General features: G+C 46.2%; 56 protein-coding genes and 2 pseudogenes. 24 read left to right on the forward strand and 34 right to left on the reverse strand.

Going from position 1 to position 57,671, the window contains the following annotated elements; genetic code table 11:
• Positions 1 to 187 precede the first annotated feature (187 nt).
• Entirely contained in the window at positions 188 to 736 is a 549-nt protein-coding gene (locus ACWYVB_RS18055; protein ID WP_012841274.1) for a gamma carbonic anhydrase family protein, read from the forward strand.
• A gap of 7 nt (positions 737 to 743) precedes the next feature.
• Here ACWYVB_RS18055 and ACWYVB_RS18060 read toward each other — a convergent pair whose 3' ends face one another.
• The 4 genes from ACWYVB_RS18060 to ACWYVB_RS18075 form a co-directional block, all read right to left on the reverse strand.
• Positions 744 to 1,007, reverse strand: a complete 264-nt coding sequence (locus tag ACWYVB_RS18060) for a DUF1488 family protein (protein WP_005461429.1) — start codon at positions 1,005 to 1,007, stop codon at positions 744 to 746.
• 3 nt (positions 1,008 to 1,010) lie between these two features.
• Complete coding sequence (gene aroE, locus ACWYVB_RS18065) at positions 1,011 to 1,844, reverse strand: shikimate dehydrogenase (protein ID WP_104970007.1); 834 nt, start codon at positions 1,842 to 1,844, stop codon at positions 1,011 to 1,013.
• A 101-nt stretch (positions 1,845 to 1,945) separates the two neighbouring features.
• Entirely contained in the window at positions 1,946 to 2,863 is a 918-nt protein-coding gene (hemF, locus tag ACWYVB_RS18070; protein WP_457529624.1) for an oxygen-dependent coproporphyrinogen oxidase, read from the reverse strand.
• Positions 2,864 to 2,910: 47 nt separating this feature from the next.
• Positions 2,911 to 3,468: an L-threonylcarbamoyladenylate synthase gene (locus ACWYVB_RS18075; protein ID WP_268979927.1), complete on the reverse strand. Its 558-nt coding sequence runs from the start codon at positions 3,466 to 3,468 to the stop codon at positions 2,911 to 2,913.
• A gap of 199 nt (positions 3,469 to 3,667) precedes the next feature.
• Between ACWYVB_RS18075 and purE the strand changes: the two genes are divergently transcribed.
• Positions 3,668 to 4,153: a 5-(carboxyamino)imidazole ribonucleotide mutase gene (gene purE / locus ACWYVB_RS18080; protein WP_048625611.1), complete on the forward strand. Its 486-nt coding sequence runs from the start codon at positions 3,668 to 3,670 to the stop codon at positions 4,151 to 4,153.
• A 4-nt stretch (positions 4,154 to 4,157) separates the two neighbouring features.
• The gene (locus ACWYVB_RS18085; RefSeq protein ID WP_301568342.1) at positions 4,158 to 5,285 is read left to right on the forward strand and encodes a 5-(carboxyamino)imidazole ribonucleotide synthase; all 1,128 of its coding nucleotides are present in this window, start codon (positions 4,158 to 4,160) and stop codon (positions 5,283 to 5,285) included.
• A 69-nt stretch (positions 5,286 to 5,354) separates the two neighbouring features.
• On the opposite strand, the gene ACWYVB_RS18090 is transcribed toward ACWYVB_RS18085, so the two are convergent.
• From ACWYVB_RS18090 to ACWYVB_RS18105, 4 genes are all read right to left on the reverse strand, one after another.
• Complete coding sequence (locus ACWYVB_RS18090) at positions 5,355 to 5,924, reverse strand: DNA topoisomerase family protein (protein WP_258685910.1); 570 nt, start codon at positions 5,922 to 5,924, stop codon at positions 5,355 to 5,357.
• Between the two features lie 78 nt (positions 5,925 to 6,002).
• Positions 6,003 to 6,482, reverse strand: coding sequence for a DUF494 family protein (locus ACWYVB_RS18095; protein ID WP_005379074.1), 480 nt, complete (start codon positions 6,480 to 6,482; stop codon positions 6,003 to 6,005).
• 2 nt (positions 6,483 to 6,484) lie between these two features.
• Positions 6,485 to 7,597, reverse strand: coding sequence for a DNA-processing protein DprA (dprA, locus tag ACWYVB_RS18100; RefSeq protein ID WP_457529627.1), 1,113 nt, complete (start codon positions 7,595 to 7,597; stop codon positions 6,485 to 6,487).
• Positions 7,581 to 8,675 (reverse strand): LysM peptidoglycan-binding domain-containing protein, encoded by a 1,095-nt coding sequence (locus ACWYVB_RS18105; RefSeq protein WP_457529629.1) that lies wholly within the window; start codon positions 8,673 to 8,675, stop codon positions 7,581 to 7,583. The genes dprA and ACWYVB_RS18105 overlap by 17 nt, the downstream gene beginning before the upstream one ends.
• Before the next feature lie 138 nt (positions 8,676 to 8,813).
• On the opposite strand from ACWYVB_RS18105, the gene def reads away from it, so the two are divergent.
• The 6 genes from def to ACWYVB_RS18135 all read left to right on the forward strand — a co-directional run bounded on the left by def (position 8,814) and on the right by ACWYVB_RS18135 (position 15,183).
• Entirely contained in the window at positions 8,814 to 9,332 is a 519-nt protein-coding gene (gene def, locus ACWYVB_RS18110) for a peptide deformylase (protein WP_005379068.1), read from the forward strand.
• 33 nt (positions 9,333 to 9,365) lie between these two features.
• The gene (gene fmt, locus ACWYVB_RS18115) at positions 9,366 to 10,313 is read left to right on the forward strand and encodes a methionyl-tRNA formyltransferase (RefSeq protein WP_005461453.1); all 948 of its coding nucleotides are present in this window, start codon (positions 9,366 to 9,368) and stop codon (positions 10,311 to 10,313) included.
• 80 nt (positions 10,314 to 10,393) lie between these two features.
• Positions 10,394 to 11,677, forward strand: a complete 1,284-nt coding sequence (rsmB, locus tag ACWYVB_RS18120) for a 16S rRNA (cytosine(967)-C(5))-methyltransferase RsmB (protein ID WP_005394040.1) — start codon at positions 10,394 to 10,396, stop codon at positions 11,675 to 11,677.
• A gap of 64 nt (positions 11,678 to 11,741) precedes the next feature.
• Complete coding sequence (gene trkA / locus ACWYVB_RS18125) at positions 11,742 to 13,118, forward strand: Trk system potassium transporter TrkA (RefSeq protein ID WP_005394041.1); 1,377 nt, start codon at positions 11,742 to 11,744, stop codon at positions 13,116 to 13,118.
• A gap of 9 nt (positions 13,119 to 13,127) precedes the next feature.
• Positions 13,128 to 14,573 carry a TrkH family potassium uptake protein gene (locus tag ACWYVB_RS18130; protein WP_006742925.1) on the forward strand — a complete coding sequence of 482 codons (1,446 nt, stop codon included), beginning with the start codon at positions 13,128 to 13,130 and terminating at the stop codon, positions 14,571 to 14,573.
• A 25-nt stretch (positions 14,574 to 14,598) separates the two neighbouring features.
• Positions 14,599 to 15,183 carry a DUF3157 family protein gene (locus tag ACWYVB_RS18135; RefSeq protein ID WP_006742924.1) on the forward strand — a complete coding sequence of 195 codons (585 nt, stop codon included), beginning with the start codon at positions 14,599 to 14,601 and terminating at the stop codon, positions 15,181 to 15,183.
• Between the two features lie 38 nt (positions 15,184 to 15,221).
• On the opposite strand, the gene trhA is transcribed toward ACWYVB_RS18135, so the two are convergent.
• Complete coding sequence (trhA, locus tag ACWYVB_RS18140) at positions 15,222 to 15,875, reverse strand: PAQR family membrane homeostasis protein TrhA (RefSeq protein WP_005394044.1); 654 nt, start codon at positions 15,873 to 15,875, stop codon at positions 15,222 to 15,224.
• 70 nt (positions 15,876 to 15,945) lie between these two features.
• Positions 15,946 to 16,752: a sporulation protein gene (locus ACWYVB_RS18145; RefSeq protein WP_005394045.1), complete on the reverse strand. Its 807-nt coding sequence runs from the start codon at positions 16,750 to 16,752 to the stop codon at positions 15,946 to 15,948.
• Positions 16,753 to 17,048: 296 nt separating this feature from the next.
• Between ACWYVB_RS18145 and ACWYVB_RS18150 the strand changes: the two genes are divergently transcribed.
• The 5 genes from ACWYVB_RS18150 (at position 17,049) to ACWYVB_RS18170 (ending at position 21,061) form a co-directional block, all read left to right on the forward strand.
• Positions 17,049 to 17,216 (forward strand): hypothetical protein, encoded by a 168-nt coding sequence (locus ACWYVB_RS18150; protein WP_005379043.1) that lies wholly within the window; start codon positions 17,049 to 17,051, stop codon positions 17,214 to 17,216.
• 166 nt (positions 17,217 to 17,382) lie between these two features.
• Positions 17,383 to 17,649, forward strand: a complete 267-nt coding sequence (locus ACWYVB_RS18155; protein WP_005394048.1) for a YihD family protein — start codon at positions 17,383 to 17,385, stop codon at positions 17,647 to 17,649.
• Between the two features lie 313 nt (positions 17,650 to 17,962).
• Complete coding sequence (ccoG, locus tag ACWYVB_RS18160; protein ID WP_457529634.1) at positions 17,963 to 19,384, forward strand: cytochrome c oxidase accessory protein CcoG; 1,422 nt, start codon at positions 17,963 to 17,965, stop codon at positions 19,382 to 19,384.
• Between the two features lie 53 nt (positions 19,385 to 19,437).
• Positions 19,438 to 20,424 carry a serine/threonine protein kinase gene (locus ACWYVB_RS18165; protein WP_074190074.1) on the forward strand — a complete coding sequence of 329 codons (987 nt, stop codon included), beginning with the start codon at positions 19,438 to 19,440 and terminating at the stop codon, positions 20,422 to 20,424.
• 34 nt (positions 20,425 to 20,458) lie between these two features.
• Entirely contained in the window at positions 20,459 to 21,061 is a 603-nt protein-coding gene (locus ACWYVB_RS18170; protein ID WP_005379036.1) for a thiol:disulfide interchange protein DsbA/DsbL, read from the forward strand.
• A 46-nt stretch (positions 21,062 to 21,107) separates the two neighbouring features.
• Here ACWYVB_RS18170 and ACWYVB_RS18175 read toward each other — a convergent pair whose 3' ends face one another.
• Positions 21,108 to 21,986, reverse strand: a complete 879-nt coding sequence (locus ACWYVB_RS18175; RefSeq protein ID WP_048625603.1) for an acyltransferase — start codon at positions 21,984 to 21,986, stop codon at positions 21,108 to 21,110.
• A gap of 149 nt (positions 21,987 to 22,135) precedes the next feature.
• Here ACWYVB_RS18175 and ACWYVB_RS18180 point away from each other — a divergent pair, with 149 nt between their 5' ends.
• A complete protein-coding gene (locus ACWYVB_RS18180) occupies positions 22,136 to 23,092 on the forward strand; it encodes a DUF2860 domain-containing protein (protein WP_457529637.1) in 957 nt (318 codons plus the stop codon).
• A gap of 57 nt (positions 23,093 to 23,149) precedes the next feature.
• Here ACWYVB_RS18180 and ACWYVB_RS18185 read toward each other — a convergent pair.
• Positions 23,150 to 23,767: pseudogene (locus ACWYVB_RS18185) on the reverse strand (magnesium chelatase subunit ChlI family protein); the annotation flags it as partial.
• Positions 23,768 to 24,018: 251 nt separating this feature from the next.
• Between ACWYVB_RS18185 and ACWYVB_RS18190 the strand changes: the two are divergent.
• Together ACWYVB_RS18190 and ACWYVB_RS18195 are read left to right on the forward strand one after the other, a co-directional pair.
• Positions 24,019 to 24,144: a hypothetical protein gene (locus tag ACWYVB_RS18190; RefSeq protein ID WP_457529639.1), complete on the forward strand. Its 126-nt coding sequence runs from the start codon at positions 24,019 to 24,021 to the stop codon at positions 24,142 to 24,144.
• Between the two features lie 300 nt (positions 24,145 to 24,444).
• Positions 24,445 to 25,143, forward strand: coding sequence for a hypothetical protein (locus ACWYVB_RS18195; protein ID WP_102591090.1), 699 nt, complete (start codon positions 24,445 to 24,447; stop codon positions 25,141 to 25,143).
• Positions 25,144 to 25,314: 171 nt separating this feature from the next.
• Here the strand turns inward: ACWYVB_RS18195 and ACWYVB_RS18200 are convergent, their stop codons facing one another.
• From ACWYVB_RS18200 to ACWYVB_RS18220, 5 genes and pseudogenes are all read right to left on the reverse strand, one after another.
• Positions 25,315 to 26,679, reverse strand: coding sequence for a tyrosine-type recombinase/integrase (locus ACWYVB_RS18200; protein ID WP_457529677.1), 1,365 nt, complete (start codon positions 26,677 to 26,679; stop codon positions 25,315 to 25,317).
• Positions 26,679 to 27,209: a hypothetical protein gene (locus tag ACWYVB_RS18205; RefSeq protein ID WP_457529642.1), complete on the reverse strand. Its 531-nt coding sequence runs from the start codon at positions 27,207 to 27,209 to the stop codon at positions 26,679 to 26,681. Before ACWYVB_RS18205 ends, ACWYVB_RS18200 begins: the two co-directional genes overlap by 1 nt.
• A gap of 11 nt (positions 27,210 to 27,220) precedes the next feature.
• Positions 27,221 to 29,632, reverse strand: coding sequence for an integrase (locus ACWYVB_RS18210; RefSeq protein ID WP_457529643.1), 2,412 nt, complete (start codon positions 29,630 to 29,632; stop codon positions 27,221 to 27,223).
• The gene (locus ACWYVB_RS18215; RefSeq protein ID WP_457529645.1) at positions 29,626 to 31,968 is read right to left on the reverse strand and encodes a hypothetical protein; all 2,343 of its coding nucleotides are present in this window, start codon (positions 31,966 to 31,968) and stop codon (positions 29,626 to 29,628) included. The genes ACWYVB_RS18210 and ACWYVB_RS18215 overlap by 7 nt, the downstream gene beginning before the upstream one ends.
• Before the next feature lie 150 nt (positions 31,969 to 32,118).
• A pseudogene (locus tag ACWYVB_RS18220) lies at positions 32,119 to 33,030 on the reverse strand (YifB family Mg chelatase-like AAA ATPase); the annotation flags it as partial.
• Positions 33,031 to 33,494: 464 nt separating this feature from the next.
• Between ACWYVB_RS18220 and ilvG the strand changes: the two are divergent.
• The 5 genes from ilvG to ilvA are packed head-to-tail and all read left to right on the forward strand — an operon-like array spanning position 33,495 to position 39,794.
• Positions 33,495 to 35,141: an acetolactate synthase 2 catalytic subunit gene (gene ilvG, locus ACWYVB_RS18225; protein ID WP_457529647.1), complete on the forward strand. Its 1,647-nt coding sequence runs from the start codon at positions 33,495 to 33,497 to the stop codon at positions 35,139 to 35,141.
• A gap of 11 nt (positions 35,142 to 35,152) precedes the next feature.
• On the forward strand, positions 35,153 to 35,437 hold the full coding sequence (gene ilvM, locus ACWYVB_RS18230) for an acetolactate synthase 2 small subunit (RefSeq protein ID WP_457529649.1): 285 nt from the start codon (positions 35,153 to 35,155) through the stop codon (positions 35,435 to 35,437).
• A gap of 12 nt (positions 35,438 to 35,449) precedes the next feature.
• Positions 35,450 to 36,388 carry a branched-chain-amino-acid transaminase gene (gene ilvE, locus ACWYVB_RS18235; protein WP_005378953.1) on the forward strand — a complete coding sequence of 313 codons (939 nt, stop codon included), beginning with the start codon at positions 35,450 to 35,452 and terminating at the stop codon, positions 36,386 to 36,388.
• 14 nt (positions 36,389 to 36,402) lie between these two features.
• On the forward strand, positions 36,403 to 38,244 hold the full coding sequence (gene ilvD / locus ACWYVB_RS18240) for a dihydroxy-acid dehydratase (RefSeq protein WP_074190055.1): 1,842 nt from the start codon (positions 36,403 to 36,405) through the stop codon (positions 38,242 to 38,244).
• 2 nt (positions 38,245 to 38,246) lie between these two features.
• Positions 38,247 to 39,794, forward strand: a complete 1,548-nt coding sequence (gene ilvA / locus ACWYVB_RS18245; RefSeq protein WP_134648225.1) for a threonine ammonia-lyase, biosynthetic — start codon at positions 38,247 to 38,249, stop codon at positions 39,792 to 39,794.
• 55 nt (positions 39,795 to 39,849) lie between these two features.
• Here ilvA and punR read toward each other — a convergent pair whose 3' ends face one another.
• The gene (gene punR / locus ACWYVB_RS18250) at positions 39,850 to 40,752 is read right to left on the reverse strand and encodes a DNA-binding transcriptional activator PunR (RefSeq protein WP_005394068.1); all 903 of its coding nucleotides are present in this window, start codon (positions 40,750 to 40,752) and stop codon (positions 39,850 to 39,852) included.
• A gap of 152 nt (positions 40,753 to 40,904) precedes the next feature.
• Between punR and punC the strand changes: the two genes are divergently transcribed.
• Complete coding sequence (gene punC, locus ACWYVB_RS18255) at positions 40,905 to 42,110, forward strand: purine nucleoside transporter PunC (RefSeq protein ID WP_031780373.1); 1,206 nt, start codon at positions 40,905 to 40,907, stop codon at positions 42,108 to 42,110.
• Positions 42,111 to 42,155: 45 nt separating this feature from the next.
• Here the strand turns inward: punC and ACWYVB_RS18260 are convergent, their stop codons facing one another.
• Positions 42,156 to 42,932 (reverse strand): transporter substrate-binding domain-containing protein, encoded by a 777-nt coding sequence (locus ACWYVB_RS18260; protein WP_005394073.1) that lies wholly within the window; start codon positions 42,930 to 42,932, stop codon positions 42,156 to 42,158.
• 115 nt (positions 42,933 to 43,047) lie between these two features.
• Between ACWYVB_RS18260 and ACWYVB_RS18265 the strand changes: the two genes are divergently transcribed.
• Positions 43,048 to 43,788, forward strand: coding sequence for an amino acid ABC transporter permease (locus ACWYVB_RS18265; protein ID WP_006742913.1), 741 nt, complete (start codon positions 43,048 to 43,050; stop codon positions 43,786 to 43,788).
• A gap of 81 nt (positions 43,789 to 43,869) precedes the next feature.
• On the opposite strand, the gene glmU is transcribed toward ACWYVB_RS18265, so the two are convergent.
• The 15 genes from glmU to mioC all read right to left on the reverse strand — a co-directional run bounded on the left by glmU (position 43,870) and on the right by mioC (position 57,665).
• Positions 43,870 to 45,231, reverse strand: coding sequence for a bifunctional UDP-N-acetylglucosamine diphosphorylase/glucosamine-1-phosphate N-acetyltransferase GlmU (gene glmU / locus ACWYVB_RS18270; protein ID WP_262652277.1), 1,362 nt, complete (start codon positions 45,229 to 45,231; stop codon positions 43,870 to 43,872).
• Between the two features lie 149 nt (positions 45,232 to 45,380).
• Entirely contained in the window at positions 45,381 to 45,803 is a 423-nt protein-coding gene (locus tag ACWYVB_RS18275) for a F0F1 ATP synthase subunit epsilon (RefSeq protein ID WP_005378937.1), read from the reverse strand.
• An 18-nt stretch (positions 45,804 to 45,821) separates the two neighbouring features.
• Positions 45,822 to 47,225 (reverse strand): F0F1 ATP synthase subunit beta, encoded by a 1,404-nt coding sequence (gene atpD, locus ACWYVB_RS18280; RefSeq protein ID WP_005383849.1) that lies wholly within the window; start codon positions 47,223 to 47,225, stop codon positions 45,822 to 45,824.
• Between the two features lie 35 nt (positions 47,226 to 47,260).
• Positions 47,261 to 48,127 carry a F0F1 ATP synthase subunit gamma gene (atpG, locus tag ACWYVB_RS18285; RefSeq protein WP_005394082.1) on the reverse strand — a complete coding sequence of 289 codons (867 nt, stop codon included), beginning with the start codon at positions 48,125 to 48,127 and terminating at the stop codon, positions 47,261 to 47,263.
• A 44-nt stretch (positions 48,128 to 48,171) separates the two neighbouring features.
• A complete protein-coding gene (gene atpA, locus ACWYVB_RS18290) occupies positions 48,172 to 49,713 on the reverse strand; it encodes a F0F1 ATP synthase subunit alpha (protein ID WP_005394084.1) in 1,542 nt (513 codons plus the stop codon).
• A gap of 13 nt (positions 49,714 to 49,726) precedes the next feature.
• Entirely contained in the window at positions 49,727 to 50,260 is a 534-nt protein-coding gene (gene atpH / locus ACWYVB_RS18295) for a F0F1 ATP synthase subunit delta (protein WP_457529655.1), read from the reverse strand.
• 14 nt (positions 50,261 to 50,274) lie between these two features.
• The gene (atpF, locus tag ACWYVB_RS18300; RefSeq protein WP_031780375.1) at positions 50,275 to 50,745 is read right to left on the reverse strand and encodes a F0F1 ATP synthase subunit B; all 471 of its coding nucleotides are present in this window, start codon (positions 50,743 to 50,745) and stop codon (positions 50,275 to 50,277) included.
• A 74-nt stretch (positions 50,746 to 50,819) separates the two neighbouring features.
• The gene (atpE, locus tag ACWYVB_RS18305) at positions 50,820 to 51,074 is read right to left on the reverse strand and encodes a F0F1 ATP synthase subunit C (protein WP_002540812.1); all 255 of its coding nucleotides are present in this window, start codon (positions 51,072 to 51,074) and stop codon (positions 50,820 to 50,822) included.
• A gap of 58 nt (positions 51,075 to 51,132) precedes the next feature.
• Positions 51,133 to 51,945, reverse strand: coding sequence for a F0F1 ATP synthase subunit A (atpB, locus tag ACWYVB_RS18310; RefSeq protein WP_005378922.1), 813 nt, complete (start codon positions 51,943 to 51,945; stop codon positions 51,133 to 51,135).
• Positions 51,946 to 51,953: 8 nt separating this feature from the next.
• Positions 51,954 to 52,343, reverse strand: a complete 390-nt coding sequence (locus tag ACWYVB_RS18315) for a F0F1 ATP synthase subunit I (RefSeq protein WP_005378921.1) — start codon at positions 52,341 to 52,343, stop codon at positions 51,954 to 51,956.
• A 189-nt stretch (positions 52,344 to 52,532) separates the two neighbouring features.
• Positions 52,533 to 53,414: a ParB/RepB/Spo0J family partition protein gene (locus ACWYVB_RS18320; RefSeq protein ID WP_164667034.1), complete on the reverse strand. Its 882-nt coding sequence runs from the start codon at positions 53,412 to 53,414 to the stop codon at positions 52,533 to 52,535.
• Positions 53,415 to 53,438: 24 nt separating this feature from the next.
• Positions 53,439 to 54,212, reverse strand: a complete 774-nt coding sequence (locus ACWYVB_RS18325) for a ParA family protein (RefSeq protein ID WP_005383838.1) — start codon at positions 54,210 to 54,212, stop codon at positions 53,439 to 53,441.
• 10 nt (positions 54,213 to 54,222) lie between these two features.
• Positions 54,223 to 54,858, reverse strand: coding sequence for a 16S rRNA (guanine(527)-N(7))-methyltransferase RsmG (gene rsmG / locus ACWYVB_RS18330; RefSeq protein WP_005394093.1), 636 nt, complete (start codon positions 54,856 to 54,858; stop codon positions 54,223 to 54,225).
• Positions 54,858 to 56,753, reverse strand: coding sequence for a tRNA uridine-5-carboxymethylaminomethyl(34) synthesis enzyme MnmG (gene mnmG, locus ACWYVB_RS18335; protein WP_047010278.1), 1,896 nt, complete (start codon positions 56,751 to 56,753; stop codon positions 54,858 to 54,860). The genes rsmG and mnmG overlap by 1 nt, the downstream gene beginning before the upstream one ends.
• A 477-nt stretch (positions 56,754 to 57,230) precedes the next feature.
• Entirely contained in the window at positions 57,231 to 57,665 is a 435-nt protein-coding gene (gene mioC / locus ACWYVB_RS18340; RefSeq protein WP_005394096.1) for an FMN-binding protein MioC, read from the reverse strand.
• Positions 57,666 to 57,671: the final 6 nt, after the last annotated feature.

The following is a 57,671-nucleotide window of genomic DNA, read 5'->3' on the forward strand; positions in this document are numbered from 1 at the left end:
TTCGTTTCTTTCGAAGCGTTGCCGTGTCAGCGAGGTGGCATTATAGAGATTGCGATCACATTGGCAAGCCCTTTTTCACGTTTTTTTTGATTTTTTTATCGTTTGGGTGTTTTTTATTCTAAAAGGCGAGTTTTCACTACTATTCTACCTCCATGTCCCCAGTAATCGCCCCTAATAAGGAGAAAAGATGAGCTCAATTAGAAGCTACAAAGGTATAAAGCCTGAACTTGGTGAGCGTGTTTACGTTGACCCAACCTCTGTTTTAGTCGGTGATATCCGAATTGGCGATGATTCTAGCATTTGGCCATTGGTAGCGGCGCGAGGCGATGTAAACCACATTCACATTGGCGATCGAACGAATATTCAAGATGGTAGTGTTTTGCATGTCACCCATAAGAACGCCGAAAACCCAAACGGCTACCCACTTATAATTGGCAATGACGTTACGATTGGCCACAAAGTGATGCTGCACGGTTGTGAGATCCACGATCGTGTTTTGGTTGGTATGGGAGCTATTGTTTTAGATGCTGTTGTAATTGAGTCAGAGGTGATGATCGGAGCAGGCAGTTTAGTGCCACCTGGGAAAGTATTAGAAAGTGGCTACTTATATGTTGGAAGCCCAGTAAAGCAAGCTCGCCCTCTATCAGAAAAAGAACGAGCTTTTTTGCAAAAGTCTGCCAATAACTATGTTCAAAACAAAAACGACTACTTACATGAAGTAGAAGACTTGAACTAAAGGTCTGTTAACCAATGATGATATGGCCTTCTTCATTGAAGGCTTCATCTTCTATTAACTCTTCTGCTATTTCTTCCAGATCAAATCGGTAGTCAATAAAAGCAGAGATCACGGCCTGCTCCGTATCTAACTCTGAGCCAGATAACTTTTCTAACTTTTGTTTCGTCACAAAGCATTCTATTAGCGCACCAGATTGTTGCGCCGCAAAGTTTACTGATTGTGATACTTCATCCCATGATTGCATGTCTGGGAATAAGATGGATTGATTCATCGCTTATTGACCTTCAAGGTTCTTTCTTAATTCACGCAAAATCTGTTTAGCTCCAGGACGAAGACCGCGCCATAACATAAAACTCTCAGCAGCTTGGCCAACTAACATACCTAAACCATCATAAGCATGTGCCGCACCGTGTTGCTTAGCCCATTGGTTAAATGTGGTATCACCTTTGCCATACATCATGTCGTAGCTTGTACTATTGGTGGCAAATACCGAAGAAGAGATTGCAGGTAACTCACCACTCAATGATGCAGACGTGGAGTTGATTACGACGTCGTACTCTTCAGCAATGGTATTCATCTCTTTTGCTGTAACAGGGCCATATGCAGAAAACAATTCTGCCAATTCTTCGGCTTTGGAAAATGTACGATTAGTTATCGTTAGAGATGTTGGTTTTTGATCGAGCAATGGTTTAATCACTCCTCGAGCGGCACCACCAGCACCTATGATAAGGATGCGTGCGCCTTCTAAAACGACTTGATGTTGCAACAAGTCCTGCACTAAGCCTGCACCATCAGTGTTATCACCAATGATTTCACCATCATCAAGCTTCTTAAGTGTATTCACTGCTCCAGCAAGCTGAGCACGCTCGGTCAAACGGCTGGCAAATTGATAGGCATCTTCTTTAAAAGGCAAGGTCACGTTACAGCCTTTGCCGCCGTCAGCAAAAAATGCTTTCGCCGCTTCGATAAATCCACCCACAGGCGCACATTCTGCGGTGTATGTTAGGGACTGATTAGTTTGACGAGCAAAGAGTGTATGGATAAATGGCGACTTGCTGTGCCCGATAGGGTTACCAAACACGGCGTAACGATCGATTTGCAGGGTCATTTCCTTACCTTTATTCCTTACTTAGATATAGAGAAAACAGGGCCATCTGATTACGGATGACCCTATCACTATCTATCTATATAGAAAAGGAGATTCCGTGCTTACCATTCGCGTGGTTTCAGGTATCGATCGTAAAGTTCGGCTTCAGGCGTTCCTGCTTCTGGTTCGTAGCGGTACTCCCATCGCGCTAACGGCGGCATCGACATCAGAATCGACTCGGTACGCCCACCACTTTGTAAACCGAATAAAGTGCCACGGTCGTACACTAAGTTGAACTCAACATAACGACCACGACGGTAAAGTTGGAATTCACGTTCGCGCTCGCCATATTCGATGTCTTTACGACGAGACACGATCGGCAAATAAGCTTGGTAATAGCCTTCACCCACCGCTTTGATGTAATCAAAACACTTATCAAACTCCCAGTGATTCAAATCATCAAAGAACAAACCACCAACACCACGAGTTTCATTTCGGTGTGGCAAGAAGAAGTACTTATCACACCACGCTTTGTGTTCAGCATATACTTCTTCACCAAATGGGGCACAGATTGCCTTAGCTGTATCGTGCCATGACTGACAATCTTCTTCGAAAGGATAGAAAGGTGTCAGGTCGAAACCACCACCAAACCACCAAATTGGTTCTTCGCCCTCTTTCTCGGCGATAAAGAAACGCACATTCGCATGAGAAGTTGGGACGTAAGGGTTTTTGGGATGGATAACCAAAGAGACCCCCATCGCTTCAAAACGGCGACCCGCTAGCTCCGGACGATGTGCCGTCGCAGATGCTGGCATTTCTTTCCCTTCTACATGCGAGAAGTTCACCCCACCTTGCTCGAAAACAAGGCCATCACGCATAACACGTGAGCGCCCACCGCCACCAAGACGTTCGCCCGGTTCACGATGCCATGCATCCTCGACAAAGACGGCCTCTCCATCTTCTTGTTCTAACTGCTGACAAATGGAGTCCTGAAGTGACATCAGGAACTGCTTTACGGCGTGCTTATCGATTGCTGACATACGTTATTACCTATTACGTGATACCGGTTGATGACTGGCAAGCAGGGTTAGCCCTGTCTTAATATTTGTGAAGTCTTGGCGTCACGAATCTCGCTGGGTTTATCACGACCGCTGGTTTCACCACGAAGAATGACCACCAGCTTGTCACCCAATTGCTCTTCGACTTCTTCCGTGGTCATACACGGTGGCAAGCCGGAAAGATTCGCGCTGGTAGAGGTTAACGGCTTTCCGAATGCATTACACATCTTTTGAACCAAAGGATGATCAGTCACACGAACTGCAATTGAATCAAACTGCCCTGAAACCCAGTTGGAGACTTTATCGCTCGCAGGCATGATCCAAGTGTATGGACCTGGCCAAGTTGCATGAACGGTCGCTAATTGTTCTCGAGTCAGTTGAGATTCATCAATATACGGCAAGAGCTGCTCATAACTTGCAGCGATCAGAATCAGCCCTTTTTCCACCGGGCGCTGCTTGAGCTCCAGCAGTTTTTGAATTGCTTCTGGGTTATCTGGATCGCATCCGACACCAAAAACCCCTTCTGTTGGGTAGGCAATCACTTCGCCTTGTTGTAGTGCGTTGAGCACTTGTTCAAAGTTATCCACCGATTACTTCCTGATTGTCTTACTGTATTATTTTCACTAAGTGTACAAATATTCATTCTCAGACACTAAAGCAATTTTTTTATAAAATGTATCAATAGCGTCAACAACAAGACGCAAACGTTTGCTTGAGATAAAAATCCCCGTATAATGCGCACAAATTTATCAGCTCACCTAATTTTGCAGCTTGAAGGAGTTTGAGATGAAAGTCGGTATCATCATGGGTTCTAAATCCGATTGGCCAACCATGAAACTAGCAGCAGACATGCTAGACCAATTTGGCGTACCTTACGAAACAAAAGTCGTGTCAGCACACCGAACTCCTCAATTACTGGCGGACTACGCCAGCAGCGCGAAAGAACGTGGTATCAAAGTGATCATCGCCGGTGCAGGCGGTGCAGCTCACCTACCAGGTATGGCAGCTGCATTTACTAGCATTCCTGTACTCGGTGTTCCAGTTCAGTCTCGCGCACTAAAAGGCATGGACTCTCTGCTATCTATTGTACAAATGCCAAAAGGCATTGCCGTCGGTACGTTAGCGATTGGCGAAGCGGGCGCAGCAAACGCCGGTATCCTAGCGGCGCAAATACTAGGCACTCATGACGAAAGCATCATGGCGAAGGTAGAAGCGTTCCGCAATGAACAGACGGAAACCGTACTGGCTAACCCAAATCCAGCTGAGGATTAATCAGATGCATGTACTGGTTCTTGGTGCGGGTCAGTTGGCTCGCATGATGTCTCTGGCTGGTGCGCCATTGAATATTCAAATTTCAGCTTACGATGTCAGCAGCGGTGATGTCGTTCATCCTTTAACTCAACAGGTACTTGGCCATGGCTTGGAAAATGCGATTACGCAAGTTGATGCGATTACTGCCGAGTTCGAGCATATTCCACATGACGTGCTCAAGGTTTGCGAAGCGAGCGGCAAGTTCCTACCAAGTACGCAAGCCATCAAAGCAGGTGGTGATCGCCGTATTGAAAAAGCACTGCTTGATGATGCTGGCGTGCGCAACGCGAAATACTACGTGATTGAAACTCGTGAAGACTTTGAGCGCGCAATTGAACACGTTGGTATGCCAATGGTTCTGAAAAGTGCATTGGGAGGTTACGATGGTAAAGGTCAATGGCGCTTAAAAGAAGCTTCTCAAGTCGACGACATTTGGACTGAGATGGCAGAGTGCATCGCGGCAACACCAACTCAAGCGATTGTTGCTGAAGAGTTTGTTCCTTTTAACCGCGAAGTATCACTAGTTGGTGCTCGAAGCAAAGATGGCTGCGTTGAAGTTTACCCTCTAGCAGAAAACGTTCACATCAATGGCGTACTGAGCTTATCCACCGCAATTGATGCGCCAGAACTGCAAGCCCAAGCCAAGCAGATGCTCACGGCCGTCGCAGATAGCCTAGATTACGTTGGTGTATTGGCGCTCGAATTCTTTGATGTCGATGGCACGCTGTTAGTGAATGAGATTGCCCCACGAGTGCACAACTCTGGTCACTGGACACAGCAAGGTGCAGAAACCTGTCAGTTCGAGAACCACCTGCGCGCCGTATGCGGCTTGCCGTTAGGCAGCACCAAACTGATTCGCGAAACCTCGATGGTGAATATTCTTGGTGAAGATACGTTGCCAGAAGCGCTTCTCGCCATGGATGGTTGTCACATCCATTGGTACGGCAAAGAGAAGCGTGAAGGGCGAAAAATGGGTCACATCAACGTATGTGGTGACTACCCAGGAGAATTACACCGTAGGTTGTGCGCTCTCGCGGATGTCTTAGATCCAATGGCATTCCCAGCCGTGCACGAGTTTGCGAAACAAGCATAACGCTAAAATCTAGCCCCAAAAACCACAAAGGGTCGCACGATGCGACCCTTTTTAATTCCTTTGATGTATTTACCCTTGTTGGGTGTGCTGGCACTTACGGTTGGCACATTGCAATTTCACACCACTGGCGAGTTTCTTCTCCACCAACAACGTAAAACCACATTCTTCGCATCTCCCTTTAACCGGAGGGACATTCACTGCAAATTTGCATTTAGGGTAGTTATCACATGCGTAGAAAGTTTTACCAAAGCGCGTCTTACGTTCAACTAAATGACCTTTACCACATTCAGGACACGCGTGTTTCTCTTGCGGCTGCTTTTCTGGCTCAGGTTGATTAATCGACTCAATATGATGGCAAGCCGGATAGTTACTGCAACCAACAAACATGCCATAACGCCCTTGGCGTAATACCAACTCGTTACCACAATCTGGACAAGGAACGCCAAGCTCTTTGACGATGTGTCCATCATTGTTATGCAGGGCTTTGATGTAATCACAGCTTGGGTAGTGGCTACAGCCAAGAAAGGGACCGTGTTTGCCATGTTTGAGGATCAATTCACTGCCACATTTAGGACACGGCTCATGTTCCAATGCGTGTTCATGGGCAGAGAAAAGGGTGTTGTCGATTTTACTACTCATACTTACCGTTTCGTGAAAAACACACCAAAAGACAAGCTCGCGTTCTTGCTAGCTAAACTCGAACTTGCCTAGATTGGGTTAGTGAAGAATCCCTTGTTCCTTGGTGTACAACAGCTCTTCCATTAGCGTATAAGCGTTTTCATTACCAGGCACATTAAACAGCACCATCAAAATGATCCATTTGAGGTCTTCAAGCTCAAACTCGCTCGTTTCTAGACCCATAACTCGGTCAATCACCATTTCGCGAGTTTCTGTGGTTAACACATTGATTTGCTCGAGAAACAATAAAAACCCTCGGCATTCCAAATCTAAACGCTGCATCTCTTTCGCTGTGTAGATACGAGTTGATGACGAAGCCATGCAAGTCGAGATTGCAGAAGAGGTGTCACTTTGCTGCAATGCGGCAAGCTCTTCTAACCAGACAAGGGCTTTGTAGATATCTTTTTGTTGGAAGCCTGCACGGAGCAGCTCTTCTTCCAACTCGTCTTGTTCGACCTGTAACTCTGCATCGCTATGGATGTAGGTTTCGAATAGATACATCAGTATATCCATCATCATAGCTAGCCCCTCCCCTTTCGAATATAGCCACCTGAAACCGCAACGACATGCCCAGAGAGTTCTAACTCTAAGAGCTGCATCATGACTTCCTGGACAGGTATATTGGTCCTGTTTGCAAGAATATCAACCGGTGTAGCTTCACTTCCTACGTTAGCTAACAGCTGAGGAAATGGCAATTCTTCTTCATCATTTAACGTAGAAAATAAATCGGTACTCTGATTAATAGACCAATCAAGCAAAGACTGTATTTCATCTAAGACATCTTTCGTCTTTTCTACGAGGCAAGCACCATGACGTATCAACTGGTTGCCACCGCTGGCATTAGGGGCATTTATCGAAGCTGGCAGCGCAAACACTTCTCGACCTTGCTCAAGCGCGTAACGAGCAGTAATTAACGAGCCACTCCTTTCCGCCGCTTCCACAACTAACACACCTAGCGATAATCCGCTAATAATGCGGTTTCGACGCGGGAAGTTTTCCGGGCGCGGCTTGGCATTGGGGCGAAACTCAGACACCAAAGCCCCATGTTCAATAACACGTTGCGCTAAACCACGATGACGTGCCGGATAAATATTTTCTAAGCCAGATCCCAGCACCGCAATCGTCTTACCTTTGGCTTGCAACGCACCATCATGCGCATGACCGTCAATGCCTAAAGCTAGACCACTAGTGACAATAAAATCGTGCTGAACAAATTCTGCTGCAAAGTGGCGTGCATGCTGTAAGCCATCAATACTCGCATTTCGGCTGCCAACCATTGCTATTTGTGGCTGCGAAAGACAAGTAGAATTTCCTTGAACAAAAAGCAGAGGTGGCGGCGCAACGATTTGTTTGAGTTGAGGTGGATAAAGCGGGTCAGTCAGTGTCAGGATATGATGATTTGTAGAAGCCTCAAGCCAACTTAAACAGGCATCAACTTCTTTATCTGTTGAAGCCCAAGCTTGAATTTGCTTAGTTGTTAACCCAAGTTGTTGTAGCTGTTCGGGAGAGAAGTTTACGATGTTACGCGGCGTGTCTCTTGCCAGTAGCTTATTCATTTTGACCCCGCCAATGCCTGGTAAACAACTCAGTTTTAACCAGGCAGCAAGGTCACTGTCGTTATTGCGTGGTTTCATTGGTGGTCGGCTCTTGCGTCAGAGGCGAAACCACAGAGACCTCTTTATTAATGGGTTTAGTGCTGGTTGTGATCAACGCCAAGCTAAAGTACTCATAAGGACGAATCACAAGCAATTCGCCAACTTTACTCTGTGGCAGAGTGATTTTCTTATCAAGCACGCCAAACTCTTTCTTGAACTCATCGCCGTCTTTGTAAACTGGGTGCGCGTCTTCTTTTAAATCAAACACACTGCCTTGTTTCAGACTGTCTGACGTGCCTTTATCAATCACCACGACTTGGTTAGTTGAACTAAAGCGAATACCTTCGATATTACCTAGCAACTTTGCAGAACTGCCTTGTGGCGACGGCAGCGGATAGAACGTAGTCGTGAAGTCAGTATTCTCAACCGATTGATTTGGCAACGCGATATCGTTACGTAGGATTTCTTGCATTTGCGATGTAAGCTTCAAACCTGAATAATCACTCGAAGCTTCAACGAGCTCGCCTTTGGCAATCAAACGCAGCGCGGTAATCTCTTCGGACACATCGTCACGCGAAAAGGTAGCTACTGGTCGGTAAATAGCCCAACCTGTCGCGGTCTGATTGCCATTGATATACAGCACATCTTCTGCAGTCAGATACTTACTGCCTTTGCTGCTACCCATCACTTTTGCTGCTCTGTTCAACGAATCTTTATCTAGCAACCGATCCGATTTAAGGTAAGGCATCACCAAACCTTCCGCGACCGTTGGTACGGCTTTCTTTTCCGTGATGCGAGCTTTCGGGCTCAGCTTCTTAACCGGTTTTAGGCTCAACACGGGCTGACCGTTAATCCACACCAAAGACAGCTTATCTCCGGGATAAATTAAATGAGGGTTATCGATGTCTGGATTGACTTGCCACAAACGAGGCCACAACCACGGGCTATCCAAGTACATGGCCGAAATATCCCATAGCGTATCGCCCTTCACGACTACATATGTTTGTGGCGCATCATCTTTAACAGTCAGTGGTTTCGCATCCACATTTGCTACAGCGTTGAAAGAGAAAAGTAACGGCAACGTAACACTGGCAACGTTGCGGAAAATTCGATTCATGACCCTCGTCCTTAGTCTATTAAGCAGGAACCAGAATGGAAATTGGTGCAAGGATGCTGTCATTTAGGCTATAAAATGTCTAGAATTGAGCCAACAAGGTTTGTGCTGTTTCGGCACAGTTCAATATTTCGAGTGAATATGTCTGTATTACAAGTATTAACATTCCCGGATGATCGCCTGCGCACAGTCGCAAAGCCTGTTGAAGCGGTGACGCCTGAGATTCAAAAAATCGTCGATGACATGATTGAAACCATGTACGACGAAGAAGGTATTGGCCTTGCTGCAACGCAGGTTGATATCCACAAACGTATCGTAGTGATTGATATTTCAGAAACTCGCGATGAGCCGATGGTGCTAATCAACCCTGAGATTCTGGAAAAGCGTGGCGAAGATGGCATCGAAGAAGGCTGTCTGTCGGTACCAGGTGCACGCGCACTTGTGCCTCGCGCTGCAGAAGTTACCGTTAAAGCACTGGATCGTGATGGCAAAGAGTTCACCTTCGAAGCCGACGACCTGCTAGCGATTTGTGTTCAACACGAGCTTGATCACTTACAAGGTAAGCTGTTCGTGGATTACCTATCGCCACTGAAACGCAAACGCATTCAGGACAAGCTAGCAAAAATCAAACGCTTTAACGAGAAGCAGCAAAACGCTTAATCTCGAACCATACCAATTAGAAGGAAGCCTACCTTGAGTCAGTCTTTACGTATTGTCTTTGCAGGTACTCCGGATTTCGCCGCCCGTCACTTGGCGGCGTTGTTGTCTTCGGAGCATGAAGTCATCGCGGTTTACACAAACCCAGATCGTCCAGCGGGTCGTGGCAAGAAATTGGCTGCGCCACCGGTAAAACAACTGGCGCTGGAACACAACATCCCGGTTTACCAACCTGAAAGCTTTAAGTCCGACGAAGCGAAACAAGAACTTGCCGATCTGAACGCCGATCTCATGGTTGTCGTGGCATACGGTATGCTACTGCCACAGGCGGTTCTTGATACCCCTAAGCTGGGTTGTATCAACGTACATGGTTCTATCCTACCTCGTTGGCGTGGTGCGGCTCCAATCCAACGCTCTATTTGGGCGGGCGATGCAGAAACGGGCGTGACCATCATGCAGATGGACATCGGTCTCGACACTGGTGATATGCTGAAGATTGCAACTCTGCCAATCGAAGCGACAGATACCAGCGCTTCAATGTACGAAAAATTGGCTGAGCTTGGCCCAGAAGCCCTGATTGACTGCTTAGCCGACATTGCTGCGGGTAAAGCAGTGCCAGTGAAGCAAGACGATGAGCTAGCGAACTACGCGAAAAAACTCAGCAAAGAAGAAGCACGCATTAACTGGAACGACGATGCGGCGCACATTGAGCGCTGCGTTCGTGCCTTTAACCCATGGCCAATGAGCCACTTTGAGGCGGCAGAAAACAGCATCAAAGTATGGCAAAGCCGTGTGGCAGAGCAAACCAGTGACAAGCCAGCCGGCACCATCGTGCAAGCAGATAAAACCGGTATCTATGTTGCGACAGGCAACGGCGTACTGGTGCTAGAGCAACTGCAAGTTCCTGGCAAAAAAGCCATGTCAGTTCAGGATATTCTGAACTCACGTGCAGCTTGGTTTGAAGTCGGCACTCTGCTGGTTTAAGCCATACTAGGGGTAATCATCCCCAATAATACGAACTTTTAGAGGGCAGAGATGCCCTCCTTTACTTTAAGGTACTCATCATGAATGTTCGCGCTGCGGCTGCTAACGTCCTGTATCTTGTCGTCGACAAGGGCCACTCACTTTCAAGCGCTCTTCCAGCGGCTCAACAAACGGTACGACCTCGTGACCACGCTCTGCTACAAGAGATCTGTTACGGTGCGCTACGTTACCTACCTCGCCTAGAAATGATCGCAAACCAGTTGATGGATAAGCCGCTCAAAGGCAAACAACGTGTATTCCATCACCTAATTCTGGTTGGTATTTACCAACTGAGCTTCATGCGTATTCCTGCGCACGCAGCAGTCGGTGAAACGGTTGAAGGCACTAAAGAGCTGAAAGGTCCTCGTCTGCGTGGTTTGATTAACGCTGTATTGCGTAACTACCAACGCAACCAAGAAGAACTCGACCAAATGGCTGTCAGCAACAACGCTGGCAAGTACGGTCACCCAAGCTGGTTACTAAAACTGCTGCAAGAGGCCTACCCACAGCAATGGGAAAGCATTGTTGAAGCGAATAACCAAAAAGCACCAATGTGGCTGCGTGTAAATCACCAACACCACACTCGAGATGAATACCTTGCGCTGCTCAAAAATGAAAACATTGATAGCACGCCACACACAGAAGCAATGGACGCCATAAAATTGGCCGCACCATGTGACGTGATGAAGCTACCTGGCTTTGATAAAGGTTGGGTTTCGGTACAAGATGCGGCAGCGCAGCTCTCGATCAACTATCTAAAACCACAAGACGGCGAGCTGATTTTAGATTGCTGTGCTGCGCCAGGTGGCAAGACGGCGCACATTCTAGAGCGCACGTCGGGCAGTGAAGTGGTCGCGATTGACTGCGACGACACACGCCTGAAACGTGTGCATGAAAACCTGAAGCGTCTCAACCTTCAGGCAAAAGTGGTTTGCGGTGATGCGCGTAATCCACAAGAATGGTGGCAAGGCGAGCAATTTGATCGCATTTTGCTGGATGCCCCATGTTCTGCGACTGGCGTGATTCGTCGTCACCCAGACATCAAATGGCTACGTCGTGCAGACGACATCGCCGCATTAGCAGAGCTACAAAGTGAAATTTTTGATGCCATGTGGACGCAGCTGAAACCCGGCGGCACAATGGTTTACGCGACTTGTTCAATCACACCGCAAGAAAACGTGGAGCAAGTAAAAGCGTTTTTAGCACGTACCGCGGATGCGCAACTGCTGGATTCTGATCCCGACCAGCCTGGTCGTCAAATTCTACCAGGCGAAGAAGACATGGATGGTTTCTACTACGCAGTGCTAACCAAAACACACGCGTAACAGCATGCTAAATAGGGCGATTGGAGTGATTTCAATCGCCTTTTTCAGATAACGAGAAAAGAGTATGAAGATCATTATTCTTGGTGCAGGTCAGGTTGGCGGCACACTGGCAGAAAACCTAGTGGGTGAAAACAACGACATCACCATCGTCGACAACAATGCCGACCGACTGCGCGAATTACAGGACAAATACGACCTGCGTGTGGTCAATGGCCATGCGAGCCACCCCGACGTGCTGCACGAAGCTGGTGCGCAAGACGCCGATATGCTCGTCGCGGTGACCAACACTGATGAAACCAACATGGCCGCCTGCCAGGTCGCGTTCACTCTATTCAACACCCCAAACCGCGTTGCACGTATTCGCTCTCCAGAATACTTGGCAGAAAAAGAAGCCCTGTTTAAATCTGGCGCCATTCCTGTCGATCACCTTATCGCCCCAGAAGAACTCGTTACGAGCTACATCGAACGTCTGATCCAATACCCGGGCGCGCTGCAAGTGGTAAGCTTTGCTGAACAGAAAGTCAGCCTAGTCGCAGTAAAAGCCTACTACGGTGGCCCGTTGGTGGGTAACGCGCTGTCTGCTTTGCGTGAGCACATGCCGCACATCGATACCCGTGTGGCAGCGATTTTCCGTCAAGGCCGTCCGATTCGCCCGCAAGGCACCACCATTATTGAAGCCGATGATGAAGTGTTCTTCGTTGCAGCAAGTAATCATATTCGCTCAGTGATGAGTGAGCTTCAGCGCCTAGAAAAACCGTACCGCCGCATCATGATTGTTGGCGGGGGTAACATTGGTGCCAGTCTCGCAAAGCGCTTAGAACAAAACTACAGCGTGAAGCTGATTGAACGTAACTACCAACGTGCAGAAAAACTGTCAGAAGAGCTAGAAAACACCATCGTGTTCTGCGGCGACGCGGCAGACCAAGAGCTTCTCTCGGAAGAGAACATCGACCAAGTCGACGTCTTCATCGCGCTGACCAACGAAGATGAAACCAACATCATGTCTGCGATGTTGGCAAAACGCATGGGTGCGAAAAAAGTAATGGTGCTGATCCAACGTGGCGCTTATGTAGATCTGGTACAAGGCGGCGTAATTGATGTGGCGATCTCACCTCAGCAAGCCACTATTTCAGCCTTGCTAACGCACGTTCGTCGCGCTGATATCGTTAACGTATCCTCACTTCGCCGCGGCGCTGCGGAAGCAATTGAAGCCGTCGCTCACGGTGATGAAAGTACATCCAAAGTGGTTGGACGTGCGATTGGAGATATTAAGCTCCCACCTGGGACCACCATTGGTGCTATCGTTCGTGGCGAAGAAGTCCTTATTGCCCACGACCGTACGGTCATCGAGCAGGATGACCATGTGGTGATGTTCCTGGTCAACAAAAAATACGTATCAGACGTCGAAGCGCTATTCCAGCCGAGTCCATTCTTCCTCTAGGATTTTCCTATGGTCAACTTACGTCCCGTACTATTTGTTATCGGGCTGGTTTTATCCAAACTGGCCCTGTTTATGTACGTGCCGACTTTGGTCGCTTTCTTCACTGGTACGGGGGGATTTCTCGATTTCGCCCAAGCCGTTGTGATCACGCACCTTGCCGCCTTCATCTGCCTCACGATCGGTCGAACCGCCAAGTTCAAACTCAGCGTACGCGATATGTTCCTTATCACCAGTTTGGTTTGGACCATCGCGAGTGCGTTTGCCGCCTTGCCGTTTGTGTTCATCAACCACATCAGCTTCACTGACGCCTACTTTGAAACCATGTCAGGCATTACTACCACTGGTTCCACAGTGCTCAGCGGTTTAGACAACATGGCGCCAAGTATTTTGTTGTGGCGTTCTATCTTGCAGTGGCTTGGGGGGATTGGTTTTATCGTAATGGCGGTGGCGGTGCTACCTATGCTCAATGTCGGTGGTATGAAACTATTCCAAACCGAATCATCCGACTGGTCGGATAAAAGTAGCCCGAGAGCAAAAACGGTCGCCAAAAACATCGTAGCAGTTTATTTGATGCTTACTGGCTTATGCATTGTGGGCTACTTGGTCACAGGCATGAACCTGTTTGAAGCGATCAATCACGCCTTTACCACGCTATCAACGGGCGGATACTCTACATCCGACGGGTCGATGAACCACTTCTCTAATGGCGCACACTGGGTGGCCACTACCTTTATGTTCTTAGGTGGCTTGCCATTTTTGCTCTTCATCGCCGCGTTACGTAAACGCCGTATTGATGTGTTGGTTAACGACGCTCAAGTTCGAGGATTCGCGTACCTGTTCGTGTTCTCAAGCTTAGTGATTTCAGCTTGGTTAGTGATTCGAGACGGATACACCATTTTGGATGCGCTACGAGTGTCGATGTTTAATATCGTCTCTGTCGTCACCACAACCGGCTTTGGCTTAGAGGACTTCACCGCGTGGGGCGCATTACCCACAACTCTTTTTGCCTTCTTAATGATGGCGGGGGCATGCTCAGGATCAACGTCTGGCGGGATCAAAATCTTCCGTTTCCAAATCGCAATGACACTGCTGAACAAACAGATGATGAAATTGATTCACCCTTCAGGTGTGTTTGTACAGCGCTACAACCAACGCCCAGTGAATGATGACATTGTTCGCTCGGTGGTCGCGTTTGGCTTGATGTTCTTTATCACCATCATCTTCATCGCGGGTTGCTTGAGTGCGCTGGGTTTAGACCCCATCACTAGCATCTCTGGTGCCATCACTGCGGTAGCCAACGTCGGCCCAGGTATGGGAAGCGTGATTGGACCAACGGGTAACTTCGCGCCTCTGCCAGATACCGCCAAGTGGCTCCTGAGCTTTGGCATGTTAATGGGCCGCTTGGAAATTCTGACTATTCTTGTACTGTTCTTCCCTGCGTTTTGGCGCCGTTAAGCAGACACAAATAAAAGGTATAACAATGAAAACATGGATTACTCTGGCGACCCTACTTGCCGCCTCATCCACATACGCCGCTGAAGTCATCACTTTAGCCGATGGTCGAGAAGTGAAGTTAAACGATGACTTTACTTGGGAATACGTCATGAAAAAACCTGCGCAGCAAGCAACAGAGACGCAAGCGACAATAGGCGCGGTTGAAACGATCGCAGCTCCCGCAATTGCGACAATTCCAGTTGTGACGAAAACTGTTGGCACTACTGTGGTGGTAAACGCCAAAAAGCCAACCATGCAGCTGTCTGACTCTGGTGTCGACGTACTGATTGGCTCCGCGAGCTATCAAGATGGTGAGCTCGTACTGCCAACGTCCATTACCAATCAAAGCTCACAATCGGTGATTCAAGTTGAAGTGGAAGTTCTGGTATTTGATATGTCTGGCCAGCAACTGGCGAAAGAAAAAGTCACAGTTTGGCAATCCATCAAGCGAATGGCGGATACTTACCTGCGACCACAACAAGCAGAACAGGGTAAAAGCATCAAACTGGCAGTGCCGCAGTCTCAGCAATACCAGTTTTCAGCCAAAGTGTTAGAAGTGAAAACTCGTTAATGTGATAACACATGTTTTGTCGAGTTTATCTCTATCCGTTAGATAGGCTCGACAAAATAATAAATTGCGAAAAAGTGACACACACAACCCGCTAAAACGAAGCCGTGCCAAATCGCATGATTGAATGGAATACGCTTCGCAACGTAGAAAATCACCCCCAGTGAATACACAATCCCACCAGCTGCGAGTAATGTCAGTCCGCCAATATCCAAGTTGATCGCCAACTGATAAATCACAATCAACGACAGCCAGCCCATGACCAAATACGTCATCAAGGAAAGCTTTTTAAATCGGTAAACAAACGCGACTTTCATAATGATGCCGAGTAGAGCAATGGTCCAGATGACAATCATCAAACCAAACGCGAGCGGCGTACGTAAACTCACCAACAAAAAAGGCGTATAACTGCCAGCAATGAGCAAATAGATGGCGCAGTGATCGAAAGTTTTTAGCCAGCGTTTGGCGTTGGGGTGCGGAATTGCGTGATACAGCGTCGAAGCCAAAAATAGCACGATAATACTCGCACCATAGACAGCCATACTGGCCAGCGTCAGCGTATCAGCTTGCTGGTCTATGGCTTTGATTAGCAGCAGTATCAAGCCAACAATACCAAAAATCATCCCAATGCCATGAGTGATGGTATTGGCCAGTTCTTCGCGTTGACTGTATTGAGGTTTCTGCAGTTCAGACATCAATGCGCCTATACTAGAGTTTGAAATTTGCTCTAGTATGGCACATTAGGCTTACACGTGTAAGCTTAAATTAAGACTCATGAACGGCCGTGGTTTGATCGAGATAATTAAGTACAAGTTCGCCCACTTGATCAAGCTTAGTCGTGGCTGGAATGGTCAACTCTCGTTTGAGTTTTCCGCTACCCAGTAAGCTTGCGAGCATGCCACCCTCGCCCTTGCGTGTACGGTCAACTTCAAACCATAATTTGAGTTCTTGCTCGCTACGATGAGCGACAAATTCTAACTCACGCCACACACCATGGTATGGCCCGTCAGTCGGCACCATCTCAAATTCTTGCACAAATGGCAGGTCGAACCCTTTTACTTCCTCACACTCCACTTGGCGAATACGCAAACCTTGCGCTTCAAATGCGGATAACACCGCATCCATTAATGGATCAGGTCGAACGGTGAGGATGTCTTTATCGGTCGGGTCTAAAGCAGCAGCAACGTCCAAGCCGGTTTCGAGCCACACTTTGGCGTCACCAATGGTGACAGGCGTATTCCAAGGCACATCGAGCTGAACATCGAAGGTACGCTCTTCGCCGGAATGGATGGTAAACGCATAAGGGAGGCTCCACTTAGCAAGCACATGAGTCTGAGGTACTCGGCGCATGCTGTGTCCTTCTCGCGCACCACGGTCATCAGGAGCTTCCGCGATATAGCGACAACACAGTTTTAAATCGATGTTGTCGATCGCTTGTTCAGTGGCACCACCATAAACATGGATAGACACATCCACACTTTGACCAGGATATAGCACGTCTTGATTTAGGATTGAGTCGACCTTAGCGCTCCCAATCCCAAAACTGGCAAGTGTCTTCTTCAAAAATGACATAGGCACCTCCTTCGTCGAGATCTCATACTACTACTGCTGATCGAGGGATCAAACAAAAATTGCCTCGATCATCGCGACAAAATGACAAAATCTAAACAATTCAATTGCTCAACTATCGACCAATTATTACAAGGATGCTAATCTTATACGTGATATGCATGCATATCGGTATTCCTGATTCATTAACTGGATTGGCGAGAGCCAGAAGAGTGATTCTTCAATCTTGTTGGAGCCTAGCTCATAATGATTCAGGCCATTACATCGGCAATGGATATGCCTGACAGTTAGGTAAATTAATGCGCCCAACAACAGTCAGGTTCGCACACACTAATACTAGTGCAATGCGCCGCCGCAGTGGCTTTACTACTGCACCAAAGGCAAAGCAAGTTGCGCCAGCAATGACATTGGTTGAGAAGACAGCAATGATGTCGAGTGTTCCGGCCAAAGTTATCAAAGCAGCTTAATCAAAAGCGCGGCGCCAGCTGCGCTTTTTTCTTTGCACGCGACTCAAACCACCTCAACGACTTAGAACAAAACACAGTGAAATAGATAGTTTTTCCTATTTGGTCTTCGCAAAGCAATTTGGTACCTTTACAGCTAATTACACCTATAAATTCTGTGGAGAAAGAAATGAAGTGTCATCGCATTGAAGAGCTGCTTGAGCTACTAGAGCCTGAATGGCATAAAGACCAAGAAATGAACCTAATACAGTTCATCGTGAAGCTAGCGAAAGAAGCAGGCTACGAAGGCAAGCTAGAAGATCTGACCGACGACGTGCTGATCTACCACCTTAAAATGCGTAACAGCAGCAAAGACGAAATGATCCCAGGTCTTAAGAAAGACCAAGAAGATGATTTTAAAACTGCGATTCTGCGCGCTCGTGGCATCATCAAATAACCGGTTCAACAGCCCAGTATTCTTAAAGCGACTCCCTCAAATGAGTCGCTTTTTTATAACTAAAATTTTTAGTCCCGTAGTTGGTTATAACTGTTCAGCCAATTATCAGGTTAACTGTACTGACTTTTGTTGTTAAACGTTGACTGCGTTAAAGAAAAGGAATTGTTATTGATTGTATAATCGCCGTTCATCAGTATTTACTAAAATAATTATGTCCGGTCATGATTTATGATAGGGACGAAGTAGCAATGTCATCGAGCGACATCAATAGAAATGACGCCGTACATTATAAAAGCCTAAGAAGGATGAGTGCATGAGTCAGGATAAGATCGATATCAAAGATGTGACTCCTAAAACCTACAACCCTAAGACTCATAAAGGGAATGGGGATCGGTTCAACCCAAGTAATCGCATCTATGTACGCGAAAGCAAAGGGACTTACCAGAAACTGCGTCGTTACGGTGGTTGGTTCTTACTGCTTCTCTTCGCTTTGATACCGTGGATTCCTTACGGTGAACGTCAAGCGATCTTGCTCGATATTGGCAACCAGCAGTTCAACTTTTTCGGTACCACGTTGTATCCGCAAGATCTTACCCTACTCGCCTTGCTATTTGTGATCGCGGCGTTCGGGTTGTTCTTTATTACCACCTTCTTAGGTCGAGTTTGGTGTGGCTATCTCTGCCCACAAACCGTCTGGACCTTCATGTATATCTGGTTTGAAGAGAAACTGGAAGGCAGCGCCAATAAGCGTCGTAAGCAGGACTCCAATAAGCTGACGGCAAATTTAGCGATGCGCAAAACCATCAAACATATCGCTTGGTTTGCCATTGCGCTCGCCACTGGTTTTACTTTTGTTGGCTACTTCGTTCCAATGAAGCAATTGGTTATCGACTTTTTCACTTTTAACGCCAACTTCTGGCCCGTCTTTTGGATAATGTTCTTTGCCATTTGTACCTATGGTAATGCTGGTTGGATGCGTTCCATCATGTGTATTCACATGTGTCCTTACGCGCGCTTCCAGTCTGCCATGTTTGATAAAGACACCTTCATCGTTGGCTATGATGCCAAACGTGGTGAAAAACGTGGTCCACGTCCGCGCAAAGCCGATCCAAAGCAACTTGGTTTGGGGGATTGTATTGATTGTGACTTGTGTGTGCAGGTGTGCCCAACAGGTATCGATATTCGTGACGGCTTACAATATGAATGTATTAACTGTGGCGCCTGTATTGATGCGTGTGACAACACCATGGATCGCATGGGTTACGAGAAAGGACTAATCAGCTACACCACCGAGCACCGCTTATCGGGTAAGAGTACCAAAGTCATGCGTCCGAAGCTGCTGGGCTATGGAGCTGTGCTACTGGTCATGATTGGTCTGTTCTTTGCCCAAATCGCAGCGGTAGACCCAGCAGGCATGAGTGTTATTCGCGACCGTAACCAACTGTTCCGCGTTAATAGCTCGGGCGAAATAGAAAACACCTACACCCTCAAAGTGATCAACAAAACCCAGCAAGTGCAAGAGTACTCGTTGGATGTTGAAGGGCTATCCGATGTAAGCTGGTATGGTAAGCAGACAATTCAGGTACAGCCAGGTGAGGTATTGAACTTACCAATGAGTCTTGGCGCCGATCCTGACAAGCTAAACTCTGCGATTACGACAATTCAGTTTATACTCACCGATAAGAGCAACGAATTCACCATTGAAGTGGAAAGCCGTTTTATTAAAAAACTATAGCGCTACTTCAGTGACTAACGGAAAAAGGCTCAGTAATGAGCCTTTTTGTTTATATGTCCCAAAGTATGTTTAACTTTGACGCCCTTACCCCAGATTTTATGTGGTACGCGTTAGAAAGCATCGGCGTTCGCGCAGAATCAGGCTTTCTTCCCCTCAATAGCTACGAAAACCGTGTTTATCAATTCACTGACGAAGAGCGTCGTCGTTATGTCGTCAAGTTTTACCGCCCTGAACGTTGGAGCAACGAACAGATCCAAGAGGAGCACGACTTCACTTTAGAACTAATTGGAAACGAAATCCCCGTCGCACCACCTGTGCGCATCAACGGTGAAACCCTGCATCACTATCAAGGCTATGCCTTTGCGCTGTTTGAGAGCGTGGGTGGTCGCCAGTACGAGGTTGACAACTTAGATCAGCTCGAAGGTGTAGGGCGCTTCCTTGGTCGCATCCACAAAGTGGGTAGCCGCCAAGCCTTCCAACATCGCCCAACGATTGGCTTGCAAGAATACCTGTATCAACCAAGAGAGATTCTGCAAAACGCCAACATGATTCCAATGCACTTGGAGAACAGCTTCTTCAATGACTTGGATATGCTGATCAAATCAATTGAAAGCCACTGGCAAGAAGGCTTCAATACCATTCGTTTGCATGGCGATTGCCACCCAGGCAATATTTTGTGGCGAGATGGCCCTATGTTTGTTGATTTGGATGACGCTCGTAACGGCCCTGCTGTGCAGGACTTATGGATGCTGCTTAATGGTGAGCGCCAAGACAAACTGATGCAGCTGGATATTGTTTTAGAAGCTTATCAAGAGTTTTGCGACTTTAACCCCGCAGAATTGAAACTAATTGAGCCACTTCGCGGTCTACGAATGGTGCACTATATGGCATGGCTAGCAAAACGTTGGCATGACCCTGCGTTTCCTCTCGCTTTTCCATGGTTTAATGAGCCAAAATACTGGGAAGGTCAGGTCCTTGCATTTAAAGAGCAGATCGCCGCTTTAGAAGAAGCACCGCTGTCTTTAATGCCTCAATGGTAAGTCAGGCCACAAATTCAAAAATGGAGATATTTCGATGAAAAAACTGTTCGCACTGTTTTCTATGCTGATGCTAAGCCTGTCGGCACATGCAGCGCAATTCAAAGAAGGTGAACATTACAAAGTATTGGATCTTGAGGCATCAAAAAAACCTCTTGTGACGGAGTTTTTCTCTTTCTACTGCCCGCACTGTAATAGCTTTGAACCTGTTATCCAGCAACTGAAAAAGCAGTTGCCAGAAGGCACTAAACTACTAAAAAACCACGTTTCTTTCATGGGTGGCAACATGGGCCCATCAATGAGCAAAGCCTACGCGACCATGGTTGCACTAAAAGTGGAAGACAAAATGGTGCCAGTGATGTTTAATCGCATCCACAATCTAAAGAAGGCGCCACGTAACGATGAAGAGCTTCGCCAAATCTTCCTTGATGAAGGTGTAGACGCGAAGAAATTCGACTCTGCATTCAAAGGCTTTGCGGTTGATTCCATGGTTCGCCGTATGGACAAGCAATTTGAAAACAGCGGTCTAACCGGCGTTCCTGCGGTTATCGTTAACAACAAATACCTAGTTCAAGCACAAAGCATCAAGACAATGGATGAGTACTTCTCTCTGGTGAACTACTTGCTGACACTAAAATAAGCGCATCGATATCAATCAAAAGGGGAGCCCATCGCTCCCCTTTTGTTTATTTGTAAATCTCTTGTAGCAACCGATCTTTTTCTTGCCACACATCACCCAACCATTGCTGAAATTGTCGCTTATAGGGCTTATCGTTAAAGTAATCACCAAGCACTCGTTCATCGACGGGCAACACATTCACACGCACAACAACCTTGCCCATTCGGCCCATTAATAAATCCTTGAATGGCTTATTTGTATTTTCTGGGTACGCCAGAGTCACATCGATAATGTTCTCGAACTGCTCCCCCATTGCCGCTAACGTGTATGCGATCCCGCCCGATTTTGGTTGCAGCAAATATTGGTAGCTCGCCTTGCTCTTACGCTGTTTTTCTTCGGTAAATCGAGTGCCTTCGACATAATTAACCACTGTGGTTGGGGCATTTTTGAACTTGGCGCACGAGCGACGTGTCGTCTCTAAATCTTGACCTCGTTTGTGCGGGTTGCGGATCAGATACTCTCGCGAATAACGACGCATAAATGGCATGTCGAGCGCCCAACACGCCATCCCAATGAAAGGCACATACAACAGTTGTTGTTTGAGGAAAAACTTCGGCATAGGAATGCGGTCTTTAAACACGCAGCAAAGCACCACAATATCGGTCCAACTGAGATGATTACTGATCAACAGATACCACCCGTCTTTTTTCAGCGCCTCACCGCCCTGAACATCCCAGTCAACACGGTTAGAAACCGCCAGAATGCCCGCATTAACGGTAGCCCATAACCACATCACCTTGTTGGCACAAGCGGTCGCTTTCGCTTTTAGCTCCACGCTTGGAAGCAATACTTTAAACACAGCGATAATACAAATTGCGATTGAACACAGCGCAGAATTGAGAATCACAAAAGAAGCGTTAAAAAAAAATAACAAATATGCCAACATGATAGTCAAACAACAGTGATAATGTGTGAAGAATAAAACAGCGTGTAATTATACTGCGCCTTTGCCACATTGGAATATGCGTGGGAATGGTCAGATTTGTTACCTCAACCAATATTTGCACCACTCATTCGACAATAAGGAGATAACGAATGAAACCAAGGCTAATTCTCTTGCCTTTGGCCTTTGTCGTCAGTTCTGCTCAGGCTCAACTCGCTGAAACCGCAGGTTTTGGCGGTGAAATTTCGCTGAATGCCGGATTTGTATCATCAGAATCCAACTTCAATACGGAAAATAGTAACACCATCGCTTCTCTCGATAAGCGCGCCGATAGTGACAGTTCCGTTATCGCTGCGCCGCTAGGAAGCATTACTTACACTTTTGGTAACCGACTCAATCACCAAGTGTACGCGGGTACCACACGTTCCGATGTCGCGGTTGGTACACTCGCTTTTCAGCTGGGCTATCAACACGAGTTGCCATCCGGCACCGTGCTCGATATTTCCTATCTACCGACCGTGCTCAAAAGCGAAACTTGGCGTAACCCATATCAAGTCGGAATCGCCCGTCAAGAAACGGATGTGGATGGCAATGCCTATCGCTTTCAAATCAAGGGATTGATTGATAAAAACTTCAACCTTGATCTCGCTTATGCTGATAAAGACATTGAGCAAGAAGAAGTAACGGAGCGTTCACTCGCTCGCGATGCGAGCCTTTACTACGTTAAAGGTGACTATCGGATTTCACTTAATCAAACATCCATGTTGCAACCCGCTTTCACCTACATCAATCAAGATGCCGACGGTAAGGCGGAATCATTTGATTCGTACGGGTTTGACATCAGCTGGTTTAAATTTATCAACCGCCATCGATTGGCCCTCACCGCAGGTTGTGCATGGAAAGACTATCAAGCCGCTAGCCAAACTTTTGCTAAAACACGAAATGACGACACCGTCAGCCTATTTGCAGCCCATGAATATCAAAACGTATTTGACTGGCAAAACTGGTCGTTCATCTCTTTAGCCGGCTACAGCCAAACGGACTCCAATATCACGTTCTATGATGAGAAAGAGTACCTGTTGTCTCTTGGTCTCAACTACACCTTCTAACGTCCTTCATCGCAACAAGGCACTTACAACACTTGTTGCGGTGATATTTGCACGTCTCTATACCGCTTGCGCCGTGAGTTGTTTCAGTAAGCGATCCATCGCTCGATACCCAAGCGCCTCGGCTAAGTGCGCTCGTTCAATCTGCTCCGCCCCATCAAGATCTGCTATCGTTCGTGCTACTTTGATAATGCGATGATACGCGCGAATCGAAAGCCCCAAACGATGTAAAGCGGTTTCAAGAAACTCCGCATCACTTTTGTGTAAGGGGCAAAACGCCTCGATTTCTCGACTGCCTAACAGTGCATTTACCTTACCGCTGCGGTTCAGCATATTGGTACGCGCATGATTCACACGTTCTTTAACGATAGCGGTCGGCTCACCGCGATCACCACCTTCTGCTAATGTCCCTTTGGGCAGAGCAGGGATTTCTAAAGACATATCAAAGCGATCTAACAGCGGTCCAGATAATCGACCAAGGTAGCGCAAAATAGCTTGTGGATTGGTGCGAGCTTGATTGCCTTCGTAATATCCTGTCGGACTTGGGTTCAGTGCACCAACTAATTGGAAGCGAGCCGGAAAACGTGTTTTACCTTGCGCCCGAGAAATAATGATCTCACCAGATTCGAGCGGTTCGCGTAACGAGTCCAGCACCTTTCGGTCAAATTCGGGCATTTTCCTAATATCGATTTTGATTAAGAAATATTGTCAATTAGAGACTTGTAATATTGCCAGTGTTAGTGGAGCGCATCGCTTCAGATGTAAGCGGAACGATAGCAATGCAACTTAGTTTTTAGTCGAGCAACCATCTATGTCATCCATTTAATCCAACCTTTTCGCCCACTTGCCCCATTGAATGGATATTCAATATTTATAAAAAAATTATTATTGCTCTTGGGAGTGACTACGGGTACAAGCGGAAATAAACTGTGTCAACGCAGAGCGTTGTCCACATTTTATTCCGTGATCTTGCGGAGCAAGATGTGCCTGTAGTTGAGCGACCAACCCAAATTCCATACCCAAAACCTATCTCGATCTGTACATTGGCTCGCTAGTTTGACCTCAGACATCGGCACATTTCTGCCCCTTTTTTGCTTCAGCGGATATACATCCCATCAATCTCAATTAAAGAGTTTTCGATAGGTTTCCTAATGCCAACGAAATCGGTGTGACGTACCCCCATCTTTGTCGTATTTTCTCGTTCGTGATTTAGTGGTGTATAATGATACTCTTTGAAAAACATTCGCTTATGCTAAGTTTACGTGTCCAGCGAATGTGCAAAAAATCCCAAAGTGGGGTGTTCAATTACCTCCTTGGGGATCTAATAAATTGTTAGATGTAAGGAGATTGCCAGAGTGAAGTGTTACTATCAAGGTTGTACGAGAAAAGGAATTACGAAGGAACATATCCCTCCTCGATCTTTTTTTCCAAAGGGTGAAAAAGAGCAATTGCTAACTGTTAAGTCTTGTGAAATTCACAATAATAAAAAAGCTACTGACGACCAATATGTGTTGGCTCAAATTCTAATGAATGCATCCCCTAGTAATAGAGCCAGAGAAATCTTTATAAAGAAAATCAAACCACAGCTATCTCATAATGATGGAGCATTTCGTAAAATGCTAACTCAAGGAGCTATTGAGTTAGAGGATGGTTCCGTTAAGTATCCTGTTGACTTAAAAAGATTTGACGAGTTCTTTACTGCACTTTCTTGTGGCATCGTTTTTAAAACTACAGGTGAACAAGTTCCCGATAATTATGTGATACACCATCAGTATCCAAGCTTTACATCAGACGATGGTGAAAGAGAACAAGGGTTGAAAGTATTTGAAGAGTTTCAGCAACTAATTTCTAGCAAGCCAATTGACGTACTTAATTTTGGGAAGCCAAATACTCAGAACGAAAGGATATACACAGTTGAGGTTCATGGAATGCCGGGGTTTAAATCAAGCATTACCGTTGTTCATCTTTTTTACGGAAAATTCAAGGTTGTATCGTTTTTGAGTAACTTTCGAATTTCTACAGCTAACACATATGAGCCCTTCTCCAGTCAATAGGCAATAGCTCTCATTTGGCTGCATTCGCAGCCAAAGCTCTCGGACAACAAAGCCGCCTACTTTGTTTTTCCCAATCTGAAATTATCCGAAGTGGACTCTTTAGACCTTTAGCTCTAAACCGTTTTTGTCCAAAGGCGTGTTACGCGACCGATTGGTGATGTGTGATGAACCTTACTGTGACGATACAATGCTTTTATCTATATCGGATTGGAAAGCTCCCAATAGTTCCTTTATCTCACACAACGCTGCGGTAGGCGTCAACTCCTTCCTTGCTATCTGTTCTTCTAACAACTCAATCTGACGTTTAGCAAGCTCAACACTCGACTTTAGAGAAACAGCATTATAAACCTCTGTGTAGCCGTGAATATCTGCAAATGCGAGGTCAATATAAGTATCCAAAGAGCTAAGTATTGTATGACCACTCCATTGTTGTAACTGCATTTTAAACGTTTGTGTATGAAGCAGATGTTTTCGGAAATCATCTTTGTCATTCACTTTTTTAGTGGCAAGAATCAGTTCCTTAAGCTTGTCTGTAATGAATGCGTGTCTCCACAAGTGCGGATGCAATTCTCCCTCGATACCAAGCTCTTTTTTCCATGAGTTTATGTACGTTGTCCATGAATCGGCAGATAGGCGTAGACCTGTTTTTAAGCTAATAAATAGGCAGTCATGTTGGACTTTTTTCTTCCTCATGACTTTCTTGCGAACTTTGATGTAATCCGCGATCACTGATAGTAACAAATGTGGGACAGGTATCTTTCGGGTGGCATTCTCGTCTTTGCGCTTTAAAGTGGTAAGCGTGAGCATACCTGTGCGTCTCGCTTCCTCGTAATCGGTCATTTTAATCAAATGAAGCTCCGACACTCGACCACCCAACTGCTCCATTGCAGTATATAACGCCATGTCTCTTCTGCGTTTGTCTTTGTTTTTCTGGGTCTTTATATGCTCCCACACACGCAAGGCATCATCTTCTGAAACAGGGTGGCGTTTCTTGATTTCATCTTTTGTTGGCACGGCTGCATGGGTGACTTTCACACCTTCAATATAACCTTTATAGCCTTCCTGTTTGCGTTTGTAATGCTTCTCAAGTATCTGAATTGAGTTACCTTTATCTTTGCCAATGAAAGCACTCAAATCATGAAACTCTTGGATAAACTGCAAAAAATCCAAACAGGTATGCGCAATCTTTATAACGGAGTTATTCTTACGTTTTAGTTCGCCAAGTAGCGTTCTCTCTGCCTGTAGTGATTGAACGAAAAGAGTGAATGTTGCATCAGTAAGTTGACTAAATTGGCTCAATAATGGCTGTTTTTCAATAAAGTGAACCAAGTGGATGATATCGTGGGCATACCCTCGAATAGTGTCACTTTTTAAGTTTCTCACAATCAAACTATGGATGTAGGCATTGGCTTCATAGCAAGGGGTATGATTGCTGTAGGTTACGAAAGGAATATCCCGTGGCTTACGAAAGACAAGCTTCCCATCAAACCCAAGATGACTCCATTGCTCAAAGTTTTTAAGCTTACGAACCGCCATCATAGCTCTCCATTCAAAGTGAAGTTCATCTGCGCTTCAATCTTCCTATTGTGCTCTCGATAAAGCTCCTGTCGTTCTTCTACTGTTCCTTCATGATTCGCTAGTTGCTTTAATCTAGAACGCAACTCTGAAACCATAACGGTCAGTAAAGAATTGCTGCGCTGTGCAGCATCTAACTCCGATTCAAGCTCAGAAACTTTGTGCTTTAAACCCACGACAGTTTGCTTGTTTCCTTTAGAAGCCTTCTCATTGTGATGTACAGCCTCTACCGCCAGTTTTGCATTAATACGAAGCTCATCTAATGATAAGAAGCCTCTTTCCAGAAGTGCTTCTGAGATGCTTTTGACCGTGTTTAATGAGCATGATGTGATATTACGCTCTTGATTCTGATATTTAGCGATACCAGATTGAGACTTGAGCGCCTTTAATAGTTCTTCATCATTTTTAAACTCAGCGGGAGATGTGATTATTTCCCTCAACAGCTTTTCTGTTTCAAGTATTTTCGTTTGGTTTTTCTCTAACACTTTCATTATCCCAACCCTCAATCAAGGTCTCTGATTTTTAAAATTAAATTAAAGGTTTGAGTTGTATTTCCATCACCATCTTCGATGGTGAAGAACTCTGGCTCAAGCGTGATTCGACCTTCCTCTAAAAGCTGAATAACCTCTGTTTCGATGTCCTGCTCTTTTTGAAGTTGGCTTATGTGAGGGACGGTTAGATAAGACTCATCATCGTAATCTTCTGCTGCTTCACTCACTGACTCTAGAGTGATTGGTGTTGAGTTATCACCTGTCAGACGTTCTGCAATGATTTTGCGAACCTCTTCTATCCCTTCGAGCTTCGCAAGTTCAGAAGTGGGGTCGAGCACGCCACGAACAATTACACTGGCTTTAGCCCCATTTAGTACCGCCCCAGTTTCCGATTCAGAGATATAGTGATATAGATGTTCCATGTCTGAATGTCCGAGCATCCAGCGCAGAGCATCCATGCCATCAAATCCTTTAGACCAGAAGAACGCCATAGCAAAGAAGCGTCTCAATTGGTGCTGACGAACATAATTACGGCGGTACTCACCGTTGTCGTACTCTACCAAGTCCGTTTCTAAGTAATCACACAAATCATCAAAGTGCGCATTATAAGCATTGCTAGAAACCTGACTTAACTGAGCACGATGTGAATAAAGGTTGTTAAACAGAGATAGCTTTCCTTGGCATAGGTTCAACTCACTCGCTTTGATGTTAAATTGCTCCAGTTGCCAAATGAACCTTGCGATAGATAAGGGAACTGGTCTTTCTATCGTTGCGTTGACCCCTTTTGAGCCAGTTTTTTTTACCTTAAATATCAGGTTGAACTCTGCTTTTGCACCTTCTTCTGAAAAGGGACTTGTATTAGGTGATAGGTTGCCATGTGGCTTTAACTTGATTAATTCATCTTGTCTTCGAGCCATGATTGCACCCACCAAGACCTGTATTGCGCCTTGCAGTACAGAGAACAAATCAAACAAGCTCTCGTTGGCTCGAATCCGATCAAAGCGATTTTCAACGCTATCAGCAAAGCCTTGAACCTGCTTTATCCCTTTTTTCAAGTATTCACTACTCAGGCAATTAATCGCCTCCGTTTGAAACCAGTAACCTCGCTCTGTGCCACTCATACCTCGATGCAACTCTTCATTCCACTTAGGACTATCTTGATGTGGGCGGAGTGTATTGGATTTTATTGCAGCAGATTTGCTTCTTGCTTTAGACAGCAGCGTTAATGTTTCATCAAGTAAAGTCACAGCATCTTCCTCTGTAGGTAGATGCTCTTTGGCAAACTCATAACACTGACGAATTAAATTAAACACAAAGGTAGGTGGCAAGGTGCGGGTGCGCCCCATTTTTTTTAAACTGACTAACCGACTAATGCTACCTGCACTGATACGCTCGGACAAGATAGAGGGGCTTGCAGCGTCTGCACGCTCAAGGTTGGTATGAATCAATCGAATTGCTTCAATGCATCCCGAGATAGTACTTTGATTCGTGCCTGTTGAGGTGTCTTTATTCTCAACCGCTCGATACTCTGAGTTTCGCCTTGGCGCTTTGAGGTGAAGTTCTGCGTAGTTGGGAATATTGACACCGTGGTAAAGCATCTTACCTTTAAACAACAGCTCACCCAGCACAGCACCGTTGCCAGTGTGTCTTATGTATTCTCCAGAGTGATAATAACTTTGCTCAAAAAGCCAAGCACACGCCTTCTCTCTCTCGGCTAGAAATAAGAAACTTTCATCTTGCGCAATGTCTTGTATAACGTAGGGGAAATTTTCTTTAAATGTTTGTGCGTCCGTATCAGAAATGCTTTGAGAAGCGTTATTAAGTAATACCTTGGTATGTTTATCAATTTCATACACACCTTGAAAATTTCCGTGCTCGGCGTATTTCGTCAAGATGTTCAACCAAAAGTCATCATTCACATTCAGAAGGTGATACTTTGCTAGCTTCAACTCTTTCGAGTGTAGTAAGACAGCATTGATGAGAGCGATAACTTTGTTAACTTTGTTGTAAGCAGTTGTTGGACTGATAACCTTCCCACCGTTTTCAAGTGGATTATCTGCTGCCGTAATCCAGTATTTAAAGCTGTTTAACAGCTTTTGGTGTTTTTTATCCGTGAGTTTCTTACCGTCATCTAAGTAAACCGAGTCCCAATGTATCGTTTTTGGGGTTTTGCCAAATGTTAGTACCCACTTGTTTTCAGGAAAGCTGGATTCTAACCATTCGGGCTGTCGGTCATCGTAACCGTAGATGCCAGTATGGATATTCGTGATGATATCTAATGCTCGATAGTCATCATTTGCTACTGAAAAATTGATAATATCTTCAAGAGTCTCGGCACTTAAATCATTTAGAACTGAATGGTCTTCCACGATGTTTTCAATGAGGTTAGCAATAGAGGAATTGTCGATAGCAACACTTAACATAGCAGCGCTCCCTTAATCGAGTCAGTATCTAGTGTGTTATTGGTTGCAATATCAAGCATTCCCATCAAATCATCATCCGCACTATGCTTGCCTGAACTCAGGGTATCTAAAACAAACACCGCTGATTGATACCAGTGAGCCACAATATCTAAAAAAGATTCCTCATCATCGCTACTTTCAACAATAAGGCGTATCGCCATCAATAGCTGCAAAAGAGAGGTGGAAACGGTGTAGGTCAACTGGTCGAACGCTAAGGATTCAGAGGTTTCATTATCAGTTGCGGTCTTTTGAGCAAAACCGTGGTCGAAATGCTCTGGAATATTACTGATACCGTGATTGTTTAAGAATTTCTCAATGTCCTCTGTACTCAGATTAACGGCATCAAGTCGGTACACCGAGTCTTTCATTGCTTCAAGTAAAATAGCGTTCTGAAACTGGCGTATCCAACGTGCATTAAAGAAGTCCATGAGTGGTTTAGGAAGATAAGAGGTCAGTAGGTTTGCATCCTTCTTTTTATGACCAAGCGCCTCGGCAACAGCATCCATTGAACGTGTTTCCAAATAAATTTGAAAGCCTCGGTGTCGTCTAATGGAACGTAATGAATGGATATCGGAAATGTCTTGGGCATCTTCCAAGGTTATGTCGCTGCTCTTATCAAAGAGTGTTTCACTTTGAAGCCAATTATAAAAATCATTTGCTGAGTGAAGAGTGGTATTGAGATTGCTTGGACGTGTCACATTGATAGTGGTTGAAGTCAAAATCATCTTTCGCCAATTCACATTCCCTCTTTGCTTCAGGTATTCGCGGCTCATGCGAGTATGGCGCACCAAGAACTCAACTATAGGTTTAGAAAACTCATTGAGCACTACTTCTTGCTGCGCATTGGTAGACCCTTTGCGTGATTTGTGACTGACCGCAATGTGCTGATTACCAACTTGCTTATAGCCCACCATATTGCCATTTACATCAAATAAGTCCCATTTTGCTAACCAATAAGGGGTTATCAGAGGATGCTCCATCACAAGAAGCGTCAAAAGAACATTCAGTGTTGATTTGGTTGGTAAATTCAACTCTGTGTTGAGTTGGCTAGCGTTACCGTGAAACCCCAAAAATGATAGATAGTCAGTGTCTTTTGCAGCGATGCCATGTGCATAAAAGGTTGCTACGGTATTGTCTAACTTATCTGCACCGACTAGGTTGTGATATTGATGATTATACCTATTACTACTCAGTGGCTTCACGGAACCATTGCTCTGAAAAGCTTTATTTCTATCTTCTCGCTCTAAAAGCTCTTCAAATTTCAAGAGACACACATGCCTGACATGCGCCATGTCTCGGTCTACACGTTGCTGAATAATTGAAACAGCCTCTTCATCTTTAATTTTGAGTGGAATGTTAGCAAACCATCGAAGGTTTTCTGGCTGCGTAGCATTGCCACCAATTGAAAAGGTGGGTGCTGCATCTTTTGGGTCTTTCCAGTCTGGAACGATGAATGGTTTGTGAGGTTCAGCAAAAACACCCGTGTTGATAAAGCACTCGGTATAATAGTTAATGGTATTTCGCCACTTAGCATGAAAAACTTTTGGGCAGTTATGGGCTGCTTGAGAGCGCACAAATAGCACTTTAAACAACTTATGGAAGAATAGCTGCACATGGTTACGACTCAGAAGGGCTTCTATTGTCAGCCCGTCTTGGTCGGTATAAACAGTGGAGATACCCACAAAAAGTTTTTTGAGTTCTCCTAATGCTTGAGTAAGAGATGATGATTTTTGTGTAAAAGCATAGTTTTTTAGAGCAAGATGAACCTTGTTGGTAAACGCCTCACCAAAATTAACATAAAGCGTATCCAGATGAGCCTCATGTTCTTTGCCTTCTTTTGATAACACCCGCCAACCATCAAGGTAGTCAGACTTTGATTTATCTATATTAAGCTCTCTGAACTGAGCTAGACAGGTCGAAACGTCTTCTGTGATTTTTAAACTCGAAAGCTTTACTTCATCAAGAGTTAAATGTTTATCTTGCGCAATGTAGCAGAAAAGATTTTTGAGTCGATTACCAATCTTATATCTATGCTTGATAGTGATATCATCATAGTTATAAACAAAGCCAATGAGCGACTGGAAGTGTGCATTAAGTGAGCTTGAATCATTCAGTATTTCCAATGCACTGTAGTTACCTTGTTTAACCAAGTAGCAGTAAGCTGCATAAAGATTCAATGTTGGTTGTATAAAGTTTGGGGAGACTGAGGATTCAGCAGCAAGCGCTAGGTAGTTAGAGTATTCGACTGACAGTGCAGTTTTTAATAAAGAAAGCTCATTTAGTGTTTTTACATTCACAACCAAACCTCATAAATTGACAACTAACAATCATACTATTTGTCAGAGTGATTCTTGTCAATGTAAGAAAAGGCACCAAAACACATTTAATCTAATAACATTCAACAACTTAATATGAATCTGATAATTTTTAATTATTAGGATTAAAAGAATTTCATCGAGAAACAACAAGCCGTTGTGGGCTAAAGAAATCTCCCCGGGTCTGGGTACCGAGCCACCGCCAACTAATGCCGCCATTGAACTTGAATGATGCGGAGAACGAAACGGACGCGACTTCCAATTGTGCTCATTAATTTCACTCTGAGTCAACGATGCCACCGAAGCGGTTTCCATTGCTTCTTCGTCACTCATCTCCGGTAGTAAGTCACACAAACGCGAAGCCAACATGGTTTTCCCGGTACCTGGCGGGCCAAGGAAAAGTAAGTTGTGGTTTCCAGCGGCAGCTATCTCCAATGCGCGCTTACCTTGTTGTTGGCCAATAATATCTTGTAAGTCTCGACCATGTTTTTCGACTATTTTGCGCTTAGGCGTTTGAAAAAGATTCAGCCGATGTTGGCCACAAAGCTCGGCACATACTTCCAGTAGAGATTGAGCCGATTTATGTTGTTCTTTCCCCACTAGCGCCGCCTGATCGCCATTTACATGTGGGACCACTAAATGACGTTGAATCTTACTGGCTTCCAGCGCAGCAGGCAGCACACCTTTTACAGGTCTTAGACCACCAGATAGCGCTAACTCGCCAACAAATTCGTAGTTTTTAAGCTTATCTGTCGCGATTTGCTCCGAAGCGGCCAAAATCCCCAATGCGATAGGAAGATCAAAACGCCCTCCCTCTTTGGGCAAATCTGCTGGAGCTAAATTAACGGTGATCCGCTTAGCTGGAAACTGAAAATTAGAATTAATGATCGCGCTACGAACGCGATCTTTGGACTCTTTTACCGTCGTCTCTGGCAGCCCTACCAAGGTAAACCCGGGCATACCATTGCTAATATGAACTTCTACACTAACCGATGGCGCTTGCACCCCGACGCTTGCTCGACTATGAATGATTGCCAGCCCCATACGTTCCTCAATTTATTGAACACTCTGTAAACAAATGTTTTATCTAGTTGGTTATGTTATATACCGCGTCCCAATTGAGAGTTAATGTGAAAAAAGAATGACTTTTTGCTTGTCATGCAGCGGAATTGTGTGATACCACTAATGACGCAAACAATTTCGTAGAACATTACACAACATTTTTTAACGAAAAAAGAACGACAGACAGATGAACCTTTTCGCTCATATCAACGCACTGCTAGCCCTGATTATCGTGGTCATTATTGGCACCGCGCGGGGTATTGTGGGCGAAAGGTAACCACAAATTACAAAAAACCCCCGCACTGAAAAGTCCGGGGGTTTTTTTACAACTACAAGTTGTCATCTGTCTAACCCTCGGACAGTTTAACGGGAAGAATGGGAGTGCACATGAAGTGCAATAAATATGGCAATCGCTACGAGCCACAACGTAGCAAAGGAGGTTTACGATGACTGGTGCACAACTTGTCGTAGCCGCTTTAAGACAGCAAGGCATCGAAACCGTTTTTGGCTACCCTGGCGGAGCCATCATGCCAATCTACGATGCTTTGTATGACGGAGGGGTGGAGCACATCCTATGCCGTCATGAGCAAGGGGCCGCCATGGCCGCAATTGGTATGGCTCGTTCCACTCAAGACGTAGCTGTATGCATGGCAACTTCCGGCCCAGGGGCCACTAACCTTGTTACCGGCCTTGCCGACGCTTTCCTTGACTCCGTACCTCTAGTTGCCATCACAGGCCAGGTTGCTAGCTCTCATATCGGCACCGATGCATTCCAAGAAATGGATGTGATCGGAATGTCCCTAGCCTGTACTAAGCACAGCTATCTCGTGACCGAAATTGAAGACCTGGCGCCAACGCTAGCCGAAGCCTTTGAAGTGGCCAAAACGGGTCGTCCGGGTCCAGTCATTGTCGATATCGCCAAAGACGTTCAACTGGCTCAAACCCCAACAGATCTACTGCCTCCATACGTAGCGCCTGCAATCGAAGATGTCAGCGCTGAAGACATTAAGCGCGCGCAAGATGTACTGGCAGCCTCAACTCGCCCAGTGTTGTATGTTGGTGGTGGCGTGCAACTCGCGAAAGCAACCGATGCAGTACGCGAATTCCTTCGCTTAAACCCAATGCCAGCAGTTAGCACACTAAAAGGCCTCGGTACCATTGAACGCCATGACCCTCACTATCTTGGTATGTTGGGCATGCACGGCACCAAAGCTGCTAACCTAGTGGTTCAAGAAGCCGATCTATTGATCGTGGTTGGCGCACGCTTTGATGACCGTGTGACGGGTAAGCTCGACACGTTTGCACCAAATGCGAAAGTGATTCACATCGACATTGATGCCGCAGAAATTCATAAACTGCGCCACGCCAACGCACCATTGCGTGGCGACATCAACACCATTCTTCCTCAGCTAGAGCTGACTCAAGATATCTCACCGTGGGTACATCACAGTGAAAGTCTGCGCAGCGGCTTTAAGTGGCGTTACGACCATCCGGGCGAGTTAATCTACGCACCGCTATTGCTTAAACAACTGTCAGACATGATGCCAGACAGCTCAATTGTCTCGACTGATGTAGGTCAGCACCAGATGTGGGCAGCGCAACATATCCAGCCACGCGAACCACAAAATTTCATCACTTCTGCTGGCCTTGGCACCATGGGCTTTGGCTTGCCAGCAGCGATGGGTGCAGCAGTCGCACGTCCTGATGATCAGTCTATCCTTATTACAGGTGACGGTTCATTTATGATGAACGTGCAGGAATTGGGCACGCTGAAGCGTCGTCAGATTCCAGTGAAGATTGTCCTTCTTAATAACCAACGTCTTGGCATGGTTCGCCAATGGCAATCGCTGTTTTTCGACGGTCGCCACAGTGAAACCATTCTTGATGACAACCCAGATTTCGTGATGCTAGCAAAAGCGTTCAATATCCCGGGCAAGACCATCACCAAGAAAGAAGAAGTGGAGCCAGCGCTGAAAGAGATGCTAGCGAGTGAAACTTCTTACATGCTTCACGTTTTGATTGATGAAGAAGAAAACGTGTGGCCATTGGTGCCACCTGGCGCATCAAACAGTGATATGTTGGAAAATACATAGGAGACAATCGCATGGACAGATATTTACTCGACATCAAAGCCGATGACAAACCGGTACTGTTGGAGCGCGTTCTACGTGTGATTCGTCACCGAGGCTTCGTGATCAAACAAGTCGCTGCTACGCAAAACCACGAAAGCAGAGTAGCCAGCGTCGAGATCATCGTCGACAGCGATCGACCAATCTCGTTTTTGATCAATCAAATAGAGAAGTTGTGGGACGTTCGTAAGGTTGAGGTGCTAAAAATCCGCAACGATGAACTGCCAAATCACAACTTACAACAACACGTAAGTGCATAAGGAAGGCAACAAATGGCAACGAAAACTGCAGATTTCATTTGGTTTAATGGTGAGATGGTTCCATGGGCAGAGGCTAACGTTCACGTTCTGACTCACGCAATGCACTATGGTACATCCGTGTTTGAAGGCGTGCGCTGTTACAACACACCAAAAGGCCCAATTGTCTTCCGTCACCGTGAGCATGCACAACGTTTAAAAGACTCCGCCAAGATTTACCGTTTCCCGATCCCTTTTTCTGTAGAAGAAATCATGGAAGCTACCCGCGAAACACTGCGCCAAAACAAACTCGATAGCGCTTACATTCGTCCATTAGGTTTTGTCGGTAATGTTGGTTTGGGCGTGTGCCCACCAGTTGGCACTGAAATGGATCTAATCATTGCGGCATTTCCTTGGGGCTCTTACTTAGGCGAAGAAGCGCTAGAAAAAGGTGTCGATGCGATGATTTCAAGCTGGAACCGCGCTGCGCCAAACACCATCCCAACTGCGGCTAAAGCAGGCGGTAACTACCTATCTTCACTACTGGTTGGTGGTGAAGCCCGTCGTCACGGATACGACGAAGGTATCGCACTGAGCGTTGATGGTTACCTATCGGAAGGGGCCGGTGAAAACATCTTCGTTATCAAAGATGGCGTGATCACCACACCACCAGCAACCAGCGCGATTCTGCCGGGCATTACTCGTGATTCGATCATGACTATTGCACGCGATAAAGGTTATGAAGTGCGTGAAGCCAATATTGCACGTGAAGCGCTTTACCTTGCTGATGAAGTCTTCATGACAGGTACGGCAGCTGAAATTGTGCCAGTGGCAACCATCGACAAAATTGAAGTGGGCACAGGTAAACGCGGCCCAATCACTAAAGAACTACAAGCAGCCTACTTTGGCCTATTTGACGGCACCACGGAAGATAAGTGGGGCTGGTTAGACTATGTGTACCCAGAACAGAAGTAAGAAGGATTTAAGAAATGCCAAAATATAGATCAGCTACCACCACACATGGTCGTAACATGGCGGGTGCACGCGCGCTGTGGCGTGCAACGGGCGTGAAAGAAGAAGACTTCGGTAAACCAATCATCGCCGTGGTGAACTCGTTTACTCAATTTGTTCCGGGTCACGTACATCTTAAAGACATGGGCCAGCTTGTCGCACGTGAAATTGAAAAATCAGGCGGCATCGCGAAAGAATTCAACACCATCGCGGTTGATGATGGTATCGCAATGGGTCACGGCGGCATGCTGTACTCACTGCCTTCACGCGAACTGATCGCAGACTCAGTAGAATACATGGTGAATGCACACTGTGCCGATGCCATGGTGTGTATCTCTAACTGTGACAAAATCACTCCGGGAATGTTGATGGCATCCATGCGTCTCAACATCCCGGTTATCTTTGTCTCTGGTGGCCCGATGGAAGCTGGTAAAACCAAGCTTTCTGATCAGATCATCAAACTAGACCTTGTTGATGCAATGATCCAAGGCGCGGATCCAAAAGTATCTGATGAGCAAAGCGAGCAGATCGAACGCAGCGCATGTCCAACCTGTGGATCGTGTTCAGGCATGTTCACGGCAAACTCGATGAACTGCCTAACAGAAGCGCTGGGTCTTTCTCAGCCGGGCAACGGTTCTATGTTGGCGACTCACGCTGATCGTGAACAGCTATTCCTTAACGCGGGCAGACGCATTGTTGAACTGACTCGTCGTTACTACGAGCAAGATGACGAATCCGCGTTGCCACGCAACATCGCAACTTATGATGCCTTCGAAAATGCAATGGCACTGGACATTGCCATGGGTGGTTCAACCAACACCATTTTGCACCTGTTAGCTGCAGCGCAAGAAGGTGAAGTGGATTTCGATATGGAAGATATCGATCGCCTATCACGTCAAGTACCACACCTATGTAAAGTGGCACCATCTACCCAGAAATATCACATGGAAGACGTACACCGCGCAGGTGGCGTAATGGCGATTCTTGGTGAGCTAGACCGAGCAGGTCTACTGCACAATGATGCTCGCACCGTACTGGGTCTTTCAATGAAAGAGCAGTTGGCAAAATACGACATCATCCAAACGGAAGACGAAGAGGTACTTAAGTTCTACCGCGCAGGCCCTGCGGGTATTCGTACCACCCAAGCGTTTTCGCAAGATTGTCGTTGGGATCGCCTTGATGACGACCGTGCAGAAGGTTGTATTCGCGCGAAAGACAACGCCTTCAGCCAAGAAGGTGGCCTAGCCGTTCTATCAGGCAACATCGCATTGGATGGCTGTATCGTGAAGACTGCCGGTGTTGATGAAAGCATTCTTAAGTTTACTGGTCCGGCTGTGGTATTTGAGAGCCAAGAAGATGCGGTGGAAGGCATCTTGGGTGGCAAAGTAAAAGCTGGCGACGTGGTTGTTATCCGTTACGAGGGCCCTAAAGGTGGTCCGGGCATGCAAGAAATGCTTTACCCAACCACTTACCTAAAATCGATGGGCCTTGGTAAAGAATGTGCACTGCTGACTGACGGTCGCTTCTCTGGAGGTACATCAGGTCTGTCTATCGGCCATGCTTCTCCTGAAGCCGCTAACGGCGGTGCTATTGGACTGGTGAAACCAGGCGATATGATCGCGATTGATATTCCGAACCGTTCAATTTCACTCGAAGTGTCTGAACAGGAACTTGCAGAGCGCCGTGCAAAACAAGACGAACTTGGCTGGAAACCTGTTGATCGTCAAAGAGAAGTTTCCTTTGCACTTAAAGCGTACGCGAGCATGGCCACCAGTGCTGACAAGGGTGCAGTACGAGACAAGTCGAAGCTAGAGGGCTAGCAATGATGGAATCTCAACCCGAAAAGAAAGTAAATCAAACTGGCGCAGACTATCTGCGCCAAATCCTCCGCGCTCCGGTGTATGAAGTCGCAACAGTAACACCACTGCAAGAAATGCCTCGTTTATCTGCGCGTATTGGTAACAATGTGCAAATCAAGCGCGAAGATCGCCAACCCGTGCACTCATTTAAATTACGCGGTGCGTACAACATGGTGGCAAGCCTAACTGAAGCACAAAAAGCCGCTGGTGTCATCGCAGCATCGGCAGGTAATCACGCTCAAGGCATGGCGCTGTCTGGCACTAAGCTGGGCATCAAAACCACCATCGTGATGCCAAAGACCACGCCGGATATCAAAGTCGACGCCGTACGCAGCTTTGGTGGCAATGTGGTACTACACGGCAGCAACTTTGATGAAGCAAAAGCAGAAGCCGAACGTTTGTCAGAGCAATATGGCTATACTTTTGTGCCCCCCTTTGATCACCCACTGGTGATCGCAGGTCAAGGCACCATTGGTATGGAAATGCTGCAGCAAAATGGTCATCTTGATTACATCTTCGTTCCTGTCGGTGGCGGCGGTTTGGCCGCTGGTGTTGCGGTACTCGTGAAGCAGTTAATGCCAGAAATCAAAGTCATTGCCGTAGAGCCGGAAGACTCATCTTGTCTGAAAGCCGCGCTGGATGCTGGTGAACCTGTCGTACTAGACCAAGTCAGCATGTTTGCCGATGGCGTTGCAGTAAAGCGCATTGGTGAAGAGACTTTCCGTCTGTGCCAGAAGTACATTGATGGCCATATTGCAGTGTCCAGTGATGAAATCTGCGCAGCAGTAAAAGACATCTTTGAAGATACCCGTGCGATTGCTGAACCTTCGGGTGCGCTTGCTCTGGCGGGTTTAAAGAAATTTGCTGAGCAAAACAAATTGCAAGGTAAGAATCTAGGTACAGTATTGTCTGGCGCAAACACCAACTTCCACGGTCTGCGTTATGTTTCTGAACGCTGCGAGCTTGGTGAAAAACGTGAAGGTCTGCTTGCCGTCACCATCCCTGAGCGTCAAGGTGCTTTCTTTGAGTTCTGTAACCTCATTGGCGGCCGTGCAGTTACGGAGTTTAACTATCGTTACAACGATGACGAACTCGCTAATATCTTTGTCGGTGTTCGTCTGCAAGGTGGTCAAGAAGAGTTGGAAAACATCATTCACGATCTACGTGAAGGTGGCTATCCGGTGGTTGACCTTTCTGACGATGAAATGGCGAAGCTACACGTTCGCTACATGATCGGCGGGAAGCCATCGAAGCAACTCAAAGAGCGACTCTACAGCTTTGAATTTCCAGAGTACCCAGGTGCCTTGCTGAAATTCTTAAGCACTCTTGGTACCCATTGGAATATTAGCTTGTTCAACTACCGGAACCACGGCGCAGACTACGGACGCGTTTTATGTGGTTTCGAGTTAGATGAAGGAGATTTAGCTCAGTTTTCGGCACATTTGCGCGAACTTGGCTATCAATGCAAAGATGAAACAGACAACCCGTCTTACAAGTTCTTCCTGTCATAAAACGCCACGCTCCAAACATATCAAATAAAACACCTCGCTATTGCGAGGTGTTTTTTTATGACTGTAACCAATCTTGATGTAGTTGATTAGGCGATCCTAGGTAATCCACCATCCATTGGATCAATTTATGATTATCATCTTTGCGCCAGACCAAGCAACAATGACTGAGCGGCTTATCATCTGGCATCACCTTCTCCACCAGCACACCATCATTGATCAGTGGCGTTGCAATATGACGTGGCATATAACCCACGCCAACTCCATTTTTCAAACATTCAATTGCACTGTACCAGTTGGGTAGTAACAATCGGCGTTGTTGCGGATAATGGCCAGTATGGCGCTTTGGCAGCACGTTCGAAGTATCATCAAGACAGATCGCCGGAAATTGACTCACAAACTCTTCAGTAAGCACTTGTTGTCGAACACAGGGATGAGCGGGTGACATTACAAATGCCCAATCCAATACGCCCATATCTTTGACTTCAAAATCCCCACCAACGGGAACCGCAGATGTCGCGCCAACGACAATATCGGCTCGTCCTTGTGCTATGGCTTCCCAAGAACCATTGAAGACCTCCATATTGATCTGCAATTCAGCAAATTCAAACTCGCGATAAAAATCTTCCACTAAAGGTTTGAGCTTCTCTAACTTCACCACGTTATCTAAGGTCAGCTTTAACGTGCTCTTCCATCCCTGAGCCGCTCGGCGTGTTTGTGCTTTCACCTCTTCCATTTGACGCAGCAAAGAGCGAGCCTCAGCCATAAAAAGTTCACCTGCTGGAGTTAACTCCACTTTCCTCGGTAAGCGTCGAAACAGCACCACATCTAAATCTTGCTCGACCTGCCTTACTCCATAGCTAATGGCTGAAGGGACTTTATGCAGCACCTCAGCCGCAGCGGTGAAACTGCCTAAACGAGCAACCGTATCCAGCATTTCCAGAGATGCTTTAGAGAACATGATTTAACCTTTCAAAAAATTTGATTGATAACCAACAATTTTAGCGTTTTATTTTATCAAAATCGAAAAATAGAATAATAAGGTAAATAAATCAGGGTTGGCGCCAACTGATGTTGATTAAAAAATGATTAAATAATTTGACTGGTTGAATCATGAAAATCTCAAAACTACAGCTCATTTATCTGGCAGCATTATCGATGCTTGGCTTCGTTGCTACCGATATGTATCTGCCAGCATTCAAAGCGATGGAAATCGACTTTGCAACAGGCCCAGAGCAAATAGCGCTCTCTTTAACGGTATTCCTAGTTGGTATGGCGGTTGGCCAGCTAATGTGGGGATTGGCATCCGATAAATTTGGCCACCGCAATACACTCGCGGCCGGGTTAGTGCTGTTTACTATCGCGTCATTCGGTTTGGCTTTCTGTGACCAAGTATGGCAACTACTGACACTGCGCTTTATCCAAGCTATCGGTGTATGTGCACCAGCCGTGATCTGGCAAGCCATGGTCATTAAACGCTACTCAAGCAGCAGTCAGCAAATTTTCGCAACGATCATGCCGTTAGTCGCGCTATCACCAGCACTAGCACCTCAATTAGGGGTAGTGTTGGCAGATAACTTCGGCTGGCACAGTATCTTTATTACGCTGACACTAGTTGGTGTCTTCTTGGTCTTTGCGACAATGGCCCAAAAAGACGAGAAAGCAGAAATCAAACAAACCAGTATGTCTGCCGACATCAAAGCGCTGCTGAGTTCTAAAAAGTACCTTGGCAACGTGTTTATGTTTGCGACGGCTTCGGCTGCATTCTTTGCTTACCTAACTGGTATGCCAGAAATCATGGCGCAACTAGGCTATGAAGCAAAAGATATTGGTTTGAGCTTTATCCCACAAACTATCGCGTTTATGGCTGGTGGTTACTTGGGTAAAGTCGGCGTTCGTAAATTTGGTGATGAAAAAGTTCTACGTCAATTGATTGGACTATTTAGTGTCGCGGCAATAATGATATTCATTGCCTCACAATGGGAACTGTCTTCTATCTGGCCAATTCTAGCGCCTTTCTGTTTAATTGCGGTAGCCAATGGTGCGCTATACCCAATCGTAGTAAACCGCGCGTTGGCAAGTGCTAAACAAAGCCCTGCAACAGCTGCAGGCCTGCAAAACAGCTTACAAATTACTGTGAGCAGTCTATCAAGCGCATTAGTTGCTGCAATGGCAAGCCAAGCTCAAATGGTAACGGGCGTTGCAATCATCATCTGTATGGGTGGTCTTTGGATGGGTTACATCTTATCTAACCGTGAATTGTCTCAGCACTTCACGACTCCAGACAATGCTCGTGTAGTGAGTGAAGACGAACTTTAATTGTTCAGATAATAAAAAAGAGCCGCGTAATGCGGCTCTTTTTGTTTATAAGCTTTTCAACCCCCACTTCTTGGCAGTCAGCTTGAAAAAGCCTTGGGTCTTTTTCAGCTCAACCCAATGGTTGATGTAATTAATCCATACTTGATCGTCTTGCGGCAACAGCATCGCAATTGGTGTCGGTTTACGCGGAGCGGTCACTGGTACTATCGCCAGTTGTTTAAACTTGTCCACCAACGTCGCTGCTTCCACATTGGACGTCACCGATACATCGGCCCTGCGAGCTAGTAATTCTTGGAAGTCGCGCGCTGGCGCTTCAATCACAATGTGTTGAGCCAGCGGGAAAAACTCTTTCACCATTTTTTCTTGCACCGTTCCTAGTGTCGCCGCGACTTTCACATCAGGCGTATTAAAATCTGCCCAATCAGAGAATTTGGCGAGATCTTTCTTTTGCACAACAGGTACAAAGGCAAGGTAGAAATACGGTTGGCTGTATCCAGCGACTTTCGCGCGCGACATATTCAGGGACGCGCTGCCAGTAATATCGTATTTGTTGGCGGTAATGCCATTGACTAGTGTCTTCCAATCCGTGGCTACATACTCTACTTTTACACCGAGATCTTTAGCAAGCTCTGTCGTTACGTCGATATCAAAGCCACGATAACTGTTGGTTGCAGGGTCTTTCATCGTCATCGGATTCCAATCTCCCGTCGTTCCAACACGGAGTACACCACTGTCTAAAATGGATTGAAGACGGCTTTCAGCATGAGCAATTTGAGTTGCAGCAAGTAAACACATTCCTAGCGCTAGTAAAATCTTTTTCATTTTTATTCCCTTAAAAATAATGACCTTATGCGGTTTAATGATTAACCTTTATTAAAGCTCTATTGATAACATAGCAGCAACAATGGAAGTTTTTTAGTTAATTCAGGGAGTAAATGTGACCTTTCGAACTCTATGGCTGATTTCGCTGCTGTTGCTCACAGGTTGCTCAGATTATCAATGGGGCTGGTATGTGCTCGATCCCTCCACGGAGCAAGGACTCACCAATCTGAAGTTTTTAATCGCCGGATTTAGTGACACCATCCAAGTATCACTCCTCAGTATGTTATTTGCGATGACCTTAGGTTTAATCATCGCCCTACCGGCTCTGTCGAACTCTCCCTACTTGAAGTGGATCAACCGCATTTATGTCGAGGTAGTCCGTTCAGTGCCTGTTTTAGTCTTACTACTTTGGGTGTATTACGGCATGCCAACGCTGTTGGATGTCTCACTCAATCACTTTTGGGCGGGTGTTATTGCCCTGACCATTGCTGAGAGTGCGTTTATGGCGGAGGTGTTTCGCGGCGGAATCCAAGCCATCAGTCGTGGCCAGCATGAAGCGGCTGAATCTTTGGGCTTAAGCTATTGGCAAAAGATGCACTTGGTAATTCTTCCCCAAGCGTTTCGACAAATTCTCCCACCATTGGGAAATCAATTTGTGTATATCCTGAAGATGAGTTCTTTGGTTAGTGTGATTGGTTTGAGCGATCTCACTCGCCGTGCCAATGAGCTGGTGGTGAATGAGTACTTACCCCTAGAGATTTATACCTTCCTCGTTTTGGAGTACTTGTTGCTCATTCTATTCGTATCCCAAGCTGTTCGTTGGCTCGAAAAACGCATCGCCATTCCCAGTTACTAACGATGAAGCCTTTAGCTAGAAACAACAAAGCCGCTCTTGTTGAGCGGCTTTGACAATATAGCGACAGAGTGCAGGTACTGCTTATTTCTGTTTTACAGGGCGTTGCCAGCCATTAATTTTGCGCTCTTTGACGCGAGTAATCACTAACTCGCCTTCTTCAACATCTTTTGTCAGCGTCGTGCCTGCACCGATGGTTGCGCCATCAGCGATAGTGACGGGAGCCACCAGCTGGCTATCAGAACCAACAAATACATCATTACCGATGATGGTCTTAAACTTGTTCGCACCATCGTAGTTACAAGTAATCGTACCGGCACCGATGTTCGTACGTTGACCTATTTCAGCATCACCAAGGTAAGTTAGATGGTTCGCTTTTGAGCCTTCTCCGATACACGCATTTTTCACTTCTACGAAGTTACCCACATGGGAATCGTTACGCATCTCAGCACCAGGACGAAGGCGAGTAAATGGACCAACGGTACATTCTTCACCAACCGTTGCACCTTCAATTACACTGTAAGGGCGAACGATGGTGTTGTCGTCGATTTCGCAATCCTTCAGTACACAACCCGCACCGATAACCACGTTATCACCGAGTGATACTTTACCTTCGATGATAACATTCACGTCAATTTCACAGTCCATACCGCACTGCAACTCACCACGCAAATCAAAGCGTGCTGGGTCGCGTAGCATCACACCTTGCTCTAGTAGCTTCTGAGCTTGCATTGATTGGAAGGCACGCTCTAGACGAGCCAGTTGAGCACGGTCGTTGACCCCTTCCACTTCAATGGCGTTTACTGGGTGTACTGCCTCAACGGCGCGACCTTCATCGTGTGCGGCTGCAATAACGTCAGTTAAGTAGTACTCGCCTTGCGCGTTGTTATTGTTTAAGCCAGACAACCAACGCTTAAGATCCCCACCAGTCGCAACCATCACGCCAGTGTTGATCTCTTTAATTTGTTTTTGTTCTTCCGTTGCGTCTTTTTGCTCAACAATCGCAACAACAGGACCATTTTTACGAATAATACGACCATAACCTGTTGGGTTATCAAGCATCACTGTAAGCAGTGCAATACCACCCGTTGGTTGAGCATCCAACAAGTTCTCGATGGTTTCGGCTGAGATTAATGGCACATCACCATAAAGCACGAGGATTTTCTCATCGTCTTCAAAGCGAGGAGATGCTTGGTCAACTGCATGGCCAGTTCCCAACTGATCCGCTTGCAGCACCCAGTTTACTGGTTCTTCAGCAAGAGTAGTTTGCATTTGATCACCACCGTGACCAAATACTAAGTGAATATTTTGTGCACCAAGACCAGTACATGTATCAATCACATGTTTTGCCATTGGCTTCCCTGCCAAAGTGTGTAGCACTTTAGGCATGTTCGAATGCATACGGGTACCTTTACCCGCAGCAAGAATCACAGCACTGAATTTCATTGAGAACCTATTGACGTTTTATGTTAATTGGCCGTTATTTTAAACAGCTCTTTTAAAATAGTTAATGGAGTAAGGTAAATTTCCAACTAAAATTAATCAAAAAGGCGACCATTTGGCCGCCTTTTGTCATGCAACGTTGCTAATTGAGCTTAGCGACGCTTTTTTGTCAGCTCGATAACTCGTAGCTGAGCAATGGCTTTAGCCAGTTCACTGGCCGCTTGTGCGAAGTCCATGTCACCATGCTGATTCTGGATTTGCTCCTCAGCGCGGCGCTTGGCTTCTTCTGCCTTCGCTGCGTCTAGCTCTTCACCACGGATAGCGGTATCAGCCAGTACAGTCGCTGTACCAGGCTGAATCTCTACCATACCACCAGAAACATAAATGATTTCTTCGTGGCCGTGCTGTTTCACAATACGCACCATACCAGGCTTGATAGCGGTCAGCAGCGGTGTGTGACCATGGAAAATACCAAGTTCACCTTCGCTACCGGTCACCTGAAACGTTTCAACACGACCAGAGAAGATTTTCTTCTCAGCGCTTACTACGTCTAGGTGAAAGGTTATTGCTGCCATATCGCCTCCTAGTTAGCCTTATAGCTTCTTCGCATTCTCAATAGCATCGTCGATGCTACCGCAGTACATGAATGCCTGCTCAGGAATGTCGTCGTATTCACCAGCTAGTAGACCTTTAAAGCCACGTAGAGTCTCTTTTAGAGGTACGTAAATACCAGGGTCACCTGTAAATACTTCTGCTACGTGGTAAGGCTGAGTTAGGAAACGCTCAATCTTACGTGCACGAGATACAACTTGCTTATCTTCTTCAGATAGCTCGTCCATACCTAGGATAGCAATGATGTCTTTCAGCTCTTTGTAGCGCTGAAGTGTCTGCTGAACGCCACGAGCAACTTCGTAGTGATCTTGACCAACTACTAGTGGATCAAGCATACGAGATGTTGAATCTAGTGGGTCGATCGCAGGGTATAGACCCATTGCCGCGATGTTACGGTTAAGTACAACCGTTGCATCCAAGTGCGCGAACGTGGTTGCTGGAGACGGGTCAGTCAAGTCATCCGCAGGTACGTATACCGCCTGTACAGACGTGATAGAACCTGATTTCGTTGACGTGATACGCTCCTGAAGTACACCCATCTCTTCTGCAAGAGTTGGCTGGTAACCTACCGCAGAAGGCATACGACCTAGCAGTGCCGATACCTCTGTACCTGCCAGTGTGTAACGGTAGATGTTATCAATGAACAGTAGTACGTCACGACCTTCGTCACGGAAACGTTCTGCCATTGTTAGACCAGTCAGTGCAACACGTAGACGGTTACCTGGTGGCTCGTTCATCTGACCGTAAACCATCGCTACTTTCGATTCTTCAGGCTTCTCAACGTTTACAACGCCCGCTTCCTGCATCTCGTAGTAGAAATCGTTACCTTCACGAGTACGCTCACCAACACCCGCAAATACGGATAGACCTGAGTGCTGTAGTGCGATGTTGTTGATAAGTTCCATCATGTTAACGGTCTTACCTACACCTGCACCACCGAATAGACCGATTTTACCACCCTTAGCGAATGGACAAATTAGGTCGATTACTTTAACGCCCGTTTCTAGAAGTGCGATCTCGTTTGATTGTTCTTCGTAGCTTGGTGCGCTGCGGTGGATAGAGTAAACCTCTTCCGCGCCCACTTCACCACGCTCATCAATCGCGTCACCTAGGACGTTCATGATACGACCTAGAGTTTTAGTACCGACTGGTACTGAAATTGGAGCGCCAGTGTTAACCACTTCAACTCCACGACGTAAACCATCAGAGCTACCCATTACGATACAACGAACTACGCCACCGCCTAGCTGTTGTTGAACTTCAAGAACTAGACGCTCTTTTGAGTCCGTTACGTTTAGAGCGTCATATACACTAGGTACATTGCTCTGTGGGAACTCTACGTCGACTACCGCACCGATGATCTGTACGATCTTACCTGTAGCCATCGTTAATCCTCTAAACTATTTCGTTTTACCTAAGCTTAAACCGCAGCTGCACCACCAACGATTTCCGATAGTTCTTGTGTGATCGCAGCCTGACGGGCTTTGTTGTACACAAGTTCCAAATCGTCAATCAAGTTGGTTGCGTTATCCGTTGCAGCCTTCATCGCAATCATTCGAGCCGCTTGTTCACAAGCAAGGTTCTCAACCACACCTTGGTATACCTGAGACTCTACGTAACGCACTAGTAGCGTATCCAGTAGAGGTTTTGGCTCAGGCTCATAGATGTAGTCCCATGAGTGCTCACGCTGCATCTCTTCGCTGTCCGATTTAGGCAAAGGTAGCAATTGATCGATCGTTGGTTGCTGAACCATAGTATTCACAAACTTGTTGAATACTACGTATAGACGGTCCAGTTCACCTTCATCGTATTTCTTCAGCATTACGCCAACAGAACCGATTAGGTCTTCTAAGCTTGGGTTATCACCCAGGCCAGAAACCTGTGCCGCAACTTTTGCGCCACCATGTTTAAAGAAAGCTGTTGCTTTTGAGCCAACAACGGCAAGCTCAATCTCAGCACCTTTCTCTCTCCATGCTTGCATGTCTGTAACGGCTTTTTTGAACACGTTAATGTTCAAACCACCACACAGACCACGGTCTGTCGAAACGATGATGTAACCAACACGTTTAGCTTCACGCTCTTCTAGGTACGGATGACGGTACTCTAGGTTTGCGTTCGCCACATGACCGATCACTTTACGCATTGTTTCAGCGTATGGACGAGAAGCTTCCATTGCATCTTGAGAACGACGCATTTTTGAAGCTGCTACCATTTCCATCGCTTTCGTAATTTTCTGCGTGCTTTTAACACTACCGATTTTATTACGTATCTCTTTTGCGCCGGCCATCGTTACTCTCCGTTAGTTGGTGGCAGAAACTGCCACCGACCTAATTACCAAGTTTGGGTTGCTTTGAAGTCGTCAGTCAGTTTCTTCAACTGAGCTTCGATTTCATCGTTGTAAGCGCCAGACTTGTCGATCTCAGCTGCTAGTTCAGCGTATTGACCGCGAGCGTACGATAGTAGAGCCGCCTCGAAATCTAGAACTTTGTTAAGTTCTACATCATCAAGGTAACCGCGCTCTGCCGCGAAGATAGTTAAAGCTTGGTCAAATACAGACATTGGAGCGTACTGCTTCTGCTTCATTAGTTCTGTTACTTTTTGACCATGGTCTAGCTGTTTCTTCGTTGCTTCATCAAGGTCAGAAGAGAACTGAGCAAATGCAGCTAGTTCGCGGTATGCAGCTAGTGCTGTACGGATACCACCTGATAGTTTCTTGATGATTTTCGTCTGAGCTGAACCACCTACACGAGATACTGAGATACCTGGGTCAACAGCTGGACGAACACCGGCGTTGAATAGCTCAGTCTGTAGGAAGATCTGACCATCGGTAATCGAGATTACGTTAGTCGGTACGAATGCTGAAACGTCACCTGCTTGAGTTTCGATGATAGGAAGAGCAGTCAATGAACCAGTCTTACCTTTCACTTCACCGTTAGTGAAACGCTCTACGTACTCTTCGTTTACACGAGCTGCACGCTCTAGTAGACGCGAGTGTAAGTAGAATACGTCACCTGGGAATGCCTCACGGCCTGGTGGACGTTTAAGTAGTAGAGAGATCTGACGGTAAGCTACCGCTTGCTTAGATAGGTCATCGTAAACAATCAGTGCGTCTTCACCGCGATCGCGGAAGTATTCACCCATCGCACAACCTGCGTATGGCGCTAGGTATTGCAGCGCTGCAGATTCAGAAGCTGATGCAACTACAACGATAGTGTTTTGTAGTGCGCCGTGCTCTTCTAGTTTGCGAACTACGTTAGCGATAGTCGATGCTTTCTGACCAATTGCTACGTAGATAGAGAAAATACCAGAGTCTTTCTGGTTGATGATCGCATCGATCGCCAGTGCTGTTTTACCAATCTGACGGTCACCGATAATAAGCTCACGCTGACCACGACCGATTGGGATCATTGAGTCAACTGACTTATAACCAGTTTGCACAGGTTGGTCTACCGATTTACGGTCGATTACACCTGGTGCGATCACTTCTACAGGCGAAGTCATTTTCGCTTCGATTGGACCTTTACCATCGATAGGCTCACCCAGCGTGTTTACTACGCGGCCTAGTAGCTCTGGACCAACTGGCACTTCAAGAATGCGGCCAGTACCTGTAACTTTCATGCCTTCCTTAAGGTCAGCATATGGGCCCATTACAACCGCACCAACCGAGTCACGCTCAAGGTTAAGTGCCAGTGCATAACGGCCACCCGGTAATTCAATCATTTCACCTTGCATCACGTCCGCTAGGCCGTGGATGCGGATGATACCATCGCTTACCGATACGATAGTACCCTCGTTGCGAGCTTCACTAACAACTTCGAAAGATTCGATGCGTTGTTTGATTAGATCGCTAATTTCCGTGGAATTAAGTTGCATGCTCCAATCCCCATTAAGACTGCAATGCATCGCTCAGGCGGTTCAAACGACCACGCGCTGAGTCATCGATGACTAGGTCTCCGGCTCGAATAATAACCCCACCAAGTAGGGTCTCATCTACACTGCAATTCAGCTTCACTTTGCGTTCAAGACGCTTTTCAAGTTTGCTGCCAATGTTTGCAAGTTGCTCATCAGAAAGTTCTGTTGCTGAAATGACTTCAACATCGGTTTCTTTCTCATGCTCTTTCTTCAGAGTGTAAAACTCTGTGCAAACATCAGGAAGGGCCGCTAAACGACCATTCTCAGCCATCACCTTCAAAAGGTTTTGACCGTGCGTATCAACTTGTTCGCCGCAAACTGCAACAAAAATCTCTGCCATTTTATCAGCAGAAACCGAACCGGTTAGAAGTTCGTTCATTTGTTCGTTTTTGGCCACTTCAGCAGCAAAAGATAACATTTGGCCCCATTGGTCCAACTGGTCTTTCTCTAAAGCAAAGTCGAAGGCTGCTTTAGCATAGGGGCGTGCGATAGTAGTCAAATCAGACATATGCGCCCCCAGACTTAAAGTTTTGCAGTAATGTTGTCGAGAATATCTTTTTGCGCATCTTTATCGATAGAACGCTCAAGGATTTTCTCAGCACCAGCTACAGCCAGAGTAGCAACTTGTTTGCGCAGGTCATCGCGCGCACGATTGCGTTCAGCTTCAAGTTCTGCTTCTGCTTGCGCTAGGATTTTCTGGCGTTCTGCCTGAGCTTCCTCGCGAGCTTCATCAAGAATTTGAGACTTGCGCTTGTTCGCTTGTTCGATGATCTCAGTTGCTGTGCGCTTCGCTTCTTTCAATTGATCAGAAGCGTTGGCTTGTGCTAGATCCAAGTCTTTCGCAGCACGTTCTGCTGCTTGAAGGCCATCAGCAATTTTCTTCTGACGCTCTTCGATCGCTTTCATCAATGGTGGCCATACATACTTCATGCAGAACCACACAAATAGTGCAAACGAGATTGCTTGACCTAGCAGAGTTGCGTTTATGTTCACAACAGCTACCCCTCTATTTGGACTTAGTGTTAATCAGTGACAAGCGCTAATCGCTCGTCCCGAGTTAAAGGTGATTAACCTAGTTGACCAACGAATGGGTTTGCGAAAGTGAATAGTAGCGCGATTACGATACCGATCATTGGAACCGCATCAAGTAGACCCGCGATGATGAACATCTTAACTTGTAGCATAGGAGCCATTTCTGGTTGACGTGCAGCACCTTCTAGGAATTTACCACCTAGCAGTGCGAAACCAATCGCTGTACCAAGAGAAGCAAGACCGACGATAATACCTACGGCGATTGCAGAAAAGCTCAGTAAAGTTTCCATTACTATCTCCAATTTATAGTTGTTGGCTTAGTGCCCAAATAAAAAGCTTTAAAAAAAATTAATGATCAGGATCTTCGTGTGCCATTGACAGGTAAACAATTGTCAACATCATGAATACGAAGGCTTGAATCGTAATAACCAAGATATGGAAGATTGCCCACGGTAGTGAACCCATCCATTGTAAGTACCATGGTAGCATTGCCGCACAAAGAATGAATACAACCTCACCCGCGAACATGTTACCGAATAGACGCATACCAAGTGATAGAGGTTTCGCCAGTAGCGATACCACTTCAATCAGTAGGTTAAACGGAATCATAAGTGGGTGATTGAATGGATGTAGTGCAAGTTCTTTTGCGAATCCACCTAGACCTTTCACTTTGATGCTGTAGTAAATCATCAATGCAAAAACGCCTAGAGCCATAGCCATGGTGATATTCACATCAGCAGACGGTACAACCTTAAGGTAAGGGATACCTAGCCAATGTTCTGCTGGGTACGGTAAGAAGTCGATAGGAACTAAGTCCATCACGTTCATCAAAAATACCCAACAAAAGATAGTCAGTGCTAAAGGCGCGATCAGTGGGTTGCGTCCATGGAACGTGTCTTTGACGTTATCGGCGACAAATTCAACGATCATTTCTACAGCACACTGAAGCTTACCCGGTACACCCGCTGTTGTTCTCTTCGCTACTTTGTAAAAAATTCCGAGGAAGATTAAACCAGTAAACCAAGAAAAAAACAGGCTATCGATATGTACGTTCCAGAAACTTGTCTCCGACCCTACTAAACCCAACTTATACAGCGATAGGTTAGAAAGGTGGTGGGCAATGTAACCGGACGATGTTAGCGCTTCACCTGGCGCAGCCATAACTCATCCTATTTTTTGTTGTTAATGAATAGCACTGGTGCACAGATATTAATACCTAGTACCAGCAAATAGGTTAGTTTGAGGGGAACAAGTTCCACCTGCATATACATGTAGGCAACATAGAACAGTGCAACCGTGATGAGAATTTTCAGTACTTCACCCGTATAGAAGGAAGCCGCGATGCGCTTGGCAGCGCGAGCCCCACTAAACATGAAAGCACACAGCGCGAATACTGCATTGGCAACAACAAAAATGCCTCCGCCAATCAGCGCTGAAAATCCCCAGTCAGGATTTATGGCTACCGCCATTCCTGCTGCCACAAAAATAACCGCGCCAGACTGGATCATTAACAATTGCCTTGCGAGCTCTCGTCCTGGTCTAGCTAACGCAGCTACCATGTATTCGTACCTCTAGTAATATCCACTTCGCACTAAACTCTCTGTGCTGGGAAATTGGCGAAAATTATACGTTCAGTTCAACGTAAAGCAATTCGATTGCATCAAAAACTTACAGTTTTGTTTACAAAACGACAACTTTCGCACAAAATTCGATTAATTAGATTAATTGACCTAAATCAATTATCTCATCTAGGCCTCAAGCTTGGCAATTAGTTGGTCCAATTTGTGAGGCTCATCAATACTTATCGTCAATTTCGCTTTTCCGTTTGCAGAACGGGTCAGAGAAACTTTTGCATCAAGCAGCTGACTCAATTTATGCGACATTTGCTCAGCTTCGGTATCTTCTTGTTGCCCTTTTTGCTCATTTTGTGGGGCTAAGCACTTTTTTACTAACTGTTCGGTTTGGCGAACAGTCATTTGCTTTTTCGCGACTTGTTGAGCAACCTCAACCTGCTGTTCACCCTGCAAGGCCAATAGCGCTCGCGCATGACCCATTTCTAGCAATTTATCCGCAACCAAGCTTTTCACATCGGACTCAAGCTGGTTTAAACGTAACAAGTTACTGACCGTCGTTCTCGACTTACCAATCACTTCTGCGACTTGTTGATGCGTAAGCGTAAATTCGTCTTGTAAGCGCTCAAGCGCTTGTGCTTCTTCAATCACATTCAAGTCTTCACGTTGAATGTTCTCAATCAACGCCATGGCAATCGCCGCGCGATCTTCGACTTTCTTCACCAAACACGGCACACGTTTTAAACCAGCCTGCCTTGCCGCACGCCAGCGGCGCTCACCAGCGATGATCTCAAACTGGCCGCTTTCAACCTGGCGAACCACGATTGGCTGAATAATGCCTTGTGACTGAATAGAAGCCGCTAATTCTTCGAGCGCTTCAGGCGCCATATCTTTACGCGGTTGGTATACGCCCGGTTGCAATTGACCAATCGCTAAATCGGTTAACTCACCGTCTGCCGATAATTCTTGGCTATGCGATGCAATATGCTGTTTTTCACGAGCAAACGAACTGGTCGACAATAACGCATCCAGTCCTTTTCCGAGACCACGCTTAGACATGGGGTTGAATTCCTTAGGTTAGAGTTAAACTGGGATTTCTTCGCGGCGGAGCATTTCGCCCGCTAGAGCAAGATACGCTTTGGCCCCTGCAGAGTACTTATCGTAGTACATCGCTGGTTTACCGTGACTTGGCGCTTCGGCCAAACGCACATTACGCGGAATGACGGTACGGTAAACTTTATTGCCAAAGTGTTTTTTAAGTTGATCGGACACTTCATTCGATAGGCGATTGCGCGGGTCGTACATAGTACGCAGTAAACCTTCGATTTTGAGGTTTTCATTAACCACAGCCGCTAACTTGCTGATTGTGTCCATAAGAGCAGTTAAACCTTCTAACGCAAAGTATTCACATTGCATCGGCACCAGCACAGAATCAGCTGCTGCCATCGCATTGATTGTAAGAAGGTTTAGAGAAGGAGGACAATCAATAAAGATGAAATCATAGTTATCGCGAACTGACGACAATGCATTTTTTAAACGCACTTCGCGAGCGAACACTTCCATCAATTTGATCTCTGCCGCGGTTACGTCACCGTTCGCCGCGATCAAATCATACTTCCCTGTGGTTTGGGTACATACGACTTGATCGAACGGTGTATCTTCGACCAAAAGATCGTATGCGGTGGCATCGACCATATACTTATCCACGCCACTGGCCATCGTAGCATTGCCTTGCGGGTCGAGATCGATCACCAAAACCTTGCGCTTTGTTGCCGCCATCGAAGCCGCTAAGTTAATGCACGTTGTTGTTTTGCCGACCCCACCTTTCTGGTTGGCGATTGCTACAATTTTACCCACGATTACCTCGCTAATTTTCCTTGCGCGATAAGATTACTAGATGACGATCACCTTCCAACTCAGGAACAGCTAAAGATATGATCTCTGTCACACTGCACCATTCAGGAAGCTGATCCATTTCATCTTTAGGGTGCTGTCCTTTCAGCGCTAGAAACACCCCATGCTCTTGTTTCGGCAAATGGTGGCACCATTCCACCATGTCTGTCATTGAAGCAAAAGCTCGACTCAAAACGCCATCAAATTTTTCTTCAGGTTGGAATTCTTCGACGCGACTTTGAATTGGTGTCACGTTTTTCAGCCCTAATGTGTGCACGACTTGCTTGATAAAACGGATGCGTTTGCCAAGACTGTCGAGCAAGAAGAAGGTCTTCTCAGGGTTCATGATTGCCAAAGGTATGCCCGGTAAACCCGGACCAGTACCAACATCAATGAAGCGCTCACCGGGCAGGTGTGTGCTCACCACGATGCTATCAAGAATATGTTTCACTAACATATCAAGCGGATCGCGCACCGACGTTAAGTTGTACGCTTTGTTCCACTTGTCGAGCAGTTCGACGTAACCGACCAATTGCTCTCTTTGTTGCTCTGACACTTCTAAATCGGTTTTCGCGATCAGTGAATCCAGCTTTGTTCGCAATGCGCTCATTATTCTTCCTCACCTTTCTTCAGCAAACCATGCTTTTTCAAGTGAACAAGAAGAATAGAAATTGCAGCAGGCGTAATACCAGAAATGCGCGATGCAATACCGATGCTCTCTGGTTTGGCTTCACTCAGTTTAGCAACGACTTCGTTTGATAAACCTTTTACATCGCGGTAATCCAAATCTGCGGGTAGCTTGGTATTTTCGTGACGCAATGATTTTTCGATCTCTTCCTGCTGACGCTTGATGTAACCATCGTATTTTACTTGAATTTCAACTTGCTCAGCCGCTTGCTGATCTTCAAGTGCAGGAGCAAACGCTTCAAGTTGCGTCAGTTGCGAATAAGTGATCTCAGGACGACGCAGAAGATCCTCACCACTCGCTTCACGTGCCATTGGTGTTTTCAGCAGCTTGTTCAGCTCATCCACGCCTTCTGACTTCGGATTCATCCACGTTGATTTCAAACGTTGACGTTCCGTTTCCATGTTATTGAGTTTCTCGTTAAAGCGAGCCCAACGAACATCGTCAATCAAGCCTAACTCGCGTGCTTTTTCCGTTAAACGTAAATCGGCGTTATCTTCACGTAGCAACAAGCGATATTCCGCACGAGAAGTGAACATGCGGTACGGTTCTTTGGTACCCATGGTCGATAAATCATCAATCAATACGCCCATGTAAGCTTGGTCACGACGTGGGCTCCAGCCTTCTTTGTCTTGGCTGTACAAGCTTGCGTTTAGACCGGCCATCAAGCCTTGCGCTGCGGCTTCTTCGTAACCAGTCGTACCATTAATCTGACCAGCAAAGAACAGACCATGAATAAACTTGGTTTCGTACGTTTGCTTCAAATCACGTGGATCGAAGAAATCGTATTCAATCGCATAACCAGGACGAACGATATGCGCATTTTCAAAGCCTTTCATTGAGCGAACGATTTGTACTTGCACATCAAATGGCAAGCTAGTCGAGATACCGTTAGGGTATAGCTCGTGCGTCGTTAAACCTTCTGGCTCAATGAAGATTTGGTGGCTATTTTTATCCGCAAAACGCATCACTTTGTCTTCAATCGACGGGCAGTAACGCGGACCAATGCCTTCAATCACACCCGCGTACATCGGACTGCGATCCAAGTTGCTACGGATCACATCGTGCGTTTGCTCATTGGTGTGCGTAATAAAACATGGGATCTGACGCGGGTGTTGTTCGCGTTTACCCATGAATGAAAATACAGGGGTAGGGTTATCACCGTGCTGAGCTTCAAGCACTGAAAAATCAACGGTGCGAGCATCAATGCGCGGTGGGGTACCCGTTTTTAAACGATCCACACGGAATGGCAGTTCACGTAATCGATCCGCTAATGCGATCGACGGTGGATCTCCTGCACGTCCGCCTGAAGAGCTCTCCATGCCAATGTGGATCTTACCACCAAGAAACGTACCTACCGTTAGTACGACGGCTTTCGCATGGAAGCGAAGTCCCATTTGAGTCACCACGCCAACCGCGCGGTCTTGCTCAACAATCAGATCATCCACTGACTGCTGGAACAGCGTTAAGTTAGGTGCATTTTCTAATGCGTTACGGACGTACGCTTTGTACAGAGCACGATCCGCTTGAGCTCGAGTCGCTCGAACTGCAGGACCTTTGGAGGCATTTAGTGTACGGAATTGAATACCTGCATGGTCGATGGCTTCAGCCATCAAACCGCCCATAGCATCCACTTCTTTTACTAAGTGACCTTTACCAATACCACCAATCGCCGGGTTACAAGACATCTGGCCTAATGTATCGATGTTATGGGTAAGGAGAAGCGTTTTTTGTCCTGTGCGTGCAGATGCGAGCGCGGCTTCCGTTCCTGCGTGTCCGCCACCGACAACAATGACGTCAAAGTTTTCGTGATAAAGCATGAACTGACCTCAGGTATTCAAAGGGATTTAATGGACAGATAAAGGAGCCGTATTTTACCTGCTTTATGCCACAGAGAAAAACGTTTTCTCGTTTTATCCGTTTTAAGCTTCAAGATAAATATATATAAGATCTATATATATGATCTTTTATTAGATCTACTATTAGGATCGACCGTTTCTGTGGATAAGCTAAAAATGATCAACAAGATCATGGATCTTCTTTGGATCATATCTTGTGATCATGATTGGATCAGATCGAGGATTACCTGGGATCAAAAGTGGTAGTTATACACAGGGGGTAAAATTGATCAAAGTTGTTATTGGGATAACTAAAGGAAAATCACTGGATCTTATCGTAGTTATCCACAGCTCATTTGATTGGTTTTTGAGCAGTTAAACAAAATAATTTGACGGGAGTTATTCACATTGGGGAAAACAGAGCCGAATTTCGACTCTGTTGAAGGGAAAGCGGAGAGCTTAAAAGCGTTCGATATTCTCTTTTAACCATGCCTCAGCGGCGTCTTCGGGTACTGCATGGCTCAGTACATCAATCTTAAGACAATCAGCGAGCGGTGTGGCACCAATGTCCTCTAGTAAATCATAAGCGTGTTGACCAGCGGCGCAGAACGTATCATAGCTTGAATCACCAATCGCAATCACTGCGAACTTTACGTCGGTCATTTTCGGCGGGGTATTTTGTAATGCCGCGATAAAAGGTTGAATATTATCAGGGTACTCACCAGCCCCATGGGTTGAGGTGATCACCAACCACGTTCCTTGATTTTCGATCTCATCAAGAGATGGCTGATTGTGGATCGTTGTTTCAAATCCATTCTCGTTGAGTAGATCACTCAGGTGATCCCCTACGTATTCTGCGCCACCTAGCGTGCTGCCTGTAATAATGTGGATCATACTTCT

It is taken from the genome of Vibrio sp. JZG10, assembly GCF_054064075.1.

Excerpts from the sequence above, each read along its gene's own strand:
- ACWYVB_RS18055 (WP_012841274.1), top strand. The coding sequence starts at position 188 with ATGAGCTCAATTAGAAGCTACAAAGGTATAAAGCCTGAACTTGGTGAG.
- ACWYVB_RS18060 (WP_005461429.1), bottom strand. The coding sequence starts at position 1,007 with ATGAATCAATCCATCTTATTCCCAGACATGCAATCATGGGATGAAGTA.
- aroE (WP_104970007.1), bottom strand. The coding sequence starts at position 1,844 with ATGACCCTGCAAATCGATCGTTACGCCGTGTTTGGTAACCCTATCGGG.
- hemF (WP_457529624.1), bottom strand. The coding sequence starts at position 2,863 with ATGTCAGCAATCGATAAGCACGCCGTAAAGCAGTTCCTGATGTCACTT.
- purE (WP_048625611.1), top strand. The coding sequence starts at position 3,668 with ATGAAAGTCGGTATCATCATGGGTTCTAAATCCGATTGGCCAACCATG.
- ACWYVB_RS18085 (WP_301568342.1), top strand. The coding sequence starts at position 4,158 with ATGCATGTACTGGTTCTTGGTGCGGGTCAGTTGGCTCGCATGATGTCT.
- ACWYVB_RS18090 (WP_258685910.1), bottom strand. The coding sequence starts at position 5,924 with ATGAGTAGTAAAATCGACAACACCCTTTTCTCTGCCCATGAACACGCA.
- ACWYVB_RS18095 (WP_005379074.1), bottom strand. The coding sequence starts at position 6,482 with ATGATGATGGATATACTGATGTATCTATTCGAAACCTACATCCATAGC.
- dprA (WP_457529627.1), bottom strand. The coding sequence starts at position 7,597 with ATGAAACCACGCAATAACGACAGTGACCTTGCTGCCTGGTTAAAACTG.
- ACWYVB_RS18105 (WP_457529629.1), bottom strand. The coding sequence starts at position 8,675 with ATGAATCGAATTTTCCGCAACGTTGCCAGTGTTACGTTGCCGTTACTT.
- def (WP_005379068.1), top strand. The coding sequence starts at position 8,814 with ATGTCTGTATTACAAGTATTAACATTCCCGGATGATCGCCTGCGCACA.
- rsmB (WP_005394040.1), top strand. The coding sequence starts at position 10,394 with ATGAATGTTCGCGCTGCGGCTGCTAACGTCCTGTATCTTGTCGTCGAC.
- trkA (WP_005394041.1), top strand. The coding sequence starts at position 11,742 with ATGAAGATCATTATTCTTGGTGCAGGTCAGGTTGGCGGCACACTGGCA.
- ACWYVB_RS18130 (WP_006742925.1), top strand. The coding sequence starts at position 13,128 with ATGGTCAACTTACGTCCCGTACTATTTGTTATCGGGCTGGTTTTATCC.
- ACWYVB_RS18135 (WP_006742924.1), top strand. The coding sequence starts at position 14,599 with ATGAAAACATGGATTACTCTGGCGACCCTACTTGCCGCCTCATCCACA.
- trhA (WP_005394044.1), bottom strand. The coding sequence starts at position 15,875 with ATGTCTGAACTGCAGAAACCTCAATACAGTCAACGCGAAGAACTGGCC.
- ACWYVB_RS18145 (WP_005394045.1), bottom strand. The coding sequence starts at position 16,752 with ATGTCATTTTTGAAGAAGACACTTGCCAGTTTTGGGATTGGGAGCGCT.
- ACWYVB_RS18150 (WP_005379043.1), top strand. The coding sequence starts at position 17,049 with ATGCGCCCAACAACAGTCAGGTTCGCACACACTAATACTAGTGCAATG.
- ACWYVB_RS18155 (WP_005394048.1), top strand. The coding sequence starts at position 17,383 with ATGAAGTGTCATCGCATTGAAGAGCTGCTTGAGCTACTAGAGCCTGAA.
- ccoG (WP_457529634.1), top strand. The coding sequence starts at position 17,963 with ATGAGTCAGGATAAGATCGATATCAAAGATGTGACTCCTAAAACCTAC.
- ACWYVB_RS18165 (WP_074190074.1), top strand. The coding sequence starts at position 19,438 with ATGTCCCAAAGTATGTTTAACTTTGACGCCCTTACCCCAGATTTTATG.
- ACWYVB_RS18170 (WP_005379036.1), top strand. The coding sequence starts at position 20,459 with ATGAAAAAACTGTTCGCACTGTTTTCTATGCTGATGCTAAGCCTGTCG.
- ACWYVB_RS18175 (WP_048625603.1), bottom strand. The coding sequence starts at position 21,986 with ATGTTGGCATATTTGTTATTTTTTTTTAACGCTTCTTTTGTGATTCTC.
- ACWYVB_RS18180 (WP_457529637.1), top strand. The coding sequence starts at position 22,136 with ATGAAACCAAGGCTAATTCTCTTGCCTTTGGCCTTTGTCGTCAGTTCT.
- ACWYVB_RS18200 (WP_457529677.1), bottom strand. The coding sequence starts at position 26,679 with ATGGCGGTTCGTAAGCTTAAAAACTTTGAGCAATGGAGTCATCTTGGG.
- ACWYVB_RS18205 (WP_457529642.1), bottom strand. The coding sequence starts at position 27,209 with ATGAAAGTGTTAGAGAAAAACCAAACGAAAATACTTGAAACAGAAAAG.
- ACWYVB_RS18210 (WP_457529643.1), bottom strand. The coding sequence starts at position 29,632 with ATGTTAAGTGTTGCTATCGACAATTCCTCTATTGCTAACCTCATTGAA.
- ilvG (WP_457529647.1), top strand. The coding sequence starts at position 33,495 with ATGACTGGTGCACAACTTGTCGTAGCCGCTTTAAGACAGCAAGGCATC.
- ilvM (WP_457529649.1), top strand. The coding sequence starts at position 35,153 with ATGGACAGATATTTACTCGACATCAAAGCCGATGACAAACCGGTACTG.
- ilvE (WP_005378953.1), top strand. The coding sequence starts at position 35,450 with ATGGCAACGAAAACTGCAGATTTCATTTGGTTTAATGGTGAGATGGTT.
- ilvD (WP_074190055.1), top strand. The coding sequence starts at position 36,403 with ATGCCAAAATATAGATCAGCTACCACCACACATGGTCGTAACATGGCG.
- ilvA (WP_134648225.1), top strand. The coding sequence starts at position 38,247 with ATGATGGAATCTCAACCCGAAAAGAAAGTAAATCAAACTGGCGCAGAC.
- punR (WP_005394068.1), bottom strand. The coding sequence starts at position 40,752 with ATGTTCTCTAAAGCATCTCTGGAAATGCTGGATACGGTTGCTCGTTTA.
- punC (WP_031780373.1), top strand. The coding sequence starts at position 40,905 with ATGAAAATCTCAAAACTACAGCTCATTTATCTGGCAGCATTATCGATG.
- ACWYVB_RS18260 (WP_005394073.1), bottom strand. The coding sequence starts at position 42,932 with ATGAAAAAGATTTTACTAGCGCTAGGAATGTGTTTACTTGCTGCAACT.
- glmU (WP_262652277.1), bottom strand. The coding sequence starts at position 45,231 with ATGAAATTCAGTGCTGTGATTCTTGCTGCGGGTAAAGGTACCCGTATG.
- ACWYVB_RS18275 (WP_005378937.1), bottom strand. The coding sequence starts at position 45,803 with ATGGCAGCAATAACCTTTCACCTAGACGTAGTAAGCGCTGAGAAGAAA.
- atpD (WP_005383849.1), bottom strand. The coding sequence starts at position 47,225 with ATGGCTACAGGTAAGATCGTACAGATCATCGGTGCGGTAGTCGACGTA.
- atpG (WP_005394082.1), bottom strand. The coding sequence starts at position 48,127 with ATGGCCGGCGCAAAAGAGATACGTAATAAAATCGGTAGTGTTAAAAGC.
- atpA (WP_005394084.1), bottom strand. The coding sequence starts at position 49,713 with ATGCAACTTAATTCCACGGAAATTAGCGATCTAATCAAACAACGCATC.
- atpH (WP_457529655.1), bottom strand. The coding sequence starts at position 50,260 with ATGTCTGATTTGACTACTATCGCACGCCCCTATGCTAAAGCAGCCTTC.
- atpE (WP_002540812.1), bottom strand. The coding sequence starts at position 51,074 with ATGGAAACTTTACTGAGCTTTTCTGCAATCGCCGTAGGTATTATCGTC.
- atpB (WP_005378922.1), bottom strand. The coding sequence starts at position 51,945 with ATGGCTGCGCCAGGTGAAGCGCTAACATCGTCCGGTTACATTGCCCAC.
- ACWYVB_RS18315 (WP_005378921.1), bottom strand. The coding sequence starts at position 52,343 with ATGGTAGCTGCGTTAGCTAGACCAGGACGAGAGCTCGCAAGGCAATTG.
- ACWYVB_RS18320 (WP_164667034.1), bottom strand. The coding sequence starts at position 53,414 with ATGTCTAAGCGTGGTCTCGGAAAAGGACTGGATGCGTTATTGTCGACC.
- rsmG (WP_005394093.1), bottom strand. The coding sequence starts at position 54,858 with ATGAGCGCATTGCGAACAAAGCTGGATTCACTGATCGCGAAAACCGAT.
- mnmG (WP_047010278.1), bottom strand. The coding sequence starts at position 56,753 with ATGCTTTATCACGAAAACTTTGACGTCATTGTTGTCGGTGGCGGACAC.
- mioC (WP_005394096.1), bottom strand. The coding sequence starts at position 57,665 with ATGATCCACATTATTACAGGCAGCACGCTAGGTGGCGCAGAATACGTA.